Annotated in this window: 39 protein-coding genes; 19 read left to right on the top strand and 20 right to left on the bottom strand. The window is 72.0% G+C overall.

Annotated elements, in window-relative coordinates; translation table 11 throughout:
* Nucleotides 1-278 precede the first annotated feature (278 nt).
* Nucleotides 279-998, top strand: coding sequence for a magnesium transporter MgtE N-terminal domain-containing protein (locus ACIA8K_RS36640; protein WP_396067922.1), 720 nt, complete (start codon nt 279-281; stop codon nt 996-998).
* A gap of 58 nt (nt 999-1056) precedes the next feature.
* Here the strand turns inward: ACIA8K_RS36640 and ACIA8K_RS36635 are convergent, their stop codons facing one another.
* The 9 genes from ACIA8K_RS36635 to ACIA8K_RS36595 all read right to left on the bottom strand — a co-directional run bounded on the left by ACIA8K_RS36635 (nt 1057) and on the right by ACIA8K_RS36595 (nt 10462).
* Nucleotides 1057-1911, bottom strand: a complete 855-nt coding sequence (locus tag ACIA8K_RS36635; RefSeq protein ID WP_396067920.1) for an anchored repeat-type ABC transporter permease subunit — start codon at nt 1909-1911, stop codon at nt 1057-1059.
* Complete coding sequence (locus tag ACIA8K_RS36630; RefSeq protein WP_396067980.1) at nt 1912-2592, bottom strand: anchored repeat-type ABC transporter ATP-binding subunit; 681 nt, start codon at nt 2590-2592, stop codon at nt 1912-1914.
* A gap of 44 nt (nt 2593-2636) precedes the next feature.
* Nucleotides 2637-3488, bottom strand: a complete 852-nt coding sequence (locus tag ACIA8K_RS36625) for a choice-of-anchor M domain-containing protein (protein WP_396067918.1) — start codon at nt 3486-3488, stop codon at nt 2637-2639.
* 12 nt (nt 3489-3500) lie between these two features.
* The gene (locus ACIA8K_RS36620) at nt 3501-4991 is read right to left on the bottom strand and encodes an anchored repeat ABC transporter, substrate-binding protein (RefSeq protein WP_396067916.1); all 1491 of its coding nucleotides are present in this window, start codon (nt 4989-4991) and stop codon (nt 3501-3503) included.
* Nucleotides 4992-5060: 69 nt separating this feature from the next.
* The gene (locus tag ACIA8K_RS36615; RefSeq protein ID WP_396067914.1) at nt 5061-5684 is read right to left on the bottom strand and encodes a choice-of-anchor M domain-containing protein; all 624 of its coding nucleotides are present in this window, start codon (nt 5682-5684) and stop codon (nt 5061-5063) included.
* Nucleotides 5681-6331, bottom strand: a complete 651-nt coding sequence (locus ACIA8K_RS36610; protein WP_396067912.1) for a choice-of-anchor M domain-containing protein — start codon at nt 6329-6331, stop codon at nt 5681-5683. Before ACIA8K_RS36610 ends, ACIA8K_RS36615 begins: the two co-directional genes overlap by 4 nt.
* Nucleotides 6332-6465: 134 nt before the next feature.
* Nucleotides 6466-7956: a TIGR03773 family transporter-associated surface protein gene (locus tag ACIA8K_RS36605; RefSeq protein WP_396067910.1), complete on the bottom strand. Its 1491-nt coding sequence runs from the start codon at nt 7954-7956 to the stop codon at nt 6466-6468.
* A complete protein-coding gene (locus ACIA8K_RS36600) occupies nt 7953-8990 on the bottom strand; it encodes a WxL protein peptidoglycan domain-containing protein (RefSeq protein ID WP_396067908.1) in 1038 nt (345 codons plus the stop codon). Before ACIA8K_RS36600 ends, ACIA8K_RS36605 begins: the two co-directional genes overlap by 4 nt.
* 80 nt (nt 8991-9070) lie before the next feature.
* Nucleotides 9071-10462 carry a choice-of-anchor M domain-containing protein gene (locus ACIA8K_RS36595; protein WP_396067906.1) on the bottom strand — a complete coding sequence of 464 codons (1392 nt, stop codon included), beginning with the start codon at nt 10460-10462 and terminating at the stop codon, nt 9071-9073.
* A 379-nt stretch (nt 10463-10841) separates the two neighbouring features.
* Here ACIA8K_RS36595 and ACIA8K_RS36590 point away from each other — a divergent pair, with 379 nt between their 5' ends.
* From ACIA8K_RS36590 to ACIA8K_RS36575, 4 genes are all read left to right on the top strand, one after another.
* On the top strand, nt 10842-13097 hold the full coding sequence (locus ACIA8K_RS36590; protein WP_396067904.1) for a M4 family metallopeptidase: 2256 nt from the start codon (nt 10842-10844) through the stop codon (nt 13095-13097).
* Nucleotides 13098-13208: 111 nt separating this feature from the next.
* Complete coding sequence (locus tag ACIA8K_RS36585) at nt 13209-14756, top strand: diguanylate cyclase (protein WP_396067902.1); 1548 nt, start codon at nt 13209-13211, stop codon at nt 14754-14756.
* A 184-nt stretch (nt 14757-14940) separates the two neighbouring features.
* The gene (locus tag ACIA8K_RS36580) at nt 14941-15966 is read left to right on the top strand and encodes an alpha/beta hydrolase (RefSeq protein WP_396067900.1); all 1026 of its coding nucleotides are present in this window, start codon (nt 14941-14943) and stop codon (nt 15964-15966) included.
* A gap of 67 nt (nt 15967-16033) precedes the next feature.
* Entirely contained in the window at nt 16034-17008 is a 975-nt protein-coding gene (locus tag ACIA8K_RS36575; RefSeq protein WP_396067898.1) for an alpha/beta hydrolase, read from the top strand.
* Nucleotides 17009-17069: 61 nt separating this feature from the next.
* Here ACIA8K_RS36575 and ACIA8K_RS36570 read toward each other — a convergent pair whose 3' ends face one another.
* The 4 genes from ACIA8K_RS36570 to ACIA8K_RS36555 all read right to left on the bottom strand — a co-directional run bounded on the left by ACIA8K_RS36570 (nt 17070) and on the right by ACIA8K_RS36555 (nt 21451).
* On the bottom strand, nt 17070-18020 hold the full coding sequence (locus tag ACIA8K_RS36570) for an ABC transporter substrate-binding protein (RefSeq protein WP_396067896.1): 951 nt from the start codon (nt 18018-18020) through the stop codon (nt 17070-17072).
* 14 nt (nt 18021-18034) lie between these two features.
* On the bottom strand, nt 18035-18973 hold the full coding sequence (locus ACIA8K_RS36565; RefSeq protein WP_396067894.1) for an ABC transporter permease: 939 nt from the start codon (nt 18971-18973) through the stop codon (nt 18035-18037).
* On the bottom strand, nt 18973-20481 hold the full coding sequence (locus ACIA8K_RS36560; RefSeq protein WP_396067892.1) for a sugar ABC transporter ATP-binding protein: 1509 nt from the start codon (nt 20479-20481) through the stop codon (nt 18973-18975). The genes ACIA8K_RS36565 and ACIA8K_RS36560 overlap by 1 nt, the downstream gene beginning before the upstream one ends.
* Nucleotides 20482-20566: 85 nt before the next feature.
* A complete protein-coding gene (locus tag ACIA8K_RS36555; RefSeq protein ID WP_396067890.1) occupies nt 20567-21451 on the bottom strand; it encodes a hypothetical protein in 885 nt (294 codons plus the stop codon).
* Nucleotides 21452-21740: 289 nt separating this feature from the next.
* Here ACIA8K_RS36555 and ACIA8K_RS36550 point away from each other — a divergent pair, with 289 nt between their 5' ends.
* Nucleotides 21741-22733: a DNA topoisomerase IB gene (locus ACIA8K_RS36550; protein WP_396067888.1), complete on the top strand. Its 993-nt coding sequence runs from the start codon at nt 21741-21743 to the stop codon at nt 22731-22733.
* A 70-nt stretch (nt 22734-22803) separates the two neighbouring features.
* Here the strand turns inward: ACIA8K_RS36550 and ACIA8K_RS36545 are convergent, their stop codons facing one another.
* Nucleotides 22804-24210, bottom strand: a complete 1407-nt coding sequence (locus tag ACIA8K_RS36545; protein WP_396067886.1) for an aldehyde dehydrogenase family protein — start codon at nt 24208-24210, stop codon at nt 22804-22806.
* Between the two features lie 130 nt (nt 24211-24340).
* Here ACIA8K_RS36545 and ACIA8K_RS36540 point away from each other — a divergent pair, with 130 nt between their 5' ends.
* The 10 genes from ACIA8K_RS36540 (at nt 24341) to ACIA8K_RS36495 (ending at nt 36014) form a co-directional block, all read left to right on the top strand.
* Nucleotides 24341-25978 carry a carbamoyltransferase gene (locus ACIA8K_RS36540; protein ID WP_396067884.1) on the top strand — a complete coding sequence of 546 codons (1638 nt, stop codon included), beginning with the start codon at nt 24341-24343 and terminating at the stop codon, nt 25976-25978.
* A 131-nt stretch (nt 25979-26109) separates the two neighbouring features.
* Nucleotides 26110-27120 (top strand): glycosyltransferase family 2 protein, encoded by a 1011-nt coding sequence (locus ACIA8K_RS36535; protein ID WP_396067882.1) that lies wholly within the window; start codon nt 26110-26112, stop codon nt 27118-27120.
* Nucleotides 27121-27239: 119 nt separating this feature from the next.
* Nucleotides 27240-29198, top strand: a complete 1959-nt coding sequence (locus tag ACIA8K_RS36530) for an HAD-IIIA family hydrolase (RefSeq protein WP_396067978.1) — start codon at nt 27240-27242, stop codon at nt 29196-29198.
* Nucleotides 29195-30133, top strand: coding sequence for a glycosyltransferase (locus ACIA8K_RS36525; protein WP_396067880.1), 939 nt, complete (start codon nt 29195-29197; stop codon nt 30131-30133). Before ACIA8K_RS36530 ends, ACIA8K_RS36525 begins: the two co-directional genes overlap by 4 nt.
* The gene (locus tag ACIA8K_RS36520) at nt 30118-31299 is read left to right on the top strand and encodes a glycosyltransferase (RefSeq protein WP_396067878.1); all 1182 of its coding nucleotides are present in this window, start codon (nt 30118-30120) and stop codon (nt 31297-31299) included. Before ACIA8K_RS36525 ends, ACIA8K_RS36520 begins: the two co-directional genes overlap by 16 nt.
* Nucleotides 31299-31898, top strand: a complete 600-nt coding sequence (locus tag ACIA8K_RS36515) for an SIS domain-containing protein (protein ID WP_396067876.1) — start codon at nt 31299-31301, stop codon at nt 31896-31898. Before ACIA8K_RS36520 ends, ACIA8K_RS36515 begins: the two co-directional genes overlap by 1 nt.
* Entirely contained in the window at nt 31895-33439 is a 1545-nt protein-coding gene (locus ACIA8K_RS36510) for a PfkB family carbohydrate kinase (protein ID WP_396067874.1), read from the top strand. The genes ACIA8K_RS36515 and ACIA8K_RS36510 overlap by 4 nt, the downstream gene beginning before the upstream one ends.
* Nucleotides 33440-33445: 6 nt before the next feature.
* Entirely contained in the window at nt 33446-34123 is a 678-nt protein-coding gene (locus ACIA8K_RS36505) for an SDR family oxidoreductase (RefSeq protein WP_396067872.1), read from the top strand.
* The gene (locus ACIA8K_RS36500; RefSeq protein WP_396067870.1) at nt 34120-35040 is read left to right on the top strand and encodes a glycosyltransferase family 9 protein; all 921 of its coding nucleotides are present in this window, start codon (nt 34120-34122) and stop codon (nt 35038-35040) included. The genes ACIA8K_RS36505 and ACIA8K_RS36500 overlap by 4 nt, the downstream gene beginning before the upstream one ends.
* Nucleotides 35041-35063: 23 nt before the next feature.
* Entirely contained in the window at nt 35064-36014 is a 951-nt protein-coding gene (locus ACIA8K_RS36495; RefSeq protein WP_396067868.1) for a helix-turn-helix domain-containing protein, read from the top strand.
* Between the two features lie 48 nt (nt 36015-36062).
* On the opposite strand, the gene ACIA8K_RS36490 is transcribed toward ACIA8K_RS36495, so the two are convergent.
* Nucleotides 36063-38273, bottom strand: coding sequence for a catalase (locus ACIA8K_RS36490; RefSeq protein WP_396067866.1), 2211 nt, complete (start codon nt 38271-38273; stop codon nt 36063-36065).
* Nucleotides 38274-38421: 148 nt separating this feature from the next.
* Between ACIA8K_RS36490 and ACIA8K_RS36485 the strand changes: the two genes are divergently transcribed.
* The gene (locus tag ACIA8K_RS36485; RefSeq protein ID WP_396067864.1) at nt 38422-39528 is read left to right on the top strand and encodes a sigma-70 family RNA polymerase sigma factor; all 1107 of its coding nucleotides are present in this window, start codon (nt 38422-38424) and stop codon (nt 39526-39528) included.
* Here the strand turns inward: ACIA8K_RS36485 and ACIA8K_RS36480 are convergent.
* On the bottom strand, nt 39514-40482 hold the full coding sequence (locus tag ACIA8K_RS36480; protein WP_396067862.1) for a chemotaxis protein CheB: 969 nt from the start codon (nt 40480-40482) through the stop codon (nt 39514-39516). The two genes, ACIA8K_RS36485 and ACIA8K_RS36480, sit on opposite strands and share 15 nt — an antisense overlap.
* Nucleotides 40483-40626: 144 nt before the next feature.
* Here ACIA8K_RS36480 and ACIA8K_RS36475 point away from each other — a divergent pair, with 144 nt between their 5' ends.
* The gene (locus ACIA8K_RS36475) at nt 40627-42369 is read left to right on the top strand and encodes a heparinase II/III family protein (RefSeq protein ID WP_396067860.1); all 1743 of its coding nucleotides are present in this window, start codon (nt 40627-40629) and stop codon (nt 42367-42369) included.
* Between the two features lie 188 nt (nt 42370-42557).
* Here the strand turns inward: ACIA8K_RS36475 and ACIA8K_RS36470 are convergent, their stop codons facing one another.
* Nucleotides 42558-43202: a bifunctional 4-hydroxy-2-oxoglutarate aldolase/2-dehydro-3-deoxy-phosphogluconate aldolase gene (locus ACIA8K_RS36470; RefSeq protein WP_396067858.1), complete on the bottom strand. Its 645-nt coding sequence runs from the start codon at nt 43200-43202 to the stop codon at nt 42558-42560.
* Nucleotides 43203-43287: 85 nt separating this feature from the next.
* Between ACIA8K_RS36470 and ACIA8K_RS36465 the strand changes: the two genes are divergently transcribed.
* A complete protein-coding gene (locus ACIA8K_RS36465) occupies nt 43288-44172 on the top strand; it encodes a LysR family transcriptional regulator (RefSeq protein ID WP_396067856.1) in 885 nt (294 codons plus the stop codon).
* Nucleotides 44173-44341: 169 nt separating this feature from the next.
* On the opposite strand, the gene ACIA8K_RS36460 is transcribed toward ACIA8K_RS36465, so the two are convergent.
* The 3 genes from ACIA8K_RS36460 to ACIA8K_RS36450 all read right to left on the bottom strand — a co-directional run bounded on the left by ACIA8K_RS36460 (nt 44342) and on the right by ACIA8K_RS36450 (nt 48733).
* Entirely contained in the window at nt 44342-46987 is a 2646-nt protein-coding gene (locus ACIA8K_RS36460) for an alpha/beta hydrolase family protein (RefSeq protein WP_396067854.1), read from the bottom strand.
* An 85-nt stretch (nt 46988-47072) separates the two neighbouring features.
* The gene (locus ACIA8K_RS36455) at nt 47073-48071 is read right to left on the bottom strand and encodes an OmpA family protein (protein WP_396067852.1); all 999 of its coding nucleotides are present in this window, start codon (nt 48069-48071) and stop codon (nt 47073-47075) included.
* Nucleotides 48068-48733: a helix-hairpin-helix domain-containing protein gene (locus tag ACIA8K_RS36450; RefSeq protein WP_396067850.1), complete on the bottom strand. Its 666-nt coding sequence runs from the start codon at nt 48731-48733 to the stop codon at nt 48068-48070. The genes ACIA8K_RS36455 and ACIA8K_RS36450 overlap by 4 nt, the downstream gene beginning before the upstream one ends.
* Between the last annotated feature and the right edge of the window lie 1261 nt (nt 48734-49994).

Raw genomic sequence — 49994 nt, 5'->3', positions numbered from 1 at the left:
ACCCCACCCCCATTGAGTCCTCTTTTTGTCGCTCTCCCCCCCACTATCGCTGTCGTCCCCACCCACCCCCCCCCCCCCCCCGGGCGCCCCCCCCCCCCCCCCCCCCCACCACTCTGTTCGAACAGCGTGTGATCAGCGCCATTCGGTGAGTGGCGTTCGCATCGCGGGCGTGCTATCCAGTCCTGAGCACTCGGTAAGCAGGTCTTCCAAGGCCGGTCGACCAAGGGGAGACCACCATGCTCATGGGCGGGATGATGCCCGTTACCCAGCTGATAATCATGATCAGGAGTTCACCGCCGGCGAACGGGGTGACCCTGATGAAGGGCATGCCGCCCGACCGCCTCCCGGTGGTCGTGAAGGAGCTGACGCCCGCCGACCTGGCCCGGTTGCTCCCGGTGATGCAGGGTGACTTTCGCAGCCGGGTGGTCGGGATGTTGAGCGAGGCGCAGCTGATCGGCGTGGCCGCGAAGCTGCCGCCGGACGCCGCGGTGGCGGTGCTGCGCGCGCTGCCGGCCGAGCGGCTGGTCCCGCTCGCCGGCCGGCTGCCGGCCGCGGTCGCCACCGCGCTCTACGACACGCTCCCGGCGAAGGTCCAGCCGGACGTGCTGTCCCGGATGGACCCGCGGCAGGCCCAGGCCGCGGTAGCGCCACACTACGAGCGCGCGGTCGCGGACGCGCTGGCCAGGGCGAACGCGGAGGTGCTGATCCCGCACTCCGGCCCGGCCGGGATCCTGCTGGTGCCGTTGTTCGGCGGCCGGGTCGCGGTCGCGCCCCGGCACGGCGACGACGGCCGGGTCGCGGTCCGGGACGCGGAGGAGGCCGCCTACCACCACCGGGCCAACGCGGCGCTTGCCATCACTGACGTGCCGGTCGCGGAAGAGGTGCGCGCGTATTGCGCGCAGGCCCGGCGCGACGGCCGGACGCTTGACACCGCGTTCTGGGGCAGCGACCGCCACGACAGCACGCTGAAGAGAGCGCTTGTCGGGTTGTTCCGCTGAGACGGACCGAGACGGACCGAGACGGATCGAGACGGACCGAGCCGGGCCCGCGCAGGGATCAGCGGGCCCGGGCCGGCCGGGTCAGCACGCCGTGCCGCGGCGCCAGCAGGTAGGCGAGCAGGAACACGCCGGTCAGCACAAGCACCACGGTCCCGCCGACCGGCAGGTCCCACGACCAGGACAGATACAGCCCGACAAGCGCCGAGAGCGCGCCGATCGCGGGCGCCAGCAGCATCATCACGATCAGCCGGTCGGTGAGCAGCCGGGCCGCCGCGGCCGGCGTGACAAGCAGGGCCAGCACCAGGATGTTGCCGATGGTCTGCACCGCCATCACTACCGCAAGCGTGACCAGCACGTAGAGGGTCACGTCCAGCCAGAAGACCGGCAGGCCGAGTGCGCGGGCCATCTCCCGGTCCAGCGTGACCGCGACCAGCTCCTTGTGCAGCAGCGCGACCGCGAGCACCAGGACCAGGCCGGTACCGCCGACCACAAGCAGGTCCCGGTCCGGGATGCCGGTGATCGAGCCGAACAGGAACTGCTGGAGCGATCCCGCGTAGCCGGGCGCGCGGGAGATGATCACGATGCCGAGCGCGAACGCGGCCACGAAGAAGATCCCGATCACCGAGTCCTCCTTGATCCGCCGGTTCTGCGCGAACACCGCGACAAGCAACGCGGTGATCACGCCGGCCGCGATGCCGCCCAGCACCAGGCTTCCGGAGAGCACGAACGCCACGGCCAGGCCCGGGAACACCGCGTGCGCGACCGCGTCGCCGATGAACGCCATGCCGCGCAGCACCACGTAACAGCCGACCACGCCACACATGACCGCGGACATCACCGCGACCGCGAGTGCCTTCGGCAGGAACGCCAGATCCGGGTTGACCAGGTCGGCGAGGAAGTCGAACGGTGACATCTAGATCCCCAGTGCCTTGAGCAGGTGGCTGTCCGCGCCGACCTGGAACGTGCGCATCCACACCTCGCGGTCGCGCAGCTCCTCCGCGCGGGCAGCCGCGACCACTGTGCGGTTCAACAGCACCAGCCGATCGCAGGTGTACGCCGCGGCCGCCAGATCGTGCGTGGCCATCAGCACCGCCCGCTCCCGCGCGAGCGTGCCGAACAGCGCGGTCAGCACCTCCTGCGACGGCATGTCCAGACCTGTGAACGGCTCGTCGAGAAGCAGCACGGCCGGGTCGAGCGCGAGCGCGCGGGCGACAAGCACGCGTTGCCGTTGCCCGCCGGACAGCTCGCCGACCGGGCGTTTTCGCAGGTCGCCGAGGCGTACCAGGTCGAGCGCGTCCCACACCGCCGTCCAGTGCGCGACGCGCGGACGCCGGAACAGGCCGATTCGCCGGACCAGGCCGCTGAGCACCACGTCCTGCACTGACGCGGGGAAGTCCCAGGCGAACTCGTGGCGCTGCGGGACGTACCCCGCGCTGGTGATCGTGGCCTTTCCGCCGGTCAGTGGCGTGAGACCGAGCGCGGCGCGCAACAGCGTGGTCTTGCCGGCACCATTCGGGCCGAGGAGCGCGGTGAACTCGCCCCGCGCCACGCTCATCGTCACGTCCTCAAGCGCGATCCGCCCGCCGAGCCGCACTGTCACGTTCTCCAACTCGACCACTGCCGCCGGCTGCGCCCCGCTCACGATCGCGCCCGTTCCGCCCGGCGGCGCACCGCGGCACCCCGCACACCCGCGCCGGCCAGCACCGCGACAAGCAACATCCCGGCTACGCCGGCCCACCACAACGGAAGATCAAACTCATCATCTGGTACGGGCGGGGGCGAGGCGGCCGGAAGCATGATCTCCGCCGTGCGGGCGTCGTCCGCGCTCGCCGCGTCGCCGACCGCGAAGCGCAGCGTGACCCCGGCCGTCTCCGTGCTCCCGTCCGCCAGCTCCGCGGCCACGTCAAGCGCCACCAGGTAGACGCCCGGCGCCCCGAACACCCAGTTCGCGTGCGTGTGCGTGTTCTTCTCCACCCACAGCGCCTGCGGGTACGCGTCCCTGCTGCTCCACAGCACCTGCGGCGCGCCGAGCGTCCCCGACTGGAGGAACACGGTGAGCTGCCCCGGCCCCCGCACGCCGCGCAGCTTCATGGTGACGCCGCGCCCGGCCCGTTCCAGCAGGCCCGGGTCCTGGGTGTTCCAGCCCAGCCAGACCACGCCGTCCTGCCGGGTCTGCGGCAGCACGTGCACGCGCGTGCCGGCCGGCGCGCCAAGGAACGCGTAGGCCGGATCGTCCGGCACCGCCTGCGCGGCCGCGTCCCGGACCCGGATCACCGCGTCGTCCGGGCTGCGCCACACCGGCGGTACCGTGGCGTCGTCGTGGATCTGGATCGACCAGGCACCGTCGCGGTAGCGCGGGCCGATGTCGGCGTGCCCGGTTTCCAGCACGGCGGGCCCGGTGGCCAGGGCCTGGTCCGGGGAGAGGCTCTGGGAGAGGCCGTCCGGTGACGGGACGGCCAGCAGCACGGCCACCAGGATGCGGATCGACACGGTGAGTTCCTTCTAGAAGAGACAGTGTTTGAGCGAGTCCGCGTTGAAGCGCATCATCGCCAGGTAGGTGGTGATCCGGCCGTCGAACGTGTCGCCGTAGATGTCGCAGACCGCGACGCCCTGCTCGCCCGCGACCTCGACAAGCGTGGACGAGCGGGCGCGCAGGTTCGGCTCCAGGAAGACCGCCGGGATCCGCAGCGTGCGCAGCGTCTCGGTGAGCTTCCGGCGGTCCGCGAGGCTCGGTTCCGCGGCCGGGTTCGGCGTGACGAAGCCGGCGACCGGGATGCCGTACGCGGCCGCGAGATAGCCGAACGCGTCGTGCGTGGTGACCAGGTACCGTCGCGACGCCGGGATCGACGCGATCGTCTCCGCGACATAGGCGTCGAGCGCGGTCAGTTCACGCAGGTACCGGTCCGCGTTCTGCCGGTAGGCCGTGGCGCCGGCCGGGTCCACGCCGATCAGCGTGTCCCGGATCAGCTCGGTGTACGCCTGCGCGTTCCGTACGTCCTGCCACAGGTGCGGGTCGATCTCGCCGTGCACGTGCCGGCCCAGCACCGCCTGCGGCAGCTGGTAGACGCGTTCTCCGCCGCGGCCGAGGAACCGGAACGCGGTGCCGCCGGGGATCTCCTGCAACGCCTTGGCCGGCACCTCGATCACGGTCCGGTCCGGGTCGAGCCGCCGGTCCGGGTCCGCGTGCAGGTACAGCTCGCCGGTGTCGAGGTCGGCGGTCAGGTCCGCGTGGCCGTGGCCGAGGACGTCCATGCCGGGTACGCCGTGCGGATCCACGCCGACCGCGAACGTGAACGTCCGGGGCGGGCCCAGCGGCACGGTCCCGGCGTCCGGCGTGATCGCCAGATCCGCGCGCAGTGTCAGCCGATAACGGCCCGGCTTGGTGAACGCCCAGCTCATGTGGGTATGCGCATCCGCCGGTAGCGTGATGGCGCCGCGCCCGTCCTGGATGATCATCTCCGGCTTTCCGAACGAGCCGGTCAGGTAGGCCAGCAGCTCCCCGGGCCCCTCGACCAGGTCCGCGGTGAGCCGCACGTCTGAGGAACGGGTCACACCGAAGCGCGCGCCGGTGCCGTGCGCGCGCAGGCCGAGCCAGATCGTGTCCAGGGAGACGTCCTCGACCAGCGGGATGATCTCGGCGGCGTACTTCGTGGCGCCCTCGGCAAGCGAGATGTTCGGGACGCCGTCGCGCAGGTTCGCGTCCAGCGCCTTGATCACGGCGGCCGGCTCAAGCAGCAGGTAGTTGCTGAACGCCAGGTCCGCGTAGACCGTGTTGCGCACGTCGCGGAGCGTCGGCTCGTAACCGTGCGGGTCCGCCTCGTCCGGCACCAGCGGGTCGACAAGTACGCGGTCACCGCCGACGTTGCGGACCAGGTCCGCCAGGATGCCGGTGGTGGTGACCACCTGCACCCGGTCCCCGTCGCCGGTGAACGCGGGCGGCGCCGCGCACGCACCAAGCAGCAGCACGGCCGCGACCGCAAGCCACGCCCTCATGTGTTTCTCCGTAGGCTGGTAGGCGTCGCGGGTCCGCTCCAATTCCGGTGGAGCGGACCCGCGACCCGGTCAGGACGAGACCTGGAAGGTGTACGTGGCGGTCGCGCCGCCGGCCTCGAACGTCACCGCATACGTACCGGCCGCGCTGAACGCCCAGTTCGCGTGCGCGTGCGTGCCGACCGGCACGGCGAGGCTGTCCGGCAGGCCGTCACCGGAGTCGAACAGCCGGGTCGGCGTGCCGAACGAGCCGGTCGTGTAGACGCTGAACCGGCCCGGCCCGCTGACACCTGTGAGCCGGAACGTGAGCGCGGGCGCGCCGGTGGCGCCTGTGGTGTCCCAGCCCGCGAAGAGCAGGTTCGGGTTCTGCGATTGGGGGAGCACCCAGACCGGGCTGCCGGCCGCGCCAAGGAACGACCAGGCGGTACCGCTGGGAACCGTGGTCTTCGCGGCGGCCGGGACGGCCAGGATCACGTCGGCCGGGTTGCGGTCGACAGGCGTGCTGCCGGTGCCGTCCCGCAGGTCGAGCGTGACCACGCCACCTGTGTAGTCCACATCGAGCACATCGACGTGCCCGGCGGTCAGCGTGATCGGCGCGGCCTGCGCCGTTGCGGCCGGTGTGGCCTGGGCTGGCGCGGCGATCAACGCGCCGGTGAGCGTGGCGGTCAGCACCACCGCGCCGAGCCGGCCCCTCATCGCTGCACCTGGAACGTGTAGACGGCCGGGTCGGAGGTGACTGTCTCGCCGGTCGCGGCAAGCGTGGCGGACGCGGTGACGGTCAGCCGGTAGACGCCGGCCTTGCCGAACGCCCAGTTCACGTGCGCGTGCTGGCCGGCCGCGAGCGGAAGCGTGTCCGGCAGGCCGTCGGTGTCGTCCGCGAGCACGGCCGGGACGCCGACCGCGTCCTGCGTGAAGATCGCGATGTCGCCGGGGCCGCGTACCCCCGTGAGGTTGATCTGGATCGTGTCGCCTGTGAAGACGCCGGGCTGCAGCTCCTCGGCGGAGAGGCCGGCGAAGAGCAGCTCCGGGTTCTGGACCTCGGGGAGCACCCAGACCGGCGCGCCGGCCCGGCCCAGGAACGCGTAGGCCGGATCGGCCGGGATCGTGGTCCTGGCCTGGCTCTTGACAAGCAGCACGGCCTCGGAGGGGGCGAACTCGGCGTCGGACTCCTCGTCGTGGATCGCGAGTTCCAGCTCGCCGTCCTCGAATTCGACGTCTATCGCGTCGACGTGGCCGGTGCTGAGCACGGCCGGCGCCGGGTGGGCCTGTGCCGGGCCGGCGGCCGCGACCAGGGCGGCCGCGACCGCGCCGGTCCCGGCGAGCAGGCGGAGGGTGTGTCGCATGCGGTGTGTCTCCTCGGATTTTCGGCGCGGTCCGCTGTGGACCGGCGCTGGGTAAACGATAATCGTTTTCATTAAGCGGAGGGAAGTGTGTCCTGGGTCACCGTCTGCCCGTGCCCGGAACGGAGACGGGTGGATCAGTTCGGCGGGAGTGCTTCGGTGCGCCGCCGGCCGAGGGCGATCGCGCCGAAGCCGGCGACGACGAGCGCGAGCCCGGCGGCCACGATGGACAGCACACTCGTCCCGGTGAACGCGAGCGCGCCCGAGCCGCCTGAGGCCCCGCCCGGCGACCCGCCCGGCGACCCGCCCGGCGACCCGCTCGACGGGCCGGCGGCGAGACCGGCCGCCGGGTCGGTGGCGTCGCCGACCGCGACGGTGAGCGTGCGCGTGTCCGTCACCGCCGTGCCGGCCGTCGTGGTCGCGGACATCTCCACGGACAGGCGGTAGAGGCCGGGCCGGGTGAACGCCCAGTTGCCGTGCGCGTGCGTGTTGAGCGGGATGGCCAGCTTCTGCGGCATCGGCCGTGTGGAGTCGAACAGCACCTGCGGCGTGCCGAACGAGCTGGTCAGGAACAACGCGAACGCGCCGGGACCGTCGACGCCCTTCAGCGACCAGGTGACGTCGCCGCGGAGGGCGGACGTGACCGAGGAGTGCTGGGTGTTCCAGCCGGGCCAGACGATCCCGGCCTGCTGGGTCTGCGGCAGCAGGTGGACCTGCGACCCGGCCGCGCCGAGGAACGCATAGCCGCCGCCGGCCGGCACCGCGATCCTCGCCTTGTCCGTCACCTTCAGCACGACGTCGGAGAGTTCGCGCCAGGCGGGTGGGTTTGTGGCGTCGTCCTTCAGCCGGATCCGCCAGACGCCGCCGTCGAGCTGCGGGCCCATGTCCACGTGCCCGTCGCTGATCACCGTGCCGGCGGCGTTCGCGGCCACCGCCCCGGCCGTGGCGTCCGCCGCCGTGGCGTCCGCCGCCGTGGTGGAGGGCAGGCCCTTTGCCGCAGGCATCCTCGGCACACCTACTGAACGCCCGGCCCCGGCCGGATCCCCGATCGTGGGGACCTCGACCGTGTAGACCGCTGACGTCGTTCTGCCGTCCTGCCCGGCCGTGAAGCCGAGCCGGTAGACGCCGCTCGTGTCAAAGGTCCAGGCCACGTTCTGCACACGTCCGCCCGGCTTGAGCGTGGTGGCCGCCGGCCCGTCGCTGTCCAGCAGCACCGTGGGCGCACCCCAGGGCGACACCGTGTAGGCCGCGAACCCGCCGGGACCGTCCACCGAGTCGAGGCGGAGCGAGATCGCGCCCCCGTCTCGTACCCCGGTGGTGTCCATCGCCGGGAAACGGGAGCCACCTGCGGACAGTGACCAGACCGCGCGGCCGGGCGCGCCGAGGAACGCGTAGTGCGGATCGTCCGGAACGGTCGTGGCCAGCCCGCCACCGGGCCCGAGCACCAGCCCGGCGGGTTCGCGTACCGCGCCCGCCGCGTCCCGGAGGTGCACCGACAGCGCGCCGTCGTCGCCGGCCGAGATCGCGATGAGGTCGGCGTTGTCCGCGCCGGGATTCACGGGAGCGGCGAGTGCCGTGCCTGGGATGAGGGCGACCGCAAGCGCGGCGGCCGCGGCGAGGGTTCTCATGGGTTCGTCTCCTTCGCAGAGGTCAGGGCGAGGTCACGGCCGCGCTGTTCGGCTTCGGCGAGTGCCGCGGCCATCCGCTGCCGCCGTCGTCGGCGGGCCAATATCACGCCCGCGATGAGCAGCAGAAACGCGCCGATCATCGCCAGTTGGGACCAGGGCACGAGCCACACTGTGGTACGGGTGACCGCGCGATCGAGTGCCTGTCCGTCGACGGTCCTCGGCGTCACCGAGGTCTCCACCGAGGCCCGGAACAGTGGCCACACCCCGCCGGTGTGGACGGTCGCGCGCACCGTCCCGCCCGGCAGGAGCTGTGGCAGGCCGGAACCCTCGAAGACCGTGCCGTGGGTACGGACGGCAGGCGTGCCGGTGAGCCGCACGTTCCCGGTGTTCGCGACGGTGAACGCGGCGGTAAGCGTGGGGAGGCGGGCCGGGTTCCAGCCGGTGTGGCGCACGATCTCCAGGTCGCGGATCGCCAGCTCCGGCCGCAGCGCACCTGTGACGCGCAGGTACACGCGCGTCCCGACCCGGTGATCGACCGAGACCGCGGACCCGTCCGGCGCGACCCCCTGCCCGGTCAGCGACGCCACGACACCGCCGACATGATCACCGGGCGTCGCGTCGTCCGGCACCACCACCGCAAGCGGCACGATCACGCGGGACGCCGCGGGCAGCTCGACGGTCTCCCGCTCCGGCGTGATCCACGCTCCGGCACCGGCCGGCTCGCGATCCGCCGCCAGCAGGTCGAAGCCGCCGTCCGGGGTGGTCAGCGCGTCGCTGGCATAGATTCGCAGCGTGAGCGCCTGCGCCGAATGATTGGTGACGGTCACGCGATCGGTGAGCGTGGCACCGGGATCGAGCTTGTAGTCGAGCGCGGCCCGCCCGTCCGGCCCGGCCGGCCCCGAGGGAGCGACGGACCAGGTGATCGCGGTCGCGGGCGGTGCCGATGCGACAGGTGCTGCGGCTGCCGGCACCGGCGCGACTGGTGTGGGGACGAACAGCAGTGACGTCAGGAACAGCGAAATAGTTCTGTGCACTGTGGAGGATTCCGCTTCGGGGGAGGTGGCGGGACGGCGGCGCCTGGGGTGGACCGGCCGCCGTCCCGCCCGGGGAAGGATCAGATGGCGGTGAGCGTGAGCGTGCCGGTGTAGGTGCCGGCCGCGGTCTCGGTGGGCACGCTCAGCCGCAGCTGGGCGTCGAGCTTCGCGGTGCCTCGGCCGGCGCCGGCCGGAGCGGAGGCGAGCAGCGCGCCTGAGGCCAGCCCGGAGGCGACAGGCCCGGCCACCGCGCCCTGCTGCGCGCCCTGGGAGGTGAGCGACGGGGTCCAGCCCAGGTGTTCGCCGCCGAACGACGCGCCGTCCGCGGTCCGGAAACCGCCGGAGACCTGGCCGGACACGCTCCAGCCGGGGGTGCCGGCGCGGGTGTCGGTGACAGTGACCGGGCGGAGCGCGCCGCCGGTCTCCCAGCGGTCACCCGCGGGAGAGAGCGCGGCCGGCGGGAGCACTACCGCGCGGTCCGCCGGCAGCACGCTGATCACCAGCGCGCCGGCCGTGGCGTCGATCGAGGCGGTGACGCTCTTCTGCGTACCCCCGCTGCCCTGGTCGTCGGTGACGTGAAGCGTGACCGGGGCGCTCGTCGTGCCGTCCGCGAGTCTGACCTGGTATTCAGTGTTGCCGAGTGCCCTGGTCGCGGTGAAGCGGTAGGCGGCGCCGGTCTCGCCCGGAAGCTCGGTGAACGCGTCCGTGCCGGGGCGGCGGCTGTACCAGCGGTAGTCGGTGGACGGGCCCTGCGGCGTCTGGACCGCCTGGAGCGTCACGGTCTGACCGGCCGGATAGGACTCGGCGAGTCCGGTGACGGCCAGGGACCGGGCGTCGCCGACAAGGAAGCGGTAGTCGATCGGGCCGGTGGAGACCGCGGTGCCGTCAGTGAGTACGGCGTCCGCCCGCCAGGTGAGCGTGTAGTGGCCGGTCGCGCCGAACACCCAGCTGGCGTGCGCGTGCGTGTGGACCGGTACGTCGAGGTGGTCGGGCAGGCCGTCCGCGGTGCGGAAGCGGACGGACGGCGCGCCGAGCGAGCTGGTGTCGAAGACCGTGACCGCACCGGGACCGTCCACGCCGACCAGGCTGAGCCGGATCGAGTCGTCGCGGAACGTGCCGGAGGCGAGCGCCGTGGTGTTCCATCCCGGCCAGAGCAGGGCCGGGTCCTGGACCTGCGGAAGCATCCAGATCGGAGTGCCGGGCGCGCCCAGGAACGCGAACGCGTCCAGGCCGGGGACCTCGGTGCGCGCGCCGGGCAGCACCTGGAACGTGACGTCCTCGACCGCGCGGGAGACCGCGGGGCTGACGGTGTCGTCGTTGACGCGCAGCTGGAGTGCGCCGTTCGTGTAGCGGATGTCGATCGCGTCGGTGTGGCCCTGCGACAGGACCACCGCCCCGGCCGCGTGCGCGGGCGCCGCCAGCCCGCAGAGGAGCAGCAGCGCAGCCTTCAGCGCTGTCGCGCGTCGTCTCATCGGACCTACCTTCCCTGGCTTTCATGAAACTGAAAACCGTTCCCATTAAGAGGCATGCGGAAGGTAGCACGGCGCGCGGCCGGGTGTCGATCGAGCTTCGGTGCGGGCGTCCTCGCCCGGCGAGCTGTGCGGGAGCGGCACCGGTGGCCCGGCCTGCGGTGGCGACGCGGTGAACGGCGTAACCGTGAACTGGAACCGTTGTGCCGCCGGGTAACCCGTCGTGTCGTTGTCGTCGGGGCCGGTCAATCAGCTGATCTCGGATGATATGACGCGATCGGTATGAATAAATGTTGTGAGAGCGTGTTCCGATCCTCCCGGCCGCCCTAGATGATCAGTTTCATCGATGGATGCGATGCATCCTGGCCTGGGGAGGCAAAGCTTGAGATCTTCTCTCGCGTTGGCCGGCATCACGGTGCTGGTCGGCAGCGGTCTCGCGGTCGTCGGCACCAGCGCGTCGGCCGCGCCGCAACCCGCACCCGAGTCGTCCGCGCTCGTCGCGGACGCGAATGCCGCGCTCACCGCGCACTCGGCCGCGGTCAAGGGCTCGGCAAAGGACCGGTTCGCCGTGTTCAGCAGCAAGAAGGACCGCGGCGGCGGCGCGGTGGTCCGCTACACCCGGACCTACGACGGGCTGCGGGTCGCCGGCGGCGATGTGATCATCCGGACGGACGCGCGCGGCGACTACGCGAGCAGCTCGGCCGGGCTCGGCGCGCCGCTCACGCTCGGTACCAAGCCCACCGTGACGTCGAGCGGGGCCAAGGAGACCGCGACCGGCGAGTTCAGCGGGAAGATCTCCGAGGCCGGGGCGCCGGAGCTGTTCGTCGACGCGAGTGACGGGGTGGGCCGGCTCGCCTGGGAGACCGTGCTGACCGGCATGGGCGCGGACGGGCAGACGCCGTCGAAGCTGCACGTGATCACCGATGCGCGGACCGGCGCGGTGATCCGGGAGTTCGACGAGTTCAAGACCATTACCGGTGAGGGCCACGGCATCTACTCCGGCCAGGTCCCGATCGAGACCACGCAGTCGGGCACGTCGTACAGCCTGATCGACCCGGATCACGGCAACGGCCGCACCTGCGACATGAACAACACCACCGGGGGTACGTGCACCACGTTCACTGACGCGGACAACGTCTGGGGTAACGGCACGAACGCGAACCGGCAGTCCGCCGCGGTCGACGCGCACATCGGCGCGTCGCTCACGTTCGAGTACTTCCTCGACGTACACGGCCGGAACGGCATCTTCGGCGACGGCCGGGGCGTGCCGTCGCGGGTGCACTACGGCAACAACTACGCGAACGCGGGCTGGGACGGCGCGCAGATGACCTACGGCGACGGCTCGGGCAACGCGCGCCCGCTGGTGTCGCTCGACGTGGCCGGCCATGAGATGTCGCACGGCGTCACCGAGAACGTGGTGCCCGGCGACCTGACCTACGCGGGCGAGTCCGGTGGCCTGAACGAGGCGACGAGCGACATCTTCGGCAACATGGTGGAGTTCTTCGCGAACGCGCCGGGCGACCCGGGCGACTACGACATCGGCGAGATGATCGACATCCGCGGGAACGGCACGCCGCTGCGGTACATGTACAACCCGACGCTTGACGGCAGCTCGCACGGCTGCTGGTCGTCGAGCACCCGCAGCATCGACGTGCACTACTCGTCAGGTGTGGCGAACCACTTCTTCTTTAACCTGGCCGAGGGCAGCGGCGCCACGCCGTACGGCACGTCCCCGCTCTGTGGCACGGCGCCGGCGGTGACCGGCATCGGGCGGGACAAGGCGGAGAAGATCTGGTTCCGCGCGCTCGACAGCTACTTCGTGTCGAACACGTCGTACGTGAACACCACGACGCCGTCGAACACGGCGCGGGCGTACACGCTGGCTGCGACGTCCGACCTCTACGGCCTGTGCGGCGCCGAGTACAAGGCCGTGCAGGCGGCCTGGACCTCGGTGAACGTCGCCGGCACGGACGGGGACAACTGTGTGGCGAACAACTTCTCGGTCGCGCTGAACCCGGCCGCGGTGACGCTCGACGCGGACACCTCGGCCACCACCACGTTCTCCACGACTGTGATCGCGGGTGAGCCGGAGGAGGTCGTCTTCTCCACCGGTGCGCTGCCGGCCGGCGTCACAGTCGCGTTCTCCGCGCCGTCCGTCACGGCCGGTGAGTCGGTCGAGGTGACGGTCTCGGTGTCGAGTGCGGCGGGCAGCGGGACGTACCCGATCACGCTTGTCGGCACGTCGCCCTCGGTGTCGCGGACCGCGTCGCTGAGCCTGACCGTCAACGGCGCGCCGGGCTGCTCCGGTGCGAACGAGACGGACCGGGTGATCTCGGACAACACCACGATCGAAAGCCCGATCACGATCAGCGGATGCGCGGCGACACCGTCCACGATCTCGCAGGTCACGGTCGACATCACGCATACCTGGCGCGGCGACCTGGTGGTCACGCTCGTGGCGGAGGACGGGAGCACCTACCTGCTGCACAGCCGGACCGGTGGCAGCGCAGACGACCTCAAGCAGACGTTCGCGGTGAACCTCTCCTCGGAGACCGCGAACGGCACCTGGAAGCTCCGGGTGCAGGACGCGGCCGCCGGTGACGTCGGCACGCTCAACCGCTGGGCTCTTTCTCTCTAGAAATCACGCTATAGCGGCCGGTGACCCGACATGGGTTACCGGCCGCTATGTGAACACTTGTTGTAATCTTGCAATAACTGAGCGTCAGTTGTCGCAAGAAGGCGGGCCCGCGTGACCATAGGGACGGAAGAACGCCGGGCCGACGCGCTCGCCGCCGTCCTCGATCTGCACGAGGGCCGCTCCGCAGGTGACCCCCGCGCGATCCTCGGCCCGGTCATCGAGGCCCGCCGCATCGCCGAGGAGCTCGGCGACGAGGACTCCGCCCGCCGCGCCGTCCTGCTCCACGCGGATGTGCTGCTCCGCGAGGGCCGCCTCGCCGAGGGCGGCAGGATGGCCCAGCAGGTCCTCGCCTGGGCCGAACAGCACGACCGCCCCTACCTGCGCGCCCGCGCCCACCGCGAGCTGGCGCTCTTCCACCGGCTGGTCGGCGAGTTCTCCGACGCGCTCGCGCACGCGGTGCAGTGCGCGTCCGAGTTGGAGGACGCGCCGCCCGGCACCCGCGCGCAGCACCTGATGATGCTTGCCGTCTCGCTCGACGACAACGGGCGCTTCGACGACAGCGACCGGCACTACCGGGTCATCCTGGAGATCGCGGCGCAGATTGAGGATCACGCGCTCACGCTGCGGGTGCTCAACAACATGGCGTACAACGCGTACGAGTCGCAGGACGAGTCCGAGGCGATCGCGCTCACCGAACTGATGCGCCAGGCCAGCGCGCGCTTCGCCCATCCGCTGGCCGCCAAGGAGTGCGACACCGTCGCGCGCGTCGAGATGATGGGCGGCCGCTACGACGCGGTCGAGCGGACGCTTGACGGCGCGCTCACCGGCACGCTTCCCGACCACGACGGCGACGGCATCGTGGAGTGTCTGCTCACGCTCGCCGAGGCGCGCCGCCTGGCCGGCCGGCACGAGGACGCGCAGGTGGCGCTGGACCGCGCGGTCGTGCTCTGCGACTCGGCCGGGCACGTGGGCCTGCGCGCCCAGGCCCGGCAGGAGCAGGCCGCGCTGCACGCCGCGACCGGACGCTACCGGGAGGCCTACGAGGAGCACCGGGTCTTCCACGCGGAGTCGACAGCGCTCTACCGCGAGCGCCAGCAGGCCCGCGCGTTCGCGTTGCAGGCGCTGTTCGAGGCGGACGAGGCCCGGCGCGCCTCCGAGCGCTTCCGCGAGATGGCCCACCGGGACGCGCTGACCGGCCTCTACAACCGGCGGTACGTGGACGAGCGGCTCCCGGTCCTGCTCACCGAGTCCGCCGCGGGCCGTGGCCCGCTGTCCATCGCGATCGTCGACCTGGACCACTTCAAGCGGATCAACGACACGCTCTCCCACGCCACCGGCGACACAGTGCTGCAGCAGGTCGCGATCCTGCTCCAGGAGGCGGCGGAGCAGGGTGGCATCGCAGCCCGGCTCGGCGGCGAGGAGTTCCTGCTCATCATGCCGGAGACCGCGGCGGACGAGGCGTTGCGCCGGGCAGAGCGGCTGCGCCGACGGGTGCGCACCCACGCGTGGGCGCCGCTGACCGGGATCCTGCCGGTCACCACGAGCATCGGCGTGGCCACCGCCTCGTCCGGTGGGTCAGGCATGGCCGCGCTGCTCGCGGACGCGGACCGGCGCCTCTACGCCGCCAAACGAAGCGGCCGGAATCGGGTTGTGGCCTGAACGGACCGGCCGCGTCACCAGGGGAATGACCCCACAAGAGGCGATAGATCATCCTTACGTGCCGACGATGGATGTCTATTTAGCGACTTGGTATGCCGGGAGGCTGAATGAGAACGGAATGAGACAGTCTCACTCAACATTCCCGGTGATTATGAGCCACATGATGGCACTCATTTATCGAACTATGACGCGCATTGTCGCGCTGGTCGCCGTGGCGGCGACCGCCGGCCTGGCCGCGATCTCGCCGGCCTCCGCCCACCCCGGCCAGTGCACGCGGCGCCTGGTCACAGTGACCTTGACCGATGGCCGCGACGCGCCACGTTATCGGCTGGCGACCTGGCTGTGCAAGCCCCGGAGGGCGTCGTCAGTGGTGCAGGTGCTCATGTCCGGATTCACCTACGATCACCATTACTGGATCAATACCGGTTATGCGCAGGAGGCGATCCGCGCCGGGCACGCGGTGCTCTATGTGGACCGAATAGGAGTCGGCGAGAGCGATCGCCCGCCAGCCGATCAGGTCACCGCGGACACCGAGGCGTACGTCGCGCACCAGCTGGTGCAGCGGCTGCGCGGGGAGCACCGGTTCCGTACCGTCGTCGGGGTCGGGCACTCCTACGGCTCGCTGGTCTGGGCGGCGGAGGCGTACCGGTTCGACGACGTGGACGCGTTCGTGCTCACCGGCTTCATGCACGCGGCGGACGTGCCCACCCAGCTGATGATCCGCGCCCACCTCTACCCGGCCGGCGCTGATCCCCGGTTCGCGCACGTGCCGGACGGCTACCTCACCACGATGCCGGACTTCCGCCGCCAGGCCTACCTGTACCGGCCCGGGACGACAGACCGCATGGTCGACGTGGACGAGCGGATGAAGGTCACCGGCACCACAGGCGAACTGGCCTCGCTGAAGAACCTGTCCGACCCTGCCTACACAAGCGGCATCCGACGGCCCGTGCTGCTGCAGATGGGCACGAACGACGCGTTGTTCTGCAACGCGCTGACCGGCATCTCCTGTGCCACCCCGGCCGAGCTGTGCCGGCGGGAACGGGCGCTGTTCCCGCGGACGCCGCTGTCCGCCACGGTCGTGCGCGACACCGGTCACACAATCCTCTACCACCGTGCGTCGTGGCAGGCCACGGTGACCGCGATCGACTGGATCGACCACACGGTACGCCGTGCCCCGGCGCCGCGTGCGGTGATCAACTGCGGATAGGTTGAACCCTGCGGGCCCGCGGACGTATCCATGGTGGATCAACCTTTCACCATCGGGGGCCCGTCACATGAGCAACACCGTCATACGCGTCCTGCGGCCGGTCGGAATCACGGTGGCCGCGATCATCGCCGTCCTCCTGGTGGTGGTGATCGCGCTGTTCGCCTGGCCGCTGGACGGCGACGGCCTGCACCCCGCAGCACAGCGCCTGAGCTTCGCGGAGGCGCAGGCCCGGATCGTCGCGGCCGAGGCGAGGGAGCAGGCCGACCCGGCGCTACGGCCCGAGTGCCGCTCCCGGTCGCTGATCCACGACGGGAAGCCGGCCGCGGCGTCAGTGCTGATGCTTCACGGCTTCACCGCCTGCCCGGCCCAGTTCGGCGAGCTGGCCCAGCTCTTCTTCGACAAGGGCTACAACGTCTACGTGCCGCTGGCGCCCGCGCACGGCTTCCCGGACCGGAGCGCGCTGCCGTCGCTGCGTGCAGAGGAGCTGATCGAGTACGCCTCCGGCGCGCTCGACGTGACCCAGGCGCTCGGCAGCGGTGACACCGGCGTGATCGGGCTGTCCGGCGGCGGCGTGCTCGCCACCAGGATCACCGCGGACCGCCCGGACGACGTGCGGCACCTGCTCGCCATCTCGCCGTTCTACCGCCCGGCCGCCGCGCAGGCGCCGTCGATCATCGTGAAGCCGTTCACCGTCCTGTTCGGATTCCACCTCGTGCCGGACCACGTGAACGGCGCGAACCTGTCCTTCTACGCGCTCAGCCAGTACCTGCGCCTCGCCGAGACGATCGACACCGGCCGTACCGGCGGGAACCTGGCCTCGATCGCGGTCGTCACCAGCCCGAACGACGGTGACATCGACCTGGCGCGGGCCGTCTCGGTGCCGCTCGACATCGCGGACGCGCGCGGGCTGAACCTGCTGACCCACGAGATCCCGGCGGACCTCGGCGTCGGGCACGACGCGGTCGACCCGGGCGACATCGGCGCGGCCAAGACCGACCTGTACCCGCGCTACCTGCGGCTCTACCAGGGCTCCGCCGACTGACCGCGGCCACATGACGCCGGCCACGTGCACGGCCGCCCAGGCGCGTTCCGCGTCGCCACCGTCACTGGTAGAGCACGGCCTTGATCTCGGCCGAGTCGATGTTCGTCTTGTCGTACCAGAAGTAGCCGGTGTCGACGGTCTTCTCCAGGGCCTCGCCGCGGATCGCCTTCATCGCGGCCTTGACCAGCTCCGCACCCATGCCGACCGGGTTCTGCGTGATCGCGCCGGCCATCACGCCGGACCGGATCGCGTCCAGCTGCGCGCGGCCGGAGTCGAAGCCGATCACCGTGACGCCTGACGTGCCGGACTCCTGCACGCCTCGGACCACGCCGATCGCGGAGCCCTCGTTCGCGCCGTAGATGCCCTTGACGCCCGGATTCGCCCGGAGGATCGACTTGGTGATGTCCGCGGACTTCGCCTGGTCGCCGTCGCCGTACTGGACCGGAAGCAGCTGGATGCCGGGCGCATTGGCGGACATCCAGCCGGTGAAGCCGTCGCGCCGCTGCTGGCCGGTCAGGCTGGTCTGGTCGTGCACCACGAGCGCCACCTGCCCGGAGCCGCCGATCAGCGCGGACATGCGCTTCGCGGCCTCGCCGGCGGCGGCCAGGTTGTCGGTGGCGGCGGTGGTGAGCGGCACCTGCGAGTCCACCCCGGAGTCGAACGCGATCACCGGGATGTTCTGCGCCTTCGCCTGCTGCAACAGGCCCTCCGCGGCCCTGGAGTCGAGCGCGGCGAAACCGATCGCGTCCGGCTTCTTCGCGATCGCGTTGGTGAGCATGGTGATCTGCGCCTCGACCTCCTTCTCGGTGGCCGGTCCCTCGAAGCTGATCGTGGCGTCCGACGACAGCGCCTCCTGCTCCGCGCCCTTCTTCACGGCCTGCCAGAACTGGTGCTGGAAGCCCTTGGAGACGATCGCGATGTAGGGCTTGTCGGCACCGGCACCGGCACCGCGGTTGCACGCGGCGAGCCCGGCCACGGCCAGTCCACCGATCAGAAGCTGACGTCTGCGCATGGGACCACTCCTACTCAGAGGGCCGTCCGCCGCCGTGCCATGTCGGCGTAGACGGCGACGAGGATGACGATGCCGAGGATGACGTTCTGCCACTCCTGCGGGATGGACAGCAGTTGCAGGCCGTTGTTGAGCACCGAGATGATCAGCGCGCCGATCACGGTGCCGACGATCGAGCCCTTGCCGCCGGAGAGCGAGGTGCCGCCGATCACCACGGCGGCGATCGCCTGCAGCTCGTAGCCGGCGCCGGTGGCGGGTTGCGCGGAGCCGAGCCGGGCGGAGATCATCACCCCGGCCAGGCCGGTGAACAGGCCGGCAAGCGTGTAGACCGCGATCTTCCAGCGCGTCACGTCGATGCCGGAGAGCGCGGTGGCCTCCTCGTTGCTTCCCATCGCGAACGCGTACCGGCCCAGCACGCTGCGGCGCAGCAGCACGGCCGCGACCGCGGTGGCGGCGATCAGTACAAGCACCGCGTTCGGAAAGTCCGGGATGAGCGTGCCGGTGGAGAGCAGCAGGTAGCCGGGGGAGTCGTTGAAGTAGATCGGCGTGCTCTCCGAGACCACGAGCGCAAGCCCCTGCGCGACGAGCATGGTGGCAAGCGTGGCGATGAACGGCGGCAGCCCCAGCCGCGCGGTGTTGACACCGTTGACGACACCGATCAGGCCGCCGAACAGCACCGCGAGCAGCACGCCGAGCGGCCACGGCAGACCCCAGGTGACCACGAACGTGCCGGACATGACCGCGCACAACGCCATGCCGGTGCCGATCGACAGGTCGATGCCGCCGGTCACGATCACGAACGTGGTGCCGAGCGCGAGCAGGCCGATCACCACAGTGGAGAACAGGATGTTCACGACGTTGCCGTAGGTGCCGAACATCGGCGTGGCGATCACGAAGCAGATCGAGATGACGATCAGGCCGGCGAACGCGAGCAGCTGCTGAAGACGGGCGATCATCAAGTACTCCGCTCGGTGGCCAGACGCATGATCCGTTCCTGGGTGACCTCGGCCGCGGACAGCTCCCCGCTGATCCGGCCGCCGCTCATCACCAGCACGCGGTGCGCCATCCGCAGGATCTCCGGCAGCTCGGAGCTGATCATGACGATCGACCTGCCCTGCGCGGCCAGCTCGTTGAGCAGCTGGTAGATCTCCTCCTTCGCGCCGACGTCGATGCCGCGGGTGGGCTCGTCGACGATCAGCAGGTCGCAGTCGGCGGCCAGCCAGCGGGCGATGACGACCTTCTGCTGATTGCCGCCGGAGAGGTTGCGCGCCTCCTGGCGTACCCCCGGAGTCCTGATCTTCAGGGTCTTGATCTGGTTCTCCGCCGTGTCGCGGACCGCGCCGTCGTCGACGAACCCCGCCCGGGACAGCGTGCCGCTCAGCGCGGAGAGCGCGATGTTCGCGGCCACGGACTGGTCGAGCAGCAGCCCGAACTGCTTGCGGTCCTCGGAGAGGTAGCCGATCCGCAGCGCGGCGGCCTGCGCGGGATTGCGGATCCGCACGGCCCGGCCACGCACGCTTACCGTGCCTGCGGTGATCGGGTCGGCGCCGACGATCGCGCGGGCCAGCTCGGTGCGGCCCGCGCCCATCAGGCCGGCGATGCCGAGGATCTCGCCCTCGCGCACCTCGAAGCTGACGTCCCTCAACAGGTGTTTCGTCGTCAACCCGTCGACCCGCATGATCGTCGGCCGCGTCGCGCGCACGCCGGCCGGTGCCGCGTCCACCGTCAGCTCGCGGCCGACCATCATCGAGATGATCTGCGGCAGCTCGGCCTCCGCGGTCGCGACAGTGCCGGCGAAACGGCCGTCGCGGATCACCGTGATCCGGTCGGAGACGCGTTTCAGCTCCTCCAGCCGGTGCGAGATGTAGATGACGCCGGTACGCGGCCCGGTGAACCGCCGGATCAGGCCGTGCAGCACCTCCACCTCGGCGTCGTTGAGCGCGGCGGTCGGCTCGTCCATGATCAGCACGCGTGCCTCGCGGGACAGCGCCTTGGCGATCTCCACCATCTGCTGGCGGGCCACGGTCAGGCCGCCGACAAGCGCCGTCGGCTCCAGCGGCAGGCCGAGACGGTCCAGCAGCTCGGCGGTGCGCAGGTTGAGTGTCCGCTCATCGACGAACAGGCCGAGGGTACGAGGTTCGCGCCCGATGAAGACGTTCTGCGCGACGGTCAGGTCCGGCATCAGGTTGAACTCCTGGTGCACGATGCTGATCTCCCGTGAGTGCCGGGGATCGAGCACCGCGCCGTCCAGCCGGAAGTGCCCGGCGTCCGGGCGGAGCGCGCCGGTCAGCAGCTTCATCAGGGTGGACTTGCCGGCGCCGTTCTCGCCGACAAGCGCAAGCACCTCGTTGTGCCGCAGGTCGAGGTGCATGTCCTGCAACGCCTGCACGCCGGGGAAGCCCTTGCTCACGCCGTCGGCCTCGAGCAGGCGGGTGGGGCTCATCGGCATGAAGTCATCAGACATCTGACCTTTGAGCTATGTCAATGCTTCGATGTCGCTCACCCTCGGAGGCCCACCGCGATCGACCCGATGTTTCGTGCGTCCCCGCTCAGGCGGTCCGGGTGAGCAGGGCTTCGGTTGCCGGGCCCGCCGTCGAGGGGAAGTCGAAACGGGCCGCGCCGGCCTGCACTGTCACCACGTGCACGCCGAGGTACCGGGTGTCCGGGGTGGCGTACACCGCGCTGATCCTGGCCCGGGGCAGCACCGTGCGCGCAAGCGAGAGATCGTCGCCACCCGGCGAGAACGCGGCGCGGTGGTGGAGGAACAGGAGCTCCCGGTCGTCGGTGACGGTGATCGAGGCCAGCAGCGTCACCGGCCGGACCGCGCGGTAGAGCCGCTCGACCGGCGAGACCGGCGTGACCACCTGCCGGCCGCCCACGTTGAGCAGGCGCATGCGCGGTTCCCGGGCCATGATCCGCTCGAAGTCGGTCACCAGCCCGGCCTCCTGACGACCAAGATCAAGACGCGGTGGGTACGGGTGGGGGCCGGGGCCCGCGGCCGGGCCCTCCGGCAGGTATCCCCGCCGGAGCAGCCGGACCAGATCGAGGACCGGCCCGTCGGCGGAGCCGTTGTAGTGCACGCTCACCGCGCCGCCGTCGATCGTGAACACGGTCAGGCACCCGTCAAGCAGGTGCGTGCTGTCCTGCACCGCCGCGATCCGGTCGAGCGGCAGGCGTATCGCGTCGTAGGTGTGGTCGCGCCGGCTCAGCACCACGAAGCTCTCCTCGTCCACCGCGAGCAGGTGGTCGTAGAGGTCCATGTCCGCCGTGGCGTTCCGCCGCTCGATGTCCCGGGGGATCTTCAGCATCAGCCGGTACGCCGCCGGGTCCAGGCCCGCGCCGCGGTACAGGCGGGGCACGTCCTCGACCGTGCGGACCTCGTCGATCCACGGCCCGAATCTGTCGAACTCCGGCGTGCGGTAATTGCTGATCACGCCCGGAGCCTAGCGGGCGGTGGGCACCCCCGTACGCGCCGTTTCCGCTCCGCGGAGGTGACCGGCGGCGGAGATCGCGGCTCGGCCCCGGCCCCGCGGAACCGGCTCCGAACGGCGGCCCGAAGCGGAGCGCCAGCGGAGTCTTCGGGCCGCCGGAGGTTGGCCCGCGGGAGCGTGCGGGCCGGGCCACCGCGGAAGCGGGAAAGTGATCCGGCTCTTGCTGTTGTTGCCGGTCAGGCAGGGGAGAAAATGGGTGGTTAACGTTGTGAAATCGGGTAAATCCGTGCCCATGACCACACAGGGCGGCCGAGGCCGTCTCCGCCGCAGCAGGGTGGACGGTCCCGGGCTCAGCCGCCGTCGCCACGGCAGCGGCTTCAGCTACCGGGACGCGCACGGCCGGGTGATCACGGACGCGGACACGCTGCGCCGGATCCGTTCGCTTGCCATCCCGCCGGCCTGGCGGAACGTGTGGATCTCGGCGGACGCGCGCGGCCACGTGCAGGCCACAGGCGTCGACGATGCCGGGCGCAAGCAGTACCGCTACCACGACGACTGGCGGACCGCGCGGGACGTGAAGAAGTTCGACCGGGTGCTCGACGCCGCCCGGCACCTGCCGTCCATGCGCGCCCGCGTCCGCCGCGACCTGACCGGCCGTGGCCTCACCCGCGACCGGGTGCTCGCGGCGAGCGTGCGCATGCTCGACCTCGGCCTGTTCCGGGTCGGCGGCGAGGTCTACGCGACCCGCAGTGAGGACCCGTCGTTCGGCCTCTCCACGCTCCGCGCCGACCACCTCTCCATCCACGGCGGCGTCGCCACGCTCTGCTTCACCGGCAAATCCGGCGTCGAGCACTGCATCACCATCGAGGATGCCCTGGTCGGGGCGGTCCTCCAAGGCCTCAAGAAACGCCGCCACGGCGCCGAACGACTGCTCGCCTACTGGGACCCCGCCGCCCGCCGATGGGCCGAGATCTCCGCCGACTCGATCAACTCCTACCTGCGCGAGATCAGCCACCGCCGGATGACCGCAAAGGACTTCCGCACCTGGCACGGCACGGTCTCCGCCGCGGCCGCGCTTGCCGCCGAGGGTCCCCGCCCGACCCCGGCGAAGCGCCGCCGGGTGGTGGCGCGGGCGATGAAGCAGGTCGCGGCGGCGCTCGGCAATACGCCCGCGGTGGCCCGCGCCTCCTACGTCGACCCGCGTGTGGTCGAGCACTACGAGAAGGGCGGCGAGTTCGTCACCGGCAGTGAACGCGAGGTGCGCGAACTCCTCCAGAAACCCTGACAGCCGATCGTCCGCTCCCGTGGTGGCCGGTATTTGATGCAGTGAACGGGCTGCTGGGGACGTAAGGATCTCACCAGCCGTTCGGCGGGGCCTCGATGTGGACGGCTTTGGTGGCGGTGAACTCGTCGAGGAGTTCGGGGCCGTAGCCGAAGCCGTGGCCGCTGGCCCGGCGTGGGTGGGCCGCTCCGCCGGGGGCGCCACCGAAGACGGCGTTGATCTTGACGGTGCCGGTGGGGAGGGTGCGCCAGGCCCGCTGCGCGTGGCTCATGGACGGGGTGAGGACTGTGGCGGCCAGGCCGTAGGGGGAGTCCGCGGCGCGCTTGAGGGCCTCGTCGAAGGAGTCGACTGTCAGCACGGGGGCTACCGGGCCGAAGGTCTCGTCCCGCATGATGGGCATGTCGTCGGTGCAGTCGGCAAGCACCGTGGGTGGGTAGAACGCGCCGGGGCCGTCCGGGACTGTGGCGCCGGCGAGCGGCTGGGCGCCGGCGGTCACGGCGGCGGCGACCTGGCCGTGGACGGCGTCGCGGAGGCGGGTGTCGACCAGGGGGCCGATCCGGGTGGCCCAGGTGGCGGCCTCGGCGGTCAGCGCGGCAAGGAACGCGCCGGCGATGTCGCGGTGGGCATAGATGCGTTCGACGGCTACGCAGATCTGGCCGGAGTTGGCGAACGCGCCGGTGGCGGCCTGCGCGGCGGCCCACCCCGGGTCCACGCCGGCGTCGATGATCAGCGGGTCGCTGCCGCCGTTCTCGAGCAGCGGTTTCGCGCCGGTGCGGGCGCAGGCGGCGGCGATCGCGCGGCCGGTGGCGGTCGAGCCGACGTGTGCGACCACGTCCACGTCGGCGGCGGCGAGCGCGGCACCGACCGGGGCGTCGCCGCTGACCAGGGAGAGGACGGCGTCGGGGAAGTGCGGGGCGAGCAGCGCGACCAGGCGGTGACCGGTGGCGGGGGTGCGTTCGCTCGGCTTGTGCACGACCGTGTTGCCTGTGACAAGCGCGGCGCCGAGCAGGCCGCAGGCGACCGCGACCGGATCGTTCCACGGGGTGATCACGGCGACGACGCCGCGTGGGACGTAGGCCATCAGGTCGATCGCCGGTTCGTCGCCGGCAAGCGTGCGCCCACGGTGCACCGGGCCGAGTTCCGCGTACTGGCGGAGCGTGCCGATGCCGGCGGCGATCGAGTCCGCGGCCTCGGCCTCGGGCTTGCCCATCTCCGCGTGCATAAGCGCTGCCAGCTCGCCGGTGGCGCGTTCGACCGAGTCGGCGGCGGCGCGCAGGGCGGTGGCCCGGGCCGCGGGAGCGGTGGCGGCCCAGCCCGGCGCCGCGTTGCGGGCCGCGCGCACGGCTTCGGTCACGTCGGTGTCGGCCGAGACCGGCACGGTGCTCACCGGCTCCCCTGAAGAAGGATCAAAAACGGTCACGGTACGACCGGAGGCGCCCTCACTCCAGTTACCGCCGATGAGCTGCGAGACGACATTCACCGCGTTCGCTTTCCCTTGTGCAACGGACGTAAACGGGCACGTTTTGGCACTATCAGTACTGGTCGAAGGAATTTTGGAGAAGTCACTGATCTTGCGAATACACCGCGACTTGTAGGGAACGCGGCTCCCCATGCGAGTCCTGGGCATCAATGCGATCTTCCATGATCCGTCCGCCGCACTGATCGTCGACGGCCGCGTTGTCGCCGCCGCGGAGGAGGAACGGTTCAGCCGGCGCAAGCACGGCAAGCGACCGGTGCCGTTCTCCGCCTGGGAGCTGCCGGAGCTGTCCGCCGCCTGGTGCCTGGCGAGCGCGGGCCTGCGACCGGACGAGGTCGACGCGGTGGCGTACTCGTTCGACCCGGCGCTGACCGAGGATGCGGCAGGCCTGGGACTCAACGATCCGTGGGACCACCTGCGCGTCGACTACGCGCGACGGGCGCCGCAGTTCCTCGCGGCGGCGCTGCCCGGGCTCGACCCCGACCGGGTGCGGTTCGTGCCGCACCACGTCGCGCACGCGGCCTCGGCAGGACTTGCCGTGCCGGAGGACAGCGCGGTGCTCGTGCTCGACGGTCGCGGCGAGTCCGCGAGCCATCTGGCCGGCGTGTACCGGGACGGTGCGCTGACCACGCTCGCGGCACAGCGGCTGCCGCACTCACTCGGCCTGCTCTACGAAGACCTGACCCGGCACCTCGGATTCCTGCACTCAAGCGACGAGTACAAGGTGATGGCGCTCGCCTCGTACGGGACGCCCCGGCACCTCGGGCTGCTCCGCGAGCTGGTGCGGGCCACCGACGACGGCGGCTTCACCGTCGAGCGGATCGACTGGGGCGCGCTCGCGAAGCCCTTCACCGGCCGGCTCACCGACGAGCACGCGGACCTGGCCGCGAGCGTGCAGGCGCGGCTTGAGGAGGTGCTTCTCGACCTGGCCCGGTGGACGTACGACGCGGCCGGTGGGCCGGGCACGCTGACGATGGCCGGCGGGACCGCGCTCAACTGCGTGGCGAACGCGCGACTGGCGGCGGAAGGACCGTTCGACCGCGTGTGGGTCCAGCCGGCCGCCGGGGACTCCGGGACCGCGCTCGGCGCCGCGCTCACGATCGCCCGCGGGTCCGGGCCGGTGGCGCCGTTCACGGGCGCGGATCTGGGGCGCGGCTGGAGCGACGAGGAGTTGGAGGCGGAGCTGCGGCGGGCCGGACTGCCCCACAGCCGGCCGGAGTCGATCGCCGCCGAGGCCGCGCGGGTGCTGGCCGGGAACGGGATCGTCGCCTGGTACCAGGGGCGCAGCGAGTACGGGCCGCGCGCCCTCGGACACCGTTCGCTGCTCGCGCATCCGGGCGACCGGGACACGCAGACGCGGATGAACGACGTGAAGGGGCGCGAGCAGTTCCGGCCGATCGCGCCGATGGTCCGGGCGGAACGGTTCGCGGAGATCTTCGAAGGGGTGTTCCCGAGCCCGTACATGCTCTTCGTGCACACGGTCCGGCCGGAGTGGCGGGACCGGATCCCGGCGGTCACCCACGTGGACGGGACGGCGCGCGTGCAGACCGTGGATGCGGAGGACTCGCCGCTTGTCGCGGCGATGCTTGCGGAGTTCGACAGACTGACCGGGCTGCCGGTGGTGGTCAACACGTCGCTGAACACGGCGGGCCGGCCGATGGTGGACACGCCGCGCGAGGCGATGGAGCTGTTCGGCTCCGCGCCGGTGGACCTGCTGGCGATGGGGCCGTTCGCGGTGCACCGGGGCGAGGCGTTCGGGGCGGCGCGATGACCGGAGTGTCGATCGTCGTCCCGACGCTTGGGCGGGAAAGCCTGCGGGGCGTGCTTGGAGCACTCACCGTGACTGCGGGAGGTGCGTCCGTGCTCGCTGGAGGTGCGCCTGTGCTCGCTGGAGGTGCGTCCGTGCTCGCTGGAGGCGCGTCCGTGCTCGCGGGAGGTGCGCCTGTGCTCGCGGGAGGTGCGCCGGTCGTTGGAACGGCCGCCTCCGCGGAGAGCGCCGCGGCCCTTCGCGCCGGATGCCGGAGGACACCTGTCGAGATCCTGGTGGTCGACGACAGGCGGAACCGGTCGGCGGAGCTGCCGCTGCCCGGCGGCGTCGACGTGAAGGTGCTGACCGGCCGGGCGGAGGGACCTGCCGCCGCCCGCAACATGGGGTGGCGGGCCGCACGCCATGACTGGGTGGCGTTCCTCGACGACGACGTGATCCCGGACCCGGGCTGGCTCGACGCGCTCGCCGCGGACCTGGCCGCCGCGCCGGACCGGGTCGGCGGGATCCAGGGCCGGCTACGGGTGCCGCTGCCGGACGGCCGCCGGCCCACCGACTGGGAGCGGGTCACCGCCGCGCTCGCCGACGGCGCGTGGATCACCGCGGACATGGCGTACCGGCGAAGGGCTCTGGAGGTCTGCGGGGGTTTCGACGAACGGCTGCCGCGCGCGTTCCGGGAGGATGCGGAGCTGGCGTTTCGGGTGCGGGCGGCGGGCTGGGAACTGGCCCGGGGTGCGCGATCGGTCACGCATCCGGTGCGGGCTGTGGACCGGTGGGTGAGCGTCCGTTCGCAGCGCGGCAACGCGGACGACGCGCTGCTACGACGGCTCTACGGTCAGGCCTGGCGGTCCAAATTGGAGGTTCCGGCCGGGCGGCGGGCGCGGCACGCACTGGTGACCGCGGCCGGTGCGCTCGCATTGACGGCGGCCGCCGCGCGCCGGCCGGTGGTAGCCGCGATCGCGGGTGTGGCGTGGGCGGCCGGGACCGCGGAGTTCGCCGCAGCCCGGATCGCACCCGGGCCACGGACCGCAGGCGAAATCGCCACCATGACGGTGACAAGCGCGGTCATCCCGCCGCTCGCGGTCGGCTGGTGGCTGCGCGGGTGGATCCGCTGGCGCGGCGCCCGCCCGCTGGAGGCGAGGCGGTGAGCACCGGGGGCGCGTCGGCCAGGGGTGCGGGGGCCCGGGGCGCGTCGGCCGGGGGTGCGGTGGCCGGGGGTGTGGTGGCCGGGGGTGTGGTGGCCGGGGGTGTACCGGGCGGCAGTTTGATGGTCGCAGGTGGGGAGGCCGGGGGCGGCGGCCCGGCAGCCGCGAACGAGGTTTCGCCTGCCGGTGGCCCGGCGACAGTTCTCTACGACGCCGTGCTGTTCGACCGGGACGGCACGCTCGTGGTGGACGTGCCCTACAACGGTGATCCCGCGCTGGTCCGCCCGATGCCGGGAGCGCGGGCCGCCCTGGACCGGCTCCGCGCGGCCGGCCTGCGGCTCGGCGTGGTGACGAACCAGTCCGGCCTGGCCCGGGGCCGGTTTACCCACGCGCAGCTGGACGCGGTCAACGCGCGGGTCGATGAGCTGCTCGGGCCGTTCGGCACGTGGCAGTTCTGCCCGCACGACGAGCGCTCCGGCTGCCGCTGCCGCAAGCCCGCCCCGGGCCTGGTCGAGGCCGCGGCCGCCGCGCTCGGCACCGACCCGCGGCGATGCGTGGTGGTCGGCGACATCGGCCGGGACATGCAGGCCGCAGCGGCCGCGGGTGCCGCAGGCGTGCTGGTCCCGACCGAGGTTACGCTCGCACCGGAGATCGCCGCCGCACCCGCGGTAGTCGCCGATATCGAGTCGGCCGCGGAGCTGATTCTGCAGCGCATCGCGCTTGTGACGCCGACGGAGGCGCTCGTCACGCCGGCCGGGACGCATGCCGTGCCGACCGGGACGCGCGGTGCGCTGGCCGGGACGCGCGGTGCGTTGGCCGGGACGCGCGGTGCGCCGGCCGAGCCGGGCGTTCCGGGTGTCGCGCCGGGCGTTCCGGGTGTCGCGCCGGTTTTTCCGGGCGACGCGCCGGTCGAGCCGGGTGACGCACCGGTCGTTTCACCCAAGACCGGAACAGTCCTTGTGGTACGCGCGGATTCGGCAGGCGACGTGCTGGTCACCGGCCCGGCCGTCCGGGCGGTCGCGGCGCACGCGGAGCGGGTCGTGCTGCTCTGCGGCCCGCGCGGTCGTGCCGCGGCCGAGCTGCTGCCCGGCGTGGACGAGATCGTCGAGGCCCGGCTGCCGTGGATCGACCCGGAGCCGCAGCCGGTCGACGCCGCGCTGGTGTCCGACCTGACCGCGAGGCTTGCCGCGATCGGTGCGGACCAGGCGGTGATCTTCACGTCGTTCCACCAGAGCGCGCTGCCGCTGGCGCTGCTGCTCCGCGCGGCAGACGTCCCCCGGATCACCGCGATCAGCGAGGACTACCCGGGCTCGCTGCTTGACGTGCGGCACCGCGGCGTCCCTGCAGGCGTCCCGGAGCCGGAGCGGGCGCGGTCGATCGCGGCGGCGGCCGGCTTCGGACTCCCGCCGGGCGACGACGGCGGCCTCCGGGTCACCGTGCCGCCCTCCGCCGCAGGCGATCGGCCGGGTCCCTTGCCCATGGTGCCGGCCGACTCAACGCCCATGGCGTCGGCTGACTTAGCGCCCACGGTCCCGGCCGATTCCGCCCCCACGGACACACCTTTCCCCGGATCGGCCGCGCGCAGCTACATCGTGGTCCACCCTGGAGCGTCAGTGCCGGCCCGTGCCTGCCCGCCCGGGACCATGCGGGCGATCACCGCCGCCCTTGTCGCGGACGGCCACGACGTGCGGGTCACCGGCGGCCCCGGCGAGCGCGACCTAGCCGCCTCCGTGGCAGTGGACGGCGCCACCCTGGCCGACTCCACAGATCTCGCCGGTCTGGCCCGTCTGCTGGCCGGGGCCGCAGGCGTGGTCGTGGCGAACACCGGCCCCGCGCATCTCGCGGCCGCTGTCGGCACGCCTGTGGTCAGCCTGTTCGCGCCGACGGTGCCGTATGGACAGTGGGGCCCGTACCGGGTTCCGCACGTCCGGCTCGGTGATGCGGCGGCCGCCTGCCGGGAGTCCCGTGCCGCCCGCTGCCCGATCGCCGGGCACCCCTGTCTGTCCACAGTCGCACCGGCTGAGGTGCTGGCCGCGGTGCGGGCCCTTGTCACACGCTCACCGAGGGAGATGGTCGCGTGAACGTCCTGTTCTGGCACCTGCACGGGTCCTGGGCCACCGCGTTCGTCCAAGGGAAGCACCGCTATCTGGTCCCGGTGAACACCGGGCGGGACGAGTGGGGGAGGGGGAGGGCGCGCACGTACCCCTGGCCGGACTCGGTGGAGGAGGTGGAGGTGGGCGCGCTGACCGACGACGACGTGGACGTCATCGTGCTGCAGCGGCCGGCGGAGCTGGACCTGGTGGCACACCTGAGGAGAGCACCGAGGGTCTACGTCGAACACAACACGCCACGGGGGTACGCCCCGGAGACGCGGCATCCGATGGCGGACCGCGACGACCTGACGCTTGTGCACGTCACCCACTTCAACGACCTGTTCTGGGACGCCGGGGCCACCCGTACCCAGGTGATCGAGCATGGGGTGGTGCCACCGGCCGTGCGCTGGACCGGGGAGCTGGAGCGGCTCGCGGTGGTCACGAACGAGCCGGCGCGCCGCAACCGGGTGGTGGGCGCCGACCTGTACCCGCGGTTCACGCCTGTCGCGCCGCTCGATGTCTACGGCATGGGTGTGGCGGGGCTGTCGATGGACGGGGTGACCACGCACGACGACCCACCACAGGCGGCGATGCACGCGGAGATCGCGCGGCGCCGCGCCTACCTGCATCTGTGCCGGTGGACGTCGCTCGGGCTGAGCCTGATCGAGGCGATGCAGATCGGCATGCCGGTGGTGGCGCTTGCGACGACCGAGGCGGTCGCGGCGGTGCCGCCGAACGCGGGGGTGCTCGCCACGCGCGTCGACACGCTTGTCGAGGCCGCACGGTGGCTGATCGACGAGCCGGAGGCGGGCCGGATTCTCGGGGAGGCCGCCCGGCGGAGCGCACTGATCAGGTACGGCCTCGACCGTTTCCTTGCCGATTGGGACCGACTCCTGGAGGACACCTCATGCGCATCGCGATGATCTCCGAACATGCCAGTCCGCTGGCCGCGCTCGGCGGGGTGGACGCGGGCGGCCAGAACACGCACGTGGCCGCGCTCGCCTCGGCGCTTGGAGACCTGGGCCACGACGTACGCGTCTACACCAGACGCGATGCGCCGGATCTTCCGGAGGTGGTGACCGCGCAGAGCTTCGACGTGGTGCACGTGCCGGCCGGGCCGCCCACGGGGGTGCCGAAGGACGGGCTGCTGCCGTACATGGGGGCGTTCGCGGAGTGGATGGCCGCGGACTGGCGGACGGGCCACGCGCCGGACGTGGCACATGCGCACTTCTGGATGAGCGGGCTGGCGGCCGTCACCGCGGCGCGGGCCTGTGGCGCGCCGGTGGTGCAGACCTATCACGCGCTCGGCACCGTCAAACGCCGCCACCAGGGTACGGCCGACACCAGCCCGCCGCATCGGGCCTCCTACGAGCGGCAGCTCGGCCGGGTGGTGGACCGGATCGTGGTGCAGTGCCGCGACGAGGAGCGGGAGCTGCTGGAGATGGGCGTGCCGGGGGAGCGGATGTCGCTCGTACCCTCCGGCGTGGATCTTGATCTGTTCACCGGGGACGGCCCGGCAGCGCCGCGCACCGGGCGGCGGCGGATCCTCACTGTCGGGCGGCTTGTGGAGCGCAAGGGGTACGCGGACCTGATCCGCGCGCTTCCCCGGCTGCCGGACGCGGAGCTGTGCGTGGTCGGCGGCCCCGGGAACGCCCACGCGCGGCAGCTGCGCGACCTGGCCCGGGAGCACGGCGTGGCGGAGCGGGTGCTGCTGACCGGCGCGGTCGCCCCAGCCGAGATGCCGCGTTGGTACCGGTCCGCGGACGTGCTGGCCGCGACGCCCTGGTACGAACCGTTCGGCCTGACCCCGCTTGAGGCCATGGCGTGCGGCGTGCCGGTGGTCGCGACAGCTGTCGGCGGCTTGACCGACACGGTGGTGCACGGTGTCACGGGCGAGCTGGTCCCGCCCCGCAGCCCGGACGCACTTGTCGCGGCGCTGCGCCGGGTGTTGTACGACGACGTCCGCCGCTCCTCCTACGCGGCCGCCGCCACCGACCGGGCCACCCGGGTCTACGGCTGGCCGTCCATAGCGTCCCGGATCGCGGACGTCTACGCCGAGACCGCGAACCTGCGAGAGGTAGTCGCCTGATGGGACCGATCGACACGCACCTGCAGGGGTTGCAGGCCGCGCTGCCCGGGTTCCGCGCGCTCGCGGCGGCGACGCTGCCGCGGTGGGGGGAGCGGCTCGCCCACCATCTCGGCACCGGCGGGCGGCTGCTCGTAGCGGGCAACGGCGGCAGCGCGGCCGAGGCCCAGCATCTCGCGGCCGAGCTGGTCGGGCGGCTGCGGGACGAGCGGCGCCCGCTGTCCGCGATCGCGCTCACGCCGGACTCGGCCGCGGTCACCGCGATCGGCAACGACTACGGGTTCGAGCAGGTCTTCGCGCGTCAGGTGCACGCCCACGGGCGGCCGGGCGACGTGCTGATCCTGATGTCCACGAGCGGCCGCAGCCCGAACCTGGTCGCGGCCGCGCAGGCCGCCCGGGAGCAGGGTGTGCGCAGCTGGGCGATGACCGGCGCGGAGCCGAATCCGCTCGCCGCGGCCTGCGACGAGACGTTCGGCTGCCCGTCCTCGGATTCGCAGGTGGTGCAGGAGCTGCACCTGGTCGCGGTCCACCTGCTCTGCTCGTACGTGGATCTGTCGCTGCCCGCGGTGGCGGACCGGCTCGAGGAGGCGCTGGCCCGATGAGCCTTCTGGTGATCGTGGGGGACACGCTCCTCGACCGGGACGTGGACGGCGTCGTGCGCCGGATCGCGCCTGACGCGCCGGCTCCGGTGCTCGACGAGGAGACAAGCACGGACCGGCCGGGCGGGGCCGGGCTGGCCGCGCTGCTCGCGGCTGGTGCCGGGTCCGAGATCGCGCTTGTCACGGCGCTGGCATCGGATCCGGCTGCGGAACGCCTCGTCGAGTTGCTGACCGGCGCCGGCATCAGGGTGTACGCGATGCCGTCCACGGTGCCGACCGCGGAGAAGATCCGGTTGCGCGCGTCCGGGCAGGTGCTGGTGCGGCTGGACCGCGGTGTCGAGACCGCGGTGCCGCCGTCGGTGCCGGACGCGGTGCTTGAGGTGATCGCGCGGGCCGGGACGATCCTGGTCTCCGACTACGGGCGCGGCGTGGCCCGGCAGCCCGAGTTGCGGAAGGCGCTCGAGGCGGCGCGCGCGCCGATCGTCTGGGACCCGCATCCGCGCGGGCCGGCACCGGTCCCGGGCATCCGGCTCGCCACGCCGAACGCGGCGGAGGCGCAGTCGATGGCCGGCCATCTGCGCAGCGGCCGGGTGCTCGCTGATGCGGAGCGTGCGGGCTTCCGCCTGAAGGAGCGGTGGTGGGCCGGTGCGGTCGCGGTCACCGTGGGCGCGGCCGGCGCGGTGCTGTGCCAGGGCGGGAGCACGCCGCTTGTGGTGCCCGCACCGGAGACGCCCGGCGGGGACACCTGCGGGGCGGGCGACAGGTTCGCGGCCACGGCGGCGTTGGCGCTGGCCGGGGGCGCGCTGGTGTCCGAGGCGGTCGAGGCGGCGGTCGGGGCGGCCTCGGCCTACGTCGCGGCGGGCGGCGCCTCGGGGGCGTTCGGAAGGCCCGCACCGGCCCCCGGCAGATCGTCAACGGCCGCTACGTCACGAACGACGAGCAGGCCGGAGACGGTGGGGAGGCGGGCCGCGATCAACACCGAGCCGGCCGCGACCTACACCGAGCCGGCCACGATCTACGCCGACCCGGCCGCGCTTCATGCCGACCCGGCCGGGCTTCATGTCGACCCGAATGTGATCGCCGCCGACCCGGTCGCGCTCGCCGACGGGATCCGCGCCCGCCATGGCACGGTCGTCGCCACAGGCGGCTGCTTCGATCTACTGCACACAGGTCACCTGGCCACCCTGCGCGCCGCCCGCCGCCTCGGCGACTGTCTCATCGTCTGCCTCAACTCCGACGCCAGCGTCGCCGCGCTCAAAGGCCCGGACCGCCCGCTCACCCCCCAGCACGACCGCGCGGAGATGCTCGCCGCGCTCGACTGCGTCGACGCGGTGCTGATCTTCGACGAGCCGACCCCCGAAGCGGCGCTCGCCCGTCTCCGCCCGGACGTCTGGGTCAAGGGCGGCGACTACTCCACCACCGAAGACCTGCCCGAGGCCGCGCTCGTCCGCCGCTGGGGTGGCCGGGCCGTGATCGTGCCCTACCTGAGCGGCCGCTCCACCACGGAGACCATCGCCGCAGCCCGTACCGGTTCGAGAGGATAGGACGCCATGGACGCTGTCATCATCACTGGTGGTTCGAGCGGCCTGGGCGCCGCCGTCGTCGCCGCGGTCGGCAAGGCCGGGGGCCGCCCACTCGTCATCGACAGGCAGCCGCCCGCGGACGGTGTCGAGTGGGTCGAGTGCGACCTGGCCGACACGCGCGCGGCCGAGGCGGCCACCCGGGAGCTGATCGAGAGGGCGGGCACTGTCGACGGCGTGGTCACCGCGGCCGGCTTCGACGTGCCGGGCGCGCTCGCGGACGTGCCGGGTGAGGTCTGGGACCGGATCGTCACTGTCGACCTGCTTGCCACGGCCGCGGTGATCCGGGCCGCGCTGCCCGCGCTTGAGCTGTCGCACGGCGGCGTGGTCACTGTCTCGTCCACGCTCGGGATCAAGGCGGTCGGGGACGCCACCGCGTACTGCGCGGCGAAGTTCGGCGTGGTCGGCTTCACCCGCGCGCTCGCGGCCGAGCTGGCCGGCCGGATCGGCGTCACGCTGATCATCCCGGGCGGCATGCGGACCAGGTTCTTCGACGAGCGCGACGACCGCTACAAGCCGGGCCCGGACGCGGTGCTCAACGATCCGGCGCACGTGGCGGACGCGATCCTGTTCGCGCTGCGCCAGCCGCCGGGCAGTGCTGTCCGGGAGATGGTCGTCGCCGCCGAGCGGGAGAGTTCCTACCCGTGATCCTTGTGCTGCGCGCGCTCGGCGTCGGGGATCTCGCCACCGGGGTGCCCGCGGTGCGCGCGCTGCGGGCCGCGTTTCCGGACGTCGAGCTCGCGCTGGCCGCGCCGGCCTGGCTGACGCCGCTGATCGCGCTGATCGGCGGCGTCGACCGGATCGTTCCCTGCGCCGGCCTGGACGATCCGCTGCCGCCGCTGACAGGTGTCACAGTCGCGGTCAACCTCCACGGGAAAGGACCTCAAAGCCATAAAAAGCTTTCGGCGGTACGCCCGGGAGCTCTCTGGGCCCATGCCAATGAGATCTTCACGGACGGTCCGCAGTGGCGGGAGGATCAGCACGAGGTGCAGCGCTGGGGCCGGATGCTGCGCTTCTACGGCGTACCCACAGATGACCTGGATCTTGATCTTGGGGTGCCGGCGGTGGACGTGCCGCACGGGGCGACGATCGTGCACCCCGGGGCGAAGTCACAGTCGCGGCGCTGGCCGCCGGATCGATATGCCCGGGTCGCCCGGGAGTTGGCCGCGGCGGGTCACCGGGTGATCGTGACCGGATCGGCCGCCGAGCACGAGCTCGCCGTGCGCATCGCCGCCGAGGCCGGGCTCGGTGCGGACGCGGCGCCGAGTACCGGGCTTGACGAGCTGGCCGGCCTGATCGCGCACGCGCGGCTGCTGATCAGCGGCGATACCGGCGTCGCGCACCTGGCCACCGCGTTCGGCACGCCGTCGGTGACGCTGTTCGGCCCGCAGCCGCCGAGCCGCTGGGGGCCGCCGCCCGATCGCCCCCGGCACCGGGTGATCTGGCACGGCGTCCGGGCGGAACCTGGCGATTCGTCCGGTCCGGGCGTGCATCAGGCGCTGCTCGCGATCACCGTGCCGGAGGTGCTTGCGGAGGCTCATTCTCACGGTTGGTCAGAGAAGTAGTACCGTGCGCTACGGGAGGTTGCGTGGTGGATGGGTCAAGCGCTCCGCGGCGCATGGAGGTCCGCACCCGGGACCGCGACGTGGTGGCCGATGCGATCAACCGGATCATCGCGCACAAGGCGCGGGTCGGGTTCGAGACCCCGAGCACTGTCGATCTCGCGGTCCGGTCGACGGACTACAGCGGGATCGGCGCGTTCCGGGTCCGGCTGGACGGCGTGCGCTACGAGTCGGACGTGCCGCCCATGACCGACCTGGTCGGCGGCATCGTCACGGACGGCGTCGCGCGTGTGCAGGTGGACGGCTTCGAGACGGAACTGCGCAGCCAGGACGGCCTGCTCTACCCGGAGGGCGCGGCGTCCGCCGGCGAGTACGGCAACACCCGGATGATGTGGGTGCACCTGCCGCTCGCCTACGTCGAGGGCGTGGCCGGGCTGCCCGGGCTGCGGTTCGAGGCGTGCACGCCGGTGTCCCGGCAGATGCGCGGCTTCTGGGCGGACACCACCACCTACCTGGTCCGGCAGCTCACCGCGCCCGGCGTTGACCTCAGCCCGCTTCTCGTCGAGCAGTTGCGCAGGCTGTTCGCCACGTCCGCGCTCGCTGTCTTCCCGAACACCACGATGACCGGCGCCTACCGGCCGGGCCCGGGGCGGGTGCCGATGGCGGTGGTCAGGCGTGCGGTCGCGTACATGGAGGAGAACGCGTCCCGGCCGCTCACGGTCGCGGAGATCGCCAGTGCTGCGGGTGTCGGTGCCCGGGGCCTGCAGGCCGCGTTCCGCCGCCACCTGGACAGCACGCCGCTCGAACACCTGCGGCGGATCCGGCTTGAGCGGGTGCACCTGGAGCTGACCGCGGCGGGCGCCGGGGTGACGGTCGGGGAGGTCGCGCGGCGCTGGGGGTTCGCGAATCCGGGACGGTTCGCGGGGCAGTACCGGGCCGCGTACGGCGTCTCCCCGGTGACGACGCTTCACGCATGAGAAAGGGGGTACGGCGCGGACGCCGTACCCCCTTCGCAGGATCTTTCTCTAGACAAGTGTGGCCGGGAAGCGGTCCCAGACGCGGTGGGCGCCGATCAGACCCTGCAGCGTCCCGAACGCCTCGGTGCCGGAATCGGCCACGAACACGCCAGGGGTCTTCTCGATGCCCGCCTGCTGGAGCACTGACGCGCCGCCGCCCCAGGCACCGACCGGCTTCGCGTGCCGCCACGCCTCCTCGACAAGCAGCAACAGGCGCGGGTCGACGGTGAGACTGCCCGATGCGGCCGCCTTGGCGTCGCGGACCGGGAGCGCGTCCGCGCCGGGCGCGACCGACTCGGCCACCAGGATCGCGTCGAACTCGACGGACCGGGCGGTGGCGAACGTGCGCTGCACGTCCAGGCCGCCGGCCTTCCCACCGGACGGGGCGATGATCAGCGGCAGCATCCCGGCCGCGAAGACCGCCTCGCGAACCGTGCCGGCGCCGTCCGCGCCGTCCGGGCCGACCACGATGCCGACGATCCGGCCGTCCGGCGGGTACACGCCGTCGATCATGGAGAGCGCCGGGCTGGGCGTCACCTCGGCCGGCTCCACCTGAGCGGCCGGGGCGGGCAGGCCGAGACCTGCTGCGACCTGCGCGCACAGGTCCGGGTCGATGTTGGCGAGGCACTGCAGCTGGCGCTCCTTGACCGCCTGCTCGTAGCACTTGGCCAGCTCGAACGTGTACGCGTTGACGATGTGCTCCTTCTCCACCGGCGACATGCTCAGCCAGAAGAGGCGTACCTGGGAGAAGTGGTCGTTGAACGAGACCGGGTTCGCCCGGATCTTCGGCGCCTCGGCCACCCGGACCGGCAGGTCCTCGAATCCGTCCACCGGGTCGGTGAACGGGTTGCCGCCGTCAAGCGAGTTCGGCCGGTACGGCGCCACGCCCGCGTGCACCGCGTGCTGGTGGAAGCCGTCCCGGAGCATGTCGTTGACGGGCGCGTGCGGGCGGTTGACCGGGATGTGGTTGAAGTTCGGCCCGCCCAGCCGGGTCAGCTGCGTGTCCAGGTAGGAGAAGAGCCGGCCCTGCAGCAGCGGGTCGTTCGTCACGTCGATGCCGGGCGGCAGGTTTCCCAGGTGGAATGCGACCTGCTCGGACTCGGCGAAGAAGTTCGTCGGGTTCCGGTTCAGGACGAGGCGGCCGATCGGCTGCACCTCGGCCAGCTCCTCCGGCACGATCTTGGTCGGGTCGAGCAGGTCGATCCCGGCGAACGTCTCGTCCGGCGTGTCCTCGAAGACCTGCACCCCCAGTTCCCACTCCGGGTACGCGCCGGCCTCGATCGCGTCGTACAGGTCCCGGCGGTGGAAGTCCGGGTCGACGCCGCTGATCAGCTGAGCCTCCTCCCAGACCAGCCCGTGCGTGCCAAGTTTCGGCTTCCAGTGGAACTTGACAAGCACTGTCCCACCCTCCGCGTTGACCAGGCGGAACGTGTGGACGCCGAAGCCCTCCATCGTCCGGTACGACCGCGGGATCCCCCGGTCCGACATGTTCCAGATCGTGTGGTGCTGCGCCTCGGTGTGCAGGGAGACGAAGTCCCAGAACGTGTCGTGCGCGCTCTGCGCCTGCGGGATCTCCCGGTCCGGGTGCGGCTTGGCCGCGTGGATGATGTCCGGGAACTTGATCGCGTCCTGGATGAAGAACACCGGGATGTTGTTGCCGACCAGGTCGAAGTTGCCCTCGTCGGTGTAGAACTTGACGGCGAAGCCGCGGGTGTCCCGCACGGTGTCGGCCGAGCCGCGCGACCCGAGCACTGTGGAGAACCTGACGAAGACCTGCGTCTCCACGTCCTTCTTCAGGAAGCCAGCCCTGGTGATCGCCTCGGCGGTGCCGTACGCGGTGAACGTGCCGTGCGCCGAGCTGCCCCGGGCGTGCACCACCCGCTCCGGGATGCGCTCGTGGTCGAAGTGCATCATCTTTTCGCGGAAGTGGTGGTCCTGCAGCAGGACCGGCCCGCGCGGGCCCGCCTTCAGCGAGTGGTCGGTGTCGCGCAGCCGGGTGCCGGTCGAGGTGGTCAGGTGCGCGCCCTGCTGCGTCCGGTCACCGTCGGTCGCGCCGGTGGCGGTCCGCTGCTCGGGGCTCCCCTGATCCGGCTTTGGCGGCAGCGGATCGTGCGGCGCGGTCGGCTCGGCGATCTCCGGTGTGCCACTGCCGGGTGCCCCGGGCACGGTGTGGCCGGTCACGGCGTCCTTGACTGCGTCCACGATCTTTCGTGCTTCCATGCGGTGAGATCCTCCAGGTCAGAGCGGTCGGGACCGGGTACCCGGGCGCTGCGCCGACAAACGGGGTGACTTCCTGTTTCATCCGGATTACTCAGGGAAGGGTCTTCACTTAGGCCGGTTCGGCTCCATGGTGGGATGAGGTGCTGATATGTCCGGATTCAGTAGTGTCGAGCCGGACCTGGACGTCTGCGCGGATGAATTCGTCCGAGCCAGCGCCGAAGCGGAGCCCGCCGTGGCCGCCCGGCTGAGAGAGGACTTCGTCCGGATCGGGCTGCCGCTCGCCGGCCGTCTCGCCGGTCGATACGCCGGCCGGGGCGAACCCGCGGAGGACCTGGAGCAGGTCGCCCGGATCGGCCTGGTCAAGACCGTCGACAGGTACGAGGCCGACCGGGGCTCGTTCACCGCGTTCGCTGTCGTCACCATCCGGGGCGAGCTGCGCCGTCACTTCCGGGATCACACCTGGGGCGTGCACGTGCCCCGCCGCCTCCAGGACCTCGGCCTCGAGGTCCGGCGTGCCACTGACGAGCTGACCACCCGCCTGCACCGGCCGCCGACCGACGCGGAGATCGCCGAGGCAGTGCGCGCGTCCGAGGCCGACGTGCTGCAGGCCCGCACCTCGCTTGCCGGCTACTCCGCGATGTCGCTCAACCGGCAGGTGTCGGCGGACGACGACACCGAGATCGGCGACCTGCTCGGCGGGCTCGACCCGGACCTGGCCGCGGTCGACGACCTGACCACAGTGGGGAGCCTGCTGCTGCGCATGCCGCAGCGGGACCGCCAGATGCTCGCGCTGCGCTACTGGGGCAACCAGAGCCAGAGCGAGATCGCGGAACGCTTCGGCATCTCCCAGATGCAGGTGTCCCGGCTGCTCAGCCGCGCGCTGACCTGGCTGCGCACCGCGATGCTCACCGACGTCGTGCCGGCCTGGCCGGGCGAGAACGACGAGCCGGGCGTGCGGATCGAGCTCTACACAGGTACCGGGCGCGAGCGGATCGCACGGGTCCGCGGCGAGGTCGACCGGGACAACGCAGGCGAACTGCGGATCCGGCTGCTCTCCGCGCTCTGCGCCGGCCGGCCCACCCTGCTTGTGGTGGACCTCTCCGGCGTGCCGACGATCGACGCGGCCGGCCTGCGCGCGCTTGTCACCGTGCGGGACACCGCGACAAGCCGTGGCACGCACCTGCGCCTCACCGGCGTGGCCCCACATCTGGCCCAGTTGATCACCGCGACCGGTCTGGGGTCACTGCTTCGCTAGGCGGTCCAGCAGCTGGCGGATCAGCGTGATCGCATTGTCCGCGTCGTCCGCGCTGCGCTGGTAGTTGTCGGCGTTGAGCCGCTTGGCCATCCGGCGGCTCAGCGCGGACTTCTCCTCAAGCGCGCGCAACGCGGTCCAGAGCGCGCCCTCGGTCGCGACCGCCTGCTCGTCGATCAGGTTCTCCGGTGACCAGGCGTGCCCGATACGGCAGCGGTAGTGCGGGATCGGCTCGTCGGAGAGCTGGAACAGACTGCCGCCGCAGTCCGGGCAGCCGAACCCGGCCGGTACCGCCCCGGCCGTCTCGTCTGTGGTCCGCGCGCTGAGCGCACTGATCGCGACCTCGTCGTCCAAGCGGGGATCAACAGCCACATCGGGACCTTCCGGCAGGGGTACGGTCGTCAGCTCGGCAAGCAGCGCGCCCATCTCGGCAGCGGGCACCACGTGGTCGGGGGTGAGCCGGTCGGCGACCGCCTCCGGCATCGACGGGAAGAGCGCGTCCGCCGGATCCTGCGTCACCACGAGACCGCCGCGCCGTGCGAGGTCGTACGCGCCGTCCGCGCCGTCCGCCCGTGCCCCGGACAGGATCACGCCGATCGCGCGCCGTCCGGCCGACCGGGCCACGGACCGGAAGAGCGGGCAGACCGCGGGCCGATGGCCGTTCTCCGCCGGGCCGTGGCTGAGCCGCACCCGGTCACCGAGCAGCAACAGGTGATGATCTGTGGGCGCGACGTAGATGTGGCCCGGCAGGATCCGCTCGCCGTCCACGGCCGCCGTGGCGGTCAGCGGGCCGGCCCGGGTGAGGATGACCGGGAGCGCACTTGGTGTGCCACGAGGTATGTGCAACACGATCAGGACCGCGGCGGGCAGATCGGCGGGGAGACCCCGGACGAGCGCCCGCAACGCCTCCACCCCGCCGGCGGAGGCTCCGACGACTACGACATCACGATGGGCCATCCGGATGGATACCCGGGTGAGGGCCCGTCCATGCGTGCTCACCGCCGGGCCGGGCCGTTCGTGCGGTTGTCGGGTGCGGACGCCTCTGTTCGGCTGTGAACGGACGATCGTCCGCGGGCGTCGCCGATGCTAGCTTCAGCCGCCATGCGCACCCGCCTGCTGAGCACCGCACTCGACGCCGGCCTGCTCGTCCCGGCCGCGACAGTCGACCACGCCGCGTTCGCCGAGGTCCCCGGCCCGACCCGGGACGCGATCGTCGCCGTGGCGGACGAGACGCTGGGTCAGCCCTGGCCGCAGCCGACGCTCACGCACTGGCGCGCCTACCTGCGCGACGGCAGCCGGGTCGCCTGGGAGGATCAGTACTTCGCCCGCCGTCGCCGCCTGCACGCCACCGCGCTCGCGCTCGCGCTGACCCGGACACCCGGCCGGTACGCGGACGAACTGCTGGACGGCGTCTGGCTGCTGGCCGAGGAGACGACCTGGTGCCTGCCCGCGCACGACGGCCCGGACCGGGTGGTGCCCGACCCGGAGCGGCCGCACCTCGACCTGTTCGCGGCCGAGACCGCCGCCACGCTCGCCTGGATCCTGCGCCTGCACGCGGACGTGTTCGCCGAGGTGCCGGGCGTCGCGGCCCGGGTCGAGCGGGAGATCCACCGCCGGGTGCTGGAGCCGTACCGCACGGACGGGACGTCGTACTTCTGGTTCGGCGCGGCGATGAACTGGAACCCGTGGATCACGAACAACGTGATCGCGGCGGCGCTGCTCACCGACGGGGACCCGGGGCCGGTGCTGGAGCTGGCGGTGCGCAGCCTGGACGCCTACCTCGACGGCGTGCCAGGGGACGGCGGCTGTCCCGAGGGCATCTCCTACTGGTGGCACTCCGGAGCCCGGCTCTTCGAGGCGTTGGAGCTGCTCGGCGTACCCCCGGAGATCTGGGCTGATCCGCTGATCCGCGGGATCGGCCGGTTCCCGCTCACCGCGCATCTCGGCGGCGGGTGGAGCGCCAGCTTCGGCGACGGCAACGCCCGCGTGCCGGACGGCTCCGGCAAGGACCACCTGTCACCCGCGCTGCTGTACCGGTACGGCCGCGCGGTCGGCGACGACGAGATCACCGCGTTCGCCCGCGCGTCCCGGGGCGCCGGACCGCTGACCACGCTGCCGAGCCCGATGGGCCGCGCGATCGCCGCGCTGACCGACCCGGTCTGGCGCGACGCCCCGCCGGCCGAATTCCCCGCCCCGCAGGTGCAGTGGCTGGCCGAGACGCAGGTCGCGTCCGTCCGCGCCGGCGCGCTGCATCTGATCGCGAAGGCCGGCCACAACGACGAGCCGCACAACCACAACGACGTCGGCAGCTTCGTACTTGCCGTGCACGGCGAGCCGGTGATCGTGGACGCGGGCACCGGCGTCTACGACCGGGACAGCTTCGGGCCGCACCGGTACCGGGCCTGGTTCACCCGCTCCGCGTTCCACAGCGTGCCCGAGATCGACGGCCACGAGCAGGCCCCCGGGCCGGACTTCCGCGCCCGCGACGTGACCTTCGACGGTACGGTGTTCGCGCTTGACCTGGCCGCCGCGTACCCGCCGGAGGCCGGCCTGCTCTCCCTGCGCCGTACGTTCACCGTCGCGGACGACGCCGTCACGCTCACCGACGCCTGGCACCTCGACCATCGGCCGGACCGCATCCGCCTGCGCCTGCTGACCCGGCCGCATTCCGGGACGCTGCTGACGATGACGCTGCCCGGCGACGTCCGCGCGGACACCGAGGAGCTCCCGCTGACCGACCCGCTGCTTCACGCGATCTGGGGCGACCACCTCTCCCTGCTCACGCTCGAGGTGATCGACCCGGGCCCTACCGGCGTCGTCACCGTCCACTTCACGGCACGCTGACGCGTCGGCTTGCGCTGAGGAGTCGGAGTGGGCTGAGGCGTCGGCTTGGGCTGGGGCGCCGGTTTGCGCTGAGGCGCTGATGTGCGCTCAGGCGGCGGCTTCCGCTGGGGCGGCCGCTCGGGTGAGGCGCCGATGTGCGCTAAAGCGGCGGCTTGGGCTGGGGCGGCGGCTTTGTGCCGCGCGGAGGCTCAGCCGAGGGCGGCGACCACGGCGGCCAGGCCGCCCGGGGCGAGGAGGGCGTTGTCGACGCCGAGGCAGCGGGCGCCGGCCAGGCGGAAGTCGGCCGCGTTGGCCGAGGTGACGCCGCCGGTGGCGATCAGGGAGAGGCCGGGGAACGACTCGTGCAGGTCACGGAGCCAGTCGGCGCCGAGCGGGGCGGCGGGAAAGATGCTGAGCCAGCGGCAGCCGGCGCGGTAGGCGTGCTGGATCTCGGTCGCGGTGGCCGCGCCCGGGATGTGCGGGAGGCCGGCGGCGAGGCTGACGCGAAGTACGTCCAGGTCGAAGCCGGGGGCCAGCGTGATCGCGGCGCCTGCCTGCTTCGCGATCGGGACGAGGTCGGGCGTGAGCACCCCGGCGGCGGCCGGGACCTCGCCCCGCTCGGCCGCGAGGCGGGCGACGGCGGCGAGCGCCTCCCGGGAGGAGGGAGCGTGCAGCGGGACCGCCACGGTGCCGAGGCCGGTGTCCCAGACGGCCTCGGCGAGCGCGACGGTCCGGGCGATCGGGAGGTTGCGGAGCAGGGCGAGCAGCGGGCGGCCGTCGAGCACCCGGTCGAGCACCTGCGCGGCCGACGGCAGCGGCTGCTGGATCCCGCCGCCGGGCCTGCGTACCGCCATGACACCTCCTCCAGTCACTCTAAATACTAATAAAAGGCGATATAGCCGATATTGGGTGCCACGGCGGGATCGATACTCTGGCGGTATGAGTGAGCTGGAGACCCGGCAGCTGCGCTACTTCGTCGCGGTGGCGGAGGAGCTGCACTTCGGACGGGCCGCCGCCCGGCTCGGCATGGCGCAGCCACCGTTGTCCAAAGCGATCCGTGACCTCGAACGGCAGCTCGGCGTGCAGCTGCTGATCCGTACGACCCGGCAGGTCGCGCTCACACCGGCCGGGGAGACGCTGCTGGCCGGCGCCCGTGACGCGCTCGACGCGGTCGCCGCGACCGCGCTGCGGACCCGGCGGGCCGGACAGCGGGACCCGACGCTGCGGGTCGCGCTCAAGGCCGACTTCGACGCGGGACTGCTCCCGGCGATCGTGAACGTCTACGACATGCTCCCGATCGAGCTGGTGCTCGGCGGGCCGGGAGACCAGGTGCGCGCGCTGCACGACGGCCGGGCCGACGTGGCGCTTGTGCTGGCGCCGTTCGACGAGCGGGACGTGGACAGCGAGGCGCTGGTGACCGGCCCACGGGTGGTGGCGCTGCCGGCCGCGGACCCGCTGGCGGCACGGACCGCGCTCCGGCCGTCCGACCTGGCCGGGCGGCGCCTGCCGAACGGCTCACCGGCGGAGAGCGCGGACGTGACCCCACCGTCCGAGCAGGTCAAAGACCTCGCGCAACTGTTCAACCTGGTGGAGATGGGGACCGTGGTCTGGTTCCCGCCGGCCTGGGTCGCGCACCGCTTCCCGCGGCCGCACATCGCCTACCGGCACATGCCGGACCTGCCGCCCGCGACGCTCGCGGTGGCCTGGCTCGCCGCCTCGCGCTCACCGGCGGTGGCTGCCTTCGTCCGCACCGCCCGAGAGGCGGCCCAGGCGCGGGCGGCGGTGAACCCCGGTGCGGAAATGGAGGCCCGCCAGGGGTGGTGAGCCCGGCTCCCGCGGTACCGGTGCCCGCGGGAGCGTGCGGGCCGCGACCACCCACAGAGTGGGAAAGCAGCCTGTAGATCTTGATCTTGGCGCGGGTCGATGGTGAGAAGCAGCGCCGGGTCTGACGGCCGCGCAATCCGTTACGGCCGTCGGACCGCTCGGGTGCCGGTCAGTCCGTGACCGTGCCGGTCAACGCCGGCAGGTCCGCGCCGTAGATGTGCAGCGTCACCACCTCGTCCGGCTCCGCCACGCCGTCCGCCACGGTCGGGATGGAGAAGTCCGCGGTCGTCGCGCCGGGTGGGAACTCGAGCGTGCAGCCGAGGAAGTCCGACAGCGGCCTCGCCGGGTCCGGCTCCAGGCCGAAGGTGTCGCGAAGCCATCGCGGATCGACGTCCGCGCTGGACAGCTCCGCCCCGGCGGCCGGCGGCTCCGCCCAGAGCCCGAACAGGTACAGGGTGTCCTCGGCCGGTGCGGACACCGTGAACCGCCACGTCAGCGCCGCCCCTTCGGCGACCCGGTCCGCGATCGGCGCCACCGAGAGCGTGGGCTGCGGATCATCGTTGCGGACGTCGGTGGTGCCGACGTAGTCGCCGATCGTCACGCCGCGTTCCGCCTTCGCAAGCACCTCGATGTGCTCGGGCCGCTCCCGGTAGAACGTGTCGCCGCGCACCGTGACCGGCACGTCGATCCGGCGCTGACCGGGCACGATGTCCGCGACCCAGCTGACGCTGCTCACACCGTCCGGCTGGACCACCGACAGCCGGATCCGGGCGGACGCGTCGCCGGTGATGTCCACCGGGATCTGATACGTCTGCTCGCCCGAGTCGCCCTCGTCCACGACCAGCCCGCCGATGTCCACCCGGGGCAGGCGCGCGGGCCGCGGATCCGGCGTGCCGGGCGACAGGCCCCACGCGTCGATAAGCCACGCGGTGCCGGTCGCGGCGCGCGGCGTCAGGACCAGGCTCGCCACGTCGCGGACGCCGTGGCGCGGCACCCTGACCTCCTGCGCCCAGATCGCCGCACTGAGCCTGTCGGCCGGCAGACCGCTGAGCGTGACGTCGCCGAGCGCGGTGCGGCGGCCGGCCGAGTCCACGGCCGTCACGCCGAAGGTGGTGGCCGGGCTGTTCTCCGGTACGGCCAGTCGCAGCGCCAGCTCACGGGACGAGCCAAGCGGCGCCGGTGCGGGGAGCGTGACCGTCATCGGGGTGCCGGGCGAGGTCCAGTCGTAGCGGACCGCGTGCCGGCCGGGCTCGTCGGGCAGTTCCCGGAAGACCGCGAAGTGCGGCGACCAGATATACGGCCGGAAGAGGTAGCAGGCGGCCGCGCGGTCCCGGGTGATCTGGTCGCAGACCCGCGCGCCGCCGGACGTGGCGAGCGCCGGGCCGGGCAGCAGCACGGGCGTGCGCGCGCCGCCGACCGCGTGGCTGAGCACGCGCGCCGGGCCGGCGGACGGCGCCCGGCGGCCGGTGCCGTCAAGCAGCGGGCGCACCCGGTCGTCGCCGGCGACGAAGAGCCGGGCCGCGGCCGCGATGTAGGTGGCGCCCATGGCCTGCTGCTGGGCCGCGGTGAGCCGGGTCGGCGCGGACGGCCCGCAGACCGCGTCGTCCTCGAACGGGAAGTCGTCACCGGCGGGCGCCGCGGCCTGTCCCGGCGTCCACTCGGTGTTGAAGTAGTTGTGGTTCGCGCCGACCACGAAGAGCACGCTGTGCAGCGCCCGCCCGGAGCTGACGCCGCGGGTGGCATCCGCGAACATCTGGCCCTGCAGGTCGGCCACGTCGCCGTCGCAGCCGGGCAGGATCGTCACGGACGGCACGTCCGGCGCCGGGTTCTGGCCGAAGATCGTCGGGCCGATGTGCAGCACGCCGCGGATGGACCAGCGGGTCTTGATCGTGTCGCCGGGCGGCGGGCTCAGCGAGTCGGTCGCGGCCCGGTTCACCCCTTCGCCGCCGCGCGAGTGACCCATCAGAAAGACCTTGGACATATCGGGTACGGGTGAGGAGCGCACTATCGCCGGCGCGCCCGCCCGGTCGCGCGCCCAGTCCGCCCACAGCGACAGGTGCCGCCGGATCAGCAGCGAGCGGGCGTCCGCGCCGTACTCGTCGACCTCGTTGTCCTGGGCGCTGATCCCGTTCGCCGCGATCGACACCGTGACGTAGCCCTGCGACGCCAGCAGCTCCTGGGCCTGCAGATATCCCAGCTGGCTCGGGATCGGCACGCTGCCGTCCGCGCACGGCCACTCGAAGAAGAAGTCGTCGCTGCCCGGCTGGTAACACCACAGGTGCCGGCCGTGCAGGAACAGCGCGAGCGGCCGCCTGCCGGGCGCGCCGACCGGCGAGACCACCTCCGCGAGCATCTCGACCGGCGCCGGAAGCCGCGGCAGCGTGACGCCGGGCAGCTGGTAGGCGCCGCGGACCGTCCGGTACGGGCCCTTGACGCCGGGGTCGACCTCGTTCGCGGGCAGCGCGGCCGGCACCGCCACCTCGGCCGCGGCCTTCCTGCGCGCGGGCGGTGGCGCGTCAAGCCGCCGCCCGCCGGCCCGCACGGACAGCGCGGAGACCGGGACACCCGCACCCCGATCCAGCCGGAACGTCCGCAGATCGGTCTGGACCGGGCGGCCGAGCGGGCGGTCCCCGGCCCAGAACTCGACCACGGCGTCACCGATCGGAACCGGCGCGGCGGACCGCCAGACCAGCTGCGCACCCTCGGTCGACCACCCGGTGTCGAGGGATCGCGGCGAGGGTGCGGACCAGGCGGGAACGCCCGATCCGGCCACCAGAACCGCGGCGAGCGCGGCAGTCACAAGTGTTCTTCGCATGACTGACGTTCTAGCCCATCGAGGTGAATATTCGCATGCATCACCGTGCCGGGCCGGGTGGTGGAGCCCGCCCGGCCCGTACCGATCATGGGCCTGACCTGCCTGTCACCACCAGCTCGGCGTGTCGCTGCCGGGCGCGTTCCGCATCGGTGCCGTTCGGCGCGCCGGGGGCGTACCCCTCGATGGTCATCCGGTCCTGATCTATGCCGAACTCCGCGAGCACATCGCGGACCGCGGCCGCGCGCTCGGCGCCGAGCGCCTCACCGCCGGCCTCAAGCGAGTCCGTGTAGCCCTCGACGCGGAACGACGCGCTCGGGTTCGCGTGCAGCAGACCTGCCGCACGCCACAGATTCCGCCGCGCCTGCGGCGACAGCCGAGAGCTGTCCGACTGAAACATCAGCGGGGGTACGTCCGCGAGCTGCGCGTCGAGGTCCGCGACCGACAGCGCGTCGACCACGGTGAGCCCGGTGCGGTGGGCCGCGGTGGTCAGCGCTGCCCACTCCAGCTCGGACGCGGCCGTGCCGCTCAGCGTGAGCACGTCGCTCTCCATCCGCACCTGAAGATCCGCCGCGGTCCTGGGCAACGCCCCGAGCAGCGCCGCGACCGCCGGAAGATCCTCGTCTGTGACATCGCCGATGGTGACCCGGTCGTCGACTGTGGCGAAACGGGAGGCGGCGGCGCTGTGCAGCGCGGCCCGGTGCGCGTCGCCGGGCACGGTCCCGGTGAGCGCGACGCGCCCGTCCGCCACGGTGGCGAGCAGCGACGGCAGCAGCCTGGGCGGCGGTGCGGGCGCCTCCACCACCGGATCCACGAGGGTACGGACGGTGCGGACACCGTCCAGCGCGGCGACGATCGTGCGGGCCCGGGTGGCGGTCGCCTCGTCCGCGACGTGCAGGACGCCGTCACGGCCGGTGAACGAGACCTCGACCGACTGCGCGCCCGCTGCCGCGAGAGCGCGGGAAGAGCGGCTGGTCAGGTCGTCCTCCATCCGGTGCCGATTCGGGACCAGCTGCAATGCGACGAGGGCGGTCAACCCGATGACGGAGATCAACCAGACGAGCAGGAGACGGCGGCGCTGGGTCATCGGACGCTCCCGGCGGTCGTGTCCTGCTGGGCCGGGGCGGAGACTGGTGCAGCGGAGACTGCCGGGTCTGTGGCACCTGTCTCGACGGTCTCGTCCGTCCTCGGGGCGTCGTTGGTGGCCGGAGTTCTTCCGGTCCTGTCTGTATCGGCGCTCCTTCCGCTCCTGCCTGGACCGGTGCTTGTGCCGCTCCGGTCGGGACCGGTGCTCCTGTCGGAACCGGCGCTCCTATCGATCCTATCGTTCCTGTCGCTACCGGCGCTCCTGTCGGTCCTGCCGGGCTTGCCGGTGGAGGTGGACGGACGGGCGGGTGCGGTCTGCGGGGTGGCGTCGGCCGCCGGCTTCTCGGGGCGGCCGGCGATTAGCCGCTCCGTCAGGACCTGGAATCCGGCCTCGTCGCCGTCCGCGAGCAGCTGGGCCTGACGGCTCCAGGTGGTGAGACTCGGCGCGAAGGACAGCCCGGCAGCCTTGATCGCGGACAGCTTGGTGGCGTCGTCCACAGCCGCGAGCTGCGCGAACGTGCGGATGCCAGCGGCGCGCAGCGCGTTCGCCATGGCGATGCCGATGCCCTCGATCCGCTCCAACTCGTCGTCCGTCTCTGTCACAGGCGTGGCGACGGGCTCTGCCGCGGATGCGGCCACGGGCGTGGCGACAGGTTCTGTCACGGGAGTAGCGACGGCCTCTGCTGCGGGCGTGGCGACGGGCTCCGCCGTGGACGCGGCCCCGGGCTTTGCCACCGACTCGGCGACTCGCTTTGCCGCGGGCGTGACCACGGGCTCGTCTACAGGCTCTTTTGCGGGCGCCGCGATGGGGCCGGCGACAGGCTGGCCGGGCTGTGCGAAGGGCTTCTCGACCAGCTTCTTGGTGGGGGCGGGTGCCGGGACGGCCGCCGCGGGGGCGGGCTTCTCGGCGGAAACGAGCGCGGGGACGGCCGCCGGGCCCGCCGCGGGGGCGGGCTTCTCGGCGGGTGAAGGTGCGGAGGCGGCTGCGGGGGCCACGGTGGGGGCGGGCTTCTCCGCGCGGCGCGGAATGTGGGAGAGGCGGCCCGCAACGAATCCCACAACGAATGTCGCGAGGATTATGAGCAGCGATTGAATGATGAACCAGGACACTGCTGACCTCCAGAAACACGCTGAAGAACCGCATCGGATCACCGATGCGGAATGGTATGGAAAGGAGTGGTTCCGGCGGCCGTCCGGAGAACCGCGCGTATCCTATATGGATATTCGCGTTTATTGGAAAGACTTCTCGCGTAACGTGGCGATCACTCAGCGTCCCGAATCATTGGTGGAGGCTGATTTGCGCGACGCAGCGGCCGCGGCGTACCTTTCTCTTCGCCACGGGGAACCGGACGAACAGGGCGAAAGCCGCTGGGGGTACGGAACTGGGGCAACCGGGTGGTGCGACCGGATCCGGGGGACCCGGATTTGGGGTTGCGAAACCGACCGGGTAGAGTAAGTCAGTCGGCAGGAGCCGGGCGAGACGATCTGGGTTCAGGTCGTAGGCCGGTCTGCGGGATCTTCCTAAGCAAACAAACGCCAGCAATGGTGCGCGTTCGCATGGGGAAATCCGGGCGTTGCTTTTCGAAAGAATCGGCAGTTCCGAACGGAACGCGGATTTGACGGGGCGAAAACGACCGGATAAAGTAATTGAAGCGCCGGGGGAAACGCCGGAGCGAAACGAACGAAATACCCCACGCCGGGGTACGGCTTAGCCGATCACGGTGCGGTGTGTGGTTGTTCTTTGAGAACTCAACAGGGTGCTTGAAAAGCCAGTGCCAATTATGATTGATACCCGGCCAGGGCTTTCGGATTCTTCGGGGTCTGATTGTTTTCTGGTGGGATTCCTTTGGCAGTTTTGATTAACTGCCGGGACAGATTTTCTCTAGATTTCGTTGGAGAGTTTGATCCTGGCTCAGGACGAACG

The organism is Catenuloplanes sp. NPDC051500 (genome assembly GCF_044454585.1).
GTDB lineage: Bacteria > Actinomycetota > Actinomycetes > Mycobacteriales > Micromonosporaceae > Catenuloplanes.
Note: the sequence above shows the minus strand (reverse complement) of the source record. Positions and strands in the feature narration are given on the sequence as shown.

Coding starts and splice junctions, on each gene's coding strand:
- ACIA8K_RS36640 (WP_396067922.1), top strand. CDS start 279: ATGATCAGGAGTTCACCGCCGGCGAACGGGGTGACCCTGATGAAGGGC.
- ACIA8K_RS36635 (WP_396067920.1), bottom strand. CDS start 1,911: ATGTCACCGTTCGACTTCCTCGCCGACCTGGTCAACCCGGATCTGGCG.
- ACIA8K_RS36620 (WP_396067916.1), bottom strand. CDS start 4,991: ATGAGGGCGTGGCTTGCGGTCGCGGCCGTGCTGCTGCTTGGTGCGTGC.
- ACIA8K_RS36615 (WP_396067914.1), bottom strand. CDS start 5,684: ATGAGGGGCCGGCTCGGCGCGGTGGTGCTGACCGCCACGCTCACCGGC.
- ACIA8K_RS36610 (WP_396067912.1), bottom strand. CDS start 6,331: ATGCGACACACCCTCCGCCTGCTCGCCGGGACCGGCGCGGTCGCGGCC.
- ACIA8K_RS36605 (WP_396067910.1), bottom strand. CDS start 7,956: ATGAGAACCCTCGCCGCGGCCGCCGCGCTTGCGGTCGCCCTCATCCCA.
- ACIA8K_RS36595 (WP_396067906.1), bottom strand. CDS start 10,462: ATGAGACGACGCGCGACAGCGCTGAAGGCTGCGCTGCTGCTCCTCTGC.
- ACIA8K_RS36580 (WP_396067900.1), top strand. CDS start 14,941: ATGACGCGCATTGTCGCGCTGGTCGCCGTGGCGGCGACCGCCGGCCTG.
- ACIA8K_RS36575 (WP_396067898.1), top strand. CDS start 16,034: ATGAGCAACACCGTCATACGCGTCCTGCGGCCGGTCGGAATCACGGTG.
- ACIA8K_RS36570 (WP_396067896.1), bottom strand. CDS start 18,020: ATGCGCAGACGTCAGCTTCTGATCGGTGGACTGGCCGTGGCCGGGCTC.
- ACIA8K_RS36565 (WP_396067894.1), bottom strand. CDS start 18,973: ATGATCGCCCGTCTTCAGCAGCTGCTCGCGTTCGCCGGCCTGATCGTC.
- ACIA8K_RS36560 (WP_396067892.1), bottom strand. CDS start 20,481: ATGTCTGATGACTTCATGCCGATGAGCCCCACCCGCCTGCTCGAGGCC.
- ACIA8K_RS36550 (WP_396067888.1), top strand. CDS start 21,741: ATGACCACACAGGGCGGCCGAGGCCGTCTCCGCCGCAGCAGGGTGGAC.
- ACIA8K_RS36540 (WP_396067884.1), top strand. CDS start 24,341: ATGCGAGTCCTGGGCATCAATGCGATCTTCCATGATCCGTCCGCCGCA.
- ACIA8K_RS36530 (WP_396067978.1), top strand. CDS start 27,240: ATGGTCGCAGGTGGGGAGGCCGGGGGCGGCGGCCCGGCAGCCGCGAAC.
- ACIA8K_RS36520 (WP_396067878.1), top strand. CDS start 30,118: ATGCGCATCGCGATGATCTCCGAACATGCCAGTCCGCTGGCCGCGCTC.
- ACIA8K_RS36515 (WP_396067876.1), top strand. CDS start 31,299: ATGGGACCGATCGACACGCACCTGCAGGGGTTGCAGGCCGCGCTGCCC.
- ACIA8K_RS36510 (WP_396067874.1), top strand. CDS start 31,895: ATGAGCCTTCTGGTGATCGTGGGGGACACGCTCCTCGACCGGGACGTG.
- ACIA8K_RS36505 (WP_396067872.1), top strand. CDS start 33,446: ATGGACGCTGTCATCATCACTGGTGGTTCGAGCGGCCTGGGCGCCGCC.
- ACIA8K_RS36490 (WP_396067866.1), bottom strand. CDS start 38,273: ATGGAAGCACGAAAGATCGTGGACGCAGTCAAGGACGCCGTGACCGGC.
- ACIA8K_RS36485 (WP_396067864.1), top strand. CDS start 38,422: ATGTCCGGATTCAGTAGTGTCGAGCCGGACCTGGACGTCTGCGCGGAT.
- ACIA8K_RS36480 (WP_396067862.1), bottom strand. CDS start 40,482: ATGGCCCATCGTGATGTCGTAGTCGTCGGAGCCTCCGCCGGCGGGGTG.
- ACIA8K_RS36475 (WP_396067860.1), top strand. CDS start 40,627: ATGCGCACCCGCCTGCTGAGCACCGCACTCGACGCCGGCCTGCTCGTC.
- ACIA8K_RS36470 (WP_396067858.1), bottom strand. CDS start 43,202: ATGGCGGTACGCAGGCCCGGCGGCGGGATCCAGCAGCCGCTGCCGTCG.
- ACIA8K_RS36465 (WP_396067856.1), top strand. CDS start 43,288: ATGAGTGAGCTGGAGACCCGGCAGCTGCGCTACTTCGTCGCGGTGGCG.
- ACIA8K_RS36460 (WP_396067854.1), bottom strand. CDS start 46,987: ATGCGAAGAACACTTGTGACTGCCGCGCTCGCCGCGGTTCTGGTGGCC.
- ACIA8K_RS36455 (WP_396067852.1), bottom strand. CDS start 48,071: ATGACCCAGCGCCGCCGTCTCCTGCTCGTCTGGTTGATCTCCGTCATC.